The 57,671-nt window shown below is 40.0% G+C and carries 46 protein-coding genes and 1 tRNA gene (1 of these 47 running past the window's edge); 34 read left to right on the forward strand and 13 right to left on the reverse strand.

All coding sequences use genetic code 11. The features are described 5' to 3' along the window. Window positions 1-303: 303 nt before the first annotated feature. Entirely contained in the window at window positions 304-4,170 is a 3,867-nt protein-coding gene (locus B4A24_RS19525) for a TIM-barrel domain-containing protein (protein WP_293946656.1), read from the forward strand. Between the two features lie 173 nt (window positions 4,171-4,343). Here the strand turns inward: B4A24_RS19525 and B4A24_RS19530 are convergent, their stop codons facing one another. From B4A24_RS19530 to B4A24_RS19540, 3 genes are all read right to left on the reverse strand, one after another. Further along, window positions 4,344-5,222, reverse strand: a complete 879-nt coding sequence (locus B4A24_RS19530; RefSeq protein ID WP_312399315.1) for a pirin family protein — start codon at window positions 5,220-5,222, stop codon at window positions 4,344-4,346. A 172-nt stretch (window positions 5,223-5,394) separates the two neighbouring features. Further along, window positions 5,395-5,712: a hypothetical protein gene (locus B4A24_RS19535; RefSeq protein ID WP_293946657.1), complete on the reverse strand. Its 318-nt coding sequence runs from the start codon at window positions 5,710-5,712 to the stop codon at window positions 5,395-5,397. Between the two features lie 3 nt (window positions 5,713-5,715). Continuing rightward, window positions 5,716-6,135, reverse strand: a complete 420-nt coding sequence (locus B4A24_RS19540) for an OsmC family protein (RefSeq protein ID WP_293946658.1) — start codon at window positions 6,133-6,135, stop codon at window positions 5,716-5,718. A 222-nt stretch (window positions 6,136-6,357) separates the two neighbouring features. Here B4A24_RS19540 and B4A24_RS19545 point away from each other — a divergent pair, with 222 nt between their 5' ends. Next, window positions 6,358-7,077 (forward strand): outer membrane beta-barrel protein, encoded by a 720-nt coding sequence (locus B4A24_RS19545; RefSeq protein ID WP_293946659.1) that lies wholly within the window; start codon window positions 6,358-6,360, stop codon window positions 7,075-7,077. Further along, window positions 7,070-7,648 (forward strand): TMEM175 family protein, encoded by a 579-nt coding sequence (locus tag B4A24_RS19550; RefSeq protein ID WP_293946660.1) that lies wholly within the window; start codon window positions 7,070-7,072, stop codon window positions 7,646-7,648. The genes B4A24_RS19545 and B4A24_RS19550 overlap by 8 nt, the downstream gene beginning before the upstream one ends. On the opposite strand, the gene B4A24_RS19555 is transcribed toward B4A24_RS19550, so the two are convergent. The 4 genes from B4A24_RS19555 to B4A24_RS19570 all read right to left on the reverse strand — a co-directional run bounded on the left by B4A24_RS19555 (window position 7,642) and on the right by B4A24_RS19570 (window position 10,691). Beyond that, window positions 7,642-8,208, reverse strand: a complete 567-nt coding sequence (locus tag B4A24_RS19555; protein WP_293946661.1) for an AAA family ATPase — start codon at window positions 8,206-8,208, stop codon at window positions 7,642-7,644. The two genes, B4A24_RS19550 and B4A24_RS19555, sit on opposite strands and share 7 nt — an antisense overlap. A gap of 71 nt (window positions 8,209-8,279) precedes the next feature. Further along, entirely contained in the window at window positions 8,280-9,368 is a 1,089-nt protein-coding gene (locus tag B4A24_RS19560; RefSeq protein ID WP_293946662.1) for a DUF6688 domain-containing protein, read from the reverse strand. Between the two features lie 31 nt (window positions 9,369-9,399). Continuing rightward, window positions 9,400-9,858 (reverse strand): SRPBCC family protein, encoded by a 459-nt coding sequence (locus B4A24_RS19565; RefSeq protein WP_293946663.1) that lies wholly within the window; start codon window positions 9,856-9,858, stop codon window positions 9,400-9,402. 20 nt (window positions 9,859-9,878) lie between these two features. Next, window positions 9,879-10,691, reverse strand: a complete 813-nt coding sequence (locus tag B4A24_RS19570; protein ID WP_293946664.1) for a hypothetical protein — start codon at window positions 10,689-10,691, stop codon at window positions 9,879-9,881. Window positions 10,692-10,891: 200 nt separating this feature from the next. On the opposite strand from B4A24_RS19570, the gene B4A24_RS19575 reads away from it, so the two are divergent. Together B4A24_RS19575 and B4A24_RS19580 are read left to right on the forward strand one after the other, a co-directional pair. Further along, window positions 10,892-11,425 carry a hypothetical protein gene (locus B4A24_RS19575; RefSeq protein WP_293946665.1) on the forward strand — a complete coding sequence of 178 codons (534 nt, stop codon included), beginning with the start codon at window positions 10,892-10,894 and terminating at the stop codon, window positions 11,423-11,425. A 58-nt stretch (window positions 11,426-11,483) separates the two neighbouring features. Further along, the gene (locus B4A24_RS19580) at window positions 11,484-11,960 is read left to right on the forward strand and encodes a hypothetical protein (RefSeq protein WP_293946666.1); all 477 of its coding nucleotides are present in this window, start codon (window positions 11,484-11,486) and stop codon (window positions 11,958-11,960) included. Between the two features lie 51 nt (window positions 11,961-12,011). Here the strand turns inward: B4A24_RS19580 and B4A24_RS19585 are convergent, their stop codons facing one another. Genes B4A24_RS19585 through B4A24_RS19595 form a run of 3 tightly spaced genes read right to left on the reverse strand, consistent with a single transcriptional unit; the run spans window position 12,012 to window position 14,138 of the window. After that, window positions 12,012-13,238 carry an RNA polymerase sigma factor gene (locus tag B4A24_RS19585; protein ID WP_293946667.1) on the reverse strand — a complete coding sequence of 409 codons (1,227 nt, stop codon included), beginning with the start codon at window positions 13,236-13,238 and terminating at the stop codon, window positions 12,012-12,014. Window positions 13,239-13,284: 46 nt separating this feature from the next. Continuing rightward, window positions 13,285-13,623 (reverse strand): YciI family protein, encoded by a 339-nt coding sequence (locus tag B4A24_RS19590; RefSeq protein ID WP_293946668.1) that lies wholly within the window; start codon window positions 13,621-13,623, stop codon window positions 13,285-13,287. A gap of 41 nt (window positions 13,624-13,664) precedes the next feature. Continuing rightward, the gene (locus B4A24_RS19595) at window positions 13,665-14,138 is read right to left on the reverse strand and encodes a carboxymuconolactone decarboxylase family protein (RefSeq protein ID WP_293946669.1); all 474 of its coding nucleotides are present in this window, start codon (window positions 14,136-14,138) and stop codon (window positions 13,665-13,667) included. A 363-nt stretch (window positions 14,139-14,501) separates the two neighbouring features. Here B4A24_RS19595 and B4A24_RS19600 point away from each other — a divergent pair, with 363 nt between their 5' ends. Continuing rightward, window positions 14,502-16,259 carry a DUF885 domain-containing protein gene (locus B4A24_RS19600; protein ID WP_293946670.1) on the forward strand — a complete coding sequence of 586 codons (1,758 nt, stop codon included), beginning with the start codon at window positions 14,502-14,504 and terminating at the stop codon, window positions 16,257-16,259. A 105-nt stretch (window positions 16,260-16,364) separates the two neighbouring features. Here the strand turns inward: B4A24_RS19600 and B4A24_RS19605 are convergent, their stop codons facing one another. Then, window positions 16,365-17,333, reverse strand: coding sequence for a GlxA family transcriptional regulator (locus B4A24_RS19605; protein ID WP_293946671.1), 969 nt, complete (start codon window positions 17,331-17,333; stop codon window positions 16,365-16,367). Between the two features lie 194 nt (window positions 17,334-17,527). Between B4A24_RS19605 and B4A24_RS19610 the strand changes: the two genes are divergently transcribed. The 19 genes from B4A24_RS19610 (at window position 17,528) to B4A24_RS19700 (ending at window position 47,698) form a co-directional block, all read left to right on the forward strand. After that, on the forward strand, window positions 17,528-17,893 hold the full coding sequence (locus B4A24_RS19610; protein ID WP_293946672.1) for an SRPBCC domain-containing protein: 366 nt from the start codon (window positions 17,528-17,530) through the stop codon (window positions 17,891-17,893). A gap of 21 nt (window positions 17,894-17,914) precedes the next feature. Then, window positions 17,915-18,334: a DoxX family protein gene (locus B4A24_RS19615; RefSeq protein WP_293946673.1), complete on the forward strand. Its 420-nt coding sequence runs from the start codon at window positions 17,915-17,917 to the stop codon at window positions 18,332-18,334. Between the two features lie 85 nt (window positions 18,335-18,419). Continuing rightward, window positions 18,420-18,869, forward strand: coding sequence for an SRPBCC family protein (locus tag B4A24_RS19620; RefSeq protein ID WP_293946674.1), 450 nt, complete (start codon window positions 18,420-18,422; stop codon window positions 18,867-18,869). Window positions 18,870-18,990: 121 nt separating this feature from the next. Then, a complete protein-coding gene (locus B4A24_RS19625) occupies window positions 18,991-19,275 on the forward strand; it encodes a hypothetical protein (RefSeq protein ID WP_293946675.1) in 285 nt (94 codons plus the stop codon). Window positions 19,276-19,501: 226 nt separating this feature from the next. After that, complete coding sequence (locus B4A24_RS19630) at window positions 19,502-20,014, forward strand: GNAT family N-acetyltransferase (protein WP_293946676.1); 513 nt, start codon at window positions 19,502-19,504, stop codon at window positions 20,012-20,014. 186 nt (window positions 20,015-20,200) lie between these two features. Then, window positions 20,201-21,085, forward strand: coding sequence for an ABC transporter ATP-binding protein (locus B4A24_RS19635; RefSeq protein WP_288812772.1), 885 nt, complete (start codon window positions 20,201-20,203; stop codon window positions 21,083-21,085). Continuing rightward, the gene (locus B4A24_RS19640; protein ID WP_293946677.1) at window positions 21,078-24,722 is read left to right on the forward strand and encodes a M1 family aminopeptidase; all 3,645 of its coding nucleotides are present in this window, start codon (window positions 21,078-21,080) and stop codon (window positions 24,720-24,722) included. The genes B4A24_RS19635 and B4A24_RS19640 overlap by 8 nt, the downstream gene beginning before the upstream one ends. A gap of 389 nt (window positions 24,723-25,111) precedes the next feature. Then, on the forward strand, window positions 25,112-29,428 hold the full coding sequence (locus B4A24_RS19645) for a hybrid sensor histidine kinase/response regulator transcription factor (protein ID WP_293946678.1): 4,317 nt from the start codon (window positions 25,112-25,114) through the stop codon (window positions 29,426-29,428). Window positions 29,429-29,609: 181 nt separating this feature from the next. Beyond that, the gene (locus B4A24_RS19650) at window positions 29,610-30,011 is read left to right on the forward strand and encodes a pectinesterase family protein (RefSeq protein WP_293946679.1); all 402 of its coding nucleotides are present in this window, start codon (window positions 29,610-29,612) and stop codon (window positions 30,009-30,011) included. 48 nt (window positions 30,012-30,059) lie between these two features. Then, a complete protein-coding gene (locus B4A24_RS19655; protein ID WP_293946680.1) occupies window positions 30,060-33,473 on the forward strand; it encodes a SusC/RagA family TonB-linked outer membrane protein in 3,414 nt (1,137 codons plus the stop codon). A gap of 10 nt (window positions 33,474-33,483) precedes the next feature. Further along, window positions 33,484-35,508, forward strand: coding sequence for a RagB/SusD family nutrient uptake outer membrane protein (locus B4A24_RS19660; RefSeq protein ID WP_293946681.1), 2,025 nt, complete (start codon window positions 33,484-33,486; stop codon window positions 35,506-35,508). 18 nt (window positions 35,509-35,526) lie between these two features. Continuing rightward, window positions 35,527-37,146: a DUF5123 domain-containing protein gene (locus B4A24_RS19665; RefSeq protein WP_293946682.1), complete on the forward strand. Its 1,620-nt coding sequence runs from the start codon at window positions 35,527-35,529 to the stop codon at window positions 37,144-37,146. Window positions 37,147-37,184: 38 nt separating this feature from the next. Then, entirely contained in the window at window positions 37,185-38,663 is a 1,479-nt protein-coding gene (locus tag B4A24_RS19670; RefSeq protein WP_293946683.1) for a pectate lyase family protein, read from the forward strand. Between the two features lie 42 nt (window positions 38,664-38,705). After that, window positions 38,706-40,367, forward strand: coding sequence for a glycoside hydrolase family 28 protein (locus tag B4A24_RS19675; protein WP_293946684.1), 1,662 nt, complete (start codon window positions 38,706-38,708; stop codon window positions 40,365-40,367). Window positions 40,368-40,446: 79 nt separating this feature from the next. Beyond that, window positions 40,447-41,355, forward strand: coding sequence for an alpha/beta hydrolase (locus tag B4A24_RS19680; protein WP_293946685.1), 909 nt, complete (start codon window positions 40,447-40,449; stop codon window positions 41,353-41,355). A gap of 14 nt (window positions 41,356-41,369) precedes the next feature. Then, the gene (locus tag B4A24_RS19685; protein ID WP_293946686.1) at window positions 41,370-43,832 is read left to right on the forward strand and encodes a glycoside hydrolase family 95 protein; all 2,463 of its coding nucleotides are present in this window, start codon (window positions 41,370-41,372) and stop codon (window positions 43,830-43,832) included. Window positions 43,833-43,941: 109 nt separating this feature from the next. Beyond that, a complete protein-coding gene (locus B4A24_RS19690; protein ID WP_409456460.1) occupies window positions 43,942-45,588 on the forward strand; it encodes a glycoside hydrolase 43 family protein in 1,647 nt (548 codons plus the stop codon). 81 nt (window positions 45,589-45,669) lie between these two features. Further along, entirely contained in the window at window positions 45,670-46,707 is a 1,038-nt protein-coding gene (locus B4A24_RS19695; protein ID WP_293946687.1) for a pectinesterase family protein, read from the forward strand. Next, a complete protein-coding gene (locus B4A24_RS19700) occupies window positions 46,691-47,698 on the forward strand; it encodes an alpha/beta hydrolase (RefSeq protein WP_293946688.1) in 1,008 nt (335 codons plus the stop codon). Before B4A24_RS19695 ends, B4A24_RS19700 begins: the two co-directional genes overlap by 17 nt. A 351-nt stretch (window positions 47,699-48,049) precedes the next feature. On the opposite strand, the gene B4A24_RS19705 is transcribed toward B4A24_RS19700, so the two are convergent. Further along, window positions 48,050-48,123: transfer RNA gene (locus B4A24_RS19705), tRNA-Ile, on the reverse strand. An 89-nt stretch (window positions 48,124-48,212) separates the two neighbouring features. Here B4A24_RS19705 and B4A24_RS19710 point away from each other — a divergent pair. The 8 genes from B4A24_RS19710 to B4A24_RS19745 all read left to right on the forward strand — a co-directional run bounded on the left by B4A24_RS19710 (window position 48,213) and on the right by B4A24_RS19745 (window position 56,077). Next, entirely contained in the window at window positions 48,213-48,845 is a 633-nt protein-coding gene (locus B4A24_RS19710) for an HAD family hydrolase (protein WP_293946689.1), read from the forward strand. Window positions 48,846-48,935: 90 nt separating this feature from the next. After that, window positions 48,936-49,130: a 30S ribosomal protein S21 gene (gene rpsU / locus B4A24_RS19715; protein WP_046672133.1), complete on the forward strand. Its 195-nt coding sequence runs from the start codon at window positions 48,936-48,938 to the stop codon at window positions 49,128-49,130. Between the two features lie 103 nt (window positions 49,131-49,233). Continuing rightward, window positions 49,234-50,115, forward strand: coding sequence for a tyrosine-type recombinase/integrase (locus B4A24_RS19720; RefSeq protein WP_293946690.1), 882 nt, complete (start codon window positions 49,234-49,236; stop codon window positions 50,113-50,115). A 14-nt stretch (window positions 50,116-50,129) separates the two neighbouring features. Then, window positions 50,130-50,489, forward strand: a complete 360-nt coding sequence (gene hpf, locus B4A24_RS19725; RefSeq protein WP_172392666.1) for a ribosome hibernation-promoting factor, HPF/YfiA family — start codon at window positions 50,130-50,132, stop codon at window positions 50,487-50,489. Window positions 50,490-50,785: 296 nt separating this feature from the next. Further along, on the forward strand, window positions 50,786-51,160 hold the full coding sequence (locus B4A24_RS19730) for a DUF6686 family protein (RefSeq protein ID WP_293946691.1): 375 nt from the start codon (window positions 50,786-50,788) through the stop codon (window positions 51,158-51,160). Between the two features lie 383 nt (window positions 51,161-51,543). Next, entirely contained in the window at window positions 51,544-52,071 is a 528-nt protein-coding gene (locus B4A24_RS19735) for a ferritin (protein ID WP_172392668.1), read from the forward strand. Between the two features lie 134 nt (window positions 52,072-52,205). Beyond that, the gene (locus B4A24_RS19740; protein ID WP_293946692.1) at window positions 52,206-54,971 is read left to right on the forward strand and encodes a TonB-dependent receptor; all 2,766 of its coding nucleotides are present in this window, start codon (window positions 52,206-52,208) and stop codon (window positions 54,969-54,971) included. Window positions 54,972-55,108: 137 nt separating this feature from the next. Further along, window positions 55,109-56,077, forward strand: a complete 969-nt coding sequence (locus B4A24_RS19745; RefSeq protein WP_293946693.1) for an NAD(P)H-quinone oxidoreductase — start codon at window positions 55,109-55,111, stop codon at window positions 56,075-56,077. Here B4A24_RS19745 and B4A24_RS19750 read toward each other — a convergent pair. After that, window positions 56,066-56,929 (reverse strand): AraC family transcriptional regulator, encoded by an 864-nt coding sequence (locus tag B4A24_RS19750; protein ID WP_293946694.1) that lies wholly within the window; start codon window positions 56,927-56,929, stop codon window positions 56,066-56,068. The two genes, B4A24_RS19745 and B4A24_RS19750, sit on opposite strands and share 12 nt — an antisense overlap. 143 nt (window positions 56,930-57,072) lie before the next feature. Here B4A24_RS19750 and fucP point away from each other — a divergent pair, with 143 nt between their 5' ends. Next, window positions 57,073-57,671, forward strand: partial view of an L-fucose:H+ symporter permease gene (gene fucP / locus B4A24_RS19755; RefSeq protein ID WP_293946695.1) — the start only. Its footprint extends 667 nt past the window's final position; only the first 599 of its 1,266 coding nucleotides appear in the window; it begins with the start codon at window positions 57,073-57,075; its stop codon lies beyond the right edge, outside the window.

Here is a 57,671-nt window from a genome sequence, read left to right on the forward strand (position 1 = left end):
TGGGAGAGTAGGTCGGTGCCTTTTTTTACACGGAAGCCCTTGCTGGAAACAGTCAAGGGCTTCTTGCGTTTGGTTACTTTTTCAGATTCCTTTTCAAAACAGACACCGGGTCGCAACGATGGAAAAGATCTGCTCAGTTCACTTGACTCCTGCAACATTATTATTGGACAATCGTTTGCATTTCGCAATCCCTTTTTTACTTGGATTTACTATTGTATTATTGTTATGTTAATTTAACGGCATTTTGCAAGCGTCTTAAGGATGAAAATGCAGCAATGCTATTTAATATTATAAATCATACACATGAAGATATCTTTTTGGGGTACAAAGGCGCAGTTTAGTTTATTGGTGGGATTGGCTTCTCCGTTTATTTTTCAATCGAATAAGGTCAGTGCGACGACTCATCTGACTACTAATTATAAGATAGAACAAACCGCTACTGTTAGTAAAATTATTGCCGTACAGCAAATTAATCCAACAACAGTGGAGATTGTATATGAAAACAACCAAAGACTGATATTGGATTTCTATGGAGATCATATTTTCAGAATGTTTCAGGATATACACGGTGGTATTATCCGTGATCCGGAAGCAAAACCTGATGCGAAAATCCTTGTTGAACAACCACGCAAAGCAGTGAATGAGCTGAAGGTAAAAGACGAAGGAAATCGTGCTACAATCACAACCAAAGACATTGTATTCTCCATAGATAAACAGACCTCCCAGTTTAGCATCCTCAATCGTATCACGAATAAAGTTGTCGTCGAGAGCTTAAAGCCCATCGCTTTCGAATCTAAACAAGTAACTTTAGCGTTGAAAGAAAATAAGGATGAGTACTTTTTCGGCGGTGGTGTACAAAATGGACGGTTCTCCCATAAGGGTAAGATCATTGCAATAGAAAATCAAAATAGCTGGACCGACGGCGGAGTAGCATCGCCTACACCTTATTTTTGGTCAACGAATGGCTATGGCTTTATGTGGCATACATTCAAAAAAGGGAATTACGCATTTGGGGCAAAGACAAAAGGTACCGTAAAATTATCCCATGACACAGATTATCTGGATATTTTTTTTATGATTAATGATGGTACGGTACCCTTACTCAATGATTTTTACCAGTTAACCGGTAATCCTATACTTCTGCCAAAATTTGGCTTGTATGAAGGTCACCTCAATGCATATAATAGAGATTTTTGGAAGGAGGATGAAAAGGGAATTCTGTTTGAGGATGGAAAACGCTATAAAGAAAGTCAAAAAGAAAATGGCGGCATAAAAGAATCATTGAATGGCGAAAAGGGAAATTACCAATTTTCGGCCCGCGCTGTTATAGATCGCTATAAAGCGCATGATATGCCTTTGGGTTGGATTCTACCAAATGATGGCTATGGTGCTGGCTATGGTCAGACTGAAACATTGGATGGTAACATTAAGAACCTCAAAGAATTTGGCGATTACGCTCGTAAAAATGGCGTGGAAATTGGTTTATGGACGCAGTCTGACTTGCATCCTAAAGACAGTATTAGTGCATTACTGCAAAGAGATATTGTCAAGGAAGTACGTGATGCGGGTGTCCGGGTATTAAAGACAGACGTCGCCTGGGTGGGGCCTGGTTATTCCTTCGGCTTAAATGGTGTTGCTGATGTGGGCCATACAATGCCTTATTATGGTAACAATGCACGACCGTTTATTATTTCATTGGATGGTTGGGCAGGAACACAACGCTATGCCAGTATTTGGTCGGGCGATCAGACTGGTGGGGTTTGGGAATATATTCGATTCCATATTCCGACGTATATCGGTTCTGGTCTTTCTGGACAACCAAATATCACTTCGGACATGGATGGAATCTTTGGTGGAAAAAACTTTAAGGTGAACATTCGGGACTTTCAATGGAAAACCTGGACACCGATGGAATTGAATATGGATGGCTGGGGATCCAACGAAAAGTATCCACATGCTTTGGGAGAACCTGCGACTTCCATCAACCGTCTTTACCTGAAACTGAAATCTCAATTAGTTCCTTATAGCTATAGTATAGCTAAACAAGCTGTCGATGGCCTGCCGATAATTCGTGCGATGTTTTTGGAGCAGGCAAATCAGTACACACTTGGAAAGGCGACACAATATCAGTATTTGTATGGCCCGAACTTTTTGGTAGCACCGATCTATCAGGAGACTCGTGTAGATGAGAAGGGCAATGACATCCGAAACGGTATCTATTTACCTGATGGAGAATGGATAGATTACTTTACCGGTGAAAAATATAGCGGTGGACGTATCATCAATAATTTTGATGTACCAATTTGGAAACTACCGGTTTTTGTTAAAAATGGAGCCATTATTCCAGTTACGAATCCAAATAATAATGTAGAGGAGATCAAAAAGGATGAGCGTATTTATGAGGTATATCCGTTTGGAAATTCTGAATTCACGGAATATGATGACGATGGAAAAACAGAAGCTTATCGTTATGGAAAAGGCGTCAATACAAAGATTTCTTCCATACAGAAAGACAACAAAGTGCTGTTTACAATAGCGCCGTCAGAGGGGGAATTTGAGGGATTCGAAAAAGTGAAAGGGACCGAAGTCCGTTTTAATGTAACCGCTGCTCCGAAGAAAGTGACTGCTAAAGTCAATAAAAAAGGGATAAAACTTCAGGCGGCACATTCACTGGCTGAATTTAAGAACCTGGAAAATGCCTACTTCTACGATGCACGACCTGATCTGAATCAGTTTGCAACAAAGGGATCCGAATTTGAAAAGGTCAAGCTGATCAAAAATCCGATGGTATTAGTACGTATCGGTAAGCAGGATGTGTCATCAGCAGCGCTAGAAATACAAGTTGATGGGTTGAGATTCACACCTAATGACGCGCATTTGGCACAAACAGGAGCGCTTAGGCCTCCTACTGCCAATGTAACCGAGAGTAATACCCACGCCTACGCATTAACACCGACATGGGAGAAGGCCGCTAATGCAGACTATTATGAGATTGCGTTTAATGATCTGATGTATTCGACCATTAAAGATAATCAATTGTTGTTTGAAGGGCTGGATGCAGAGACTGAATATAGTTTTAAAATTAGATCCGTTAATAAAGATGGTGTTTCTGATTGGAGTACATTTAGTGCAAAAACAAAAGCTAATCCGTTGGAGTTTGCGATCGAAGGTATTAAAGCAGAGACCTCTGTAGACAATCAAGGGGGGAACGGTATCAATAAACTGTTCAACTATGACGAAGGTGATATGTGGCATACCAAATGGGGCCAAACTGCCGTTCCGTTTGATATTACGCTAGATCTGAAATCCGTCAATCAGCTGGATAAGTTCGAGTACCTTCCTCGGACAGATGGTGGCAACGGTATCATTTTAAAAGGTAAAGTATTCTATAGCAACGATAAAGATACCTGGTCTGAGGCTGGAAATTTTGAGTGGAAACGTGATGGTGAAATGAAAGGCTTTAGTTTTGGTCAGCATCCTGTTGCGCGCTTTATTAAGATTTCGGTTTCGGAGGCTGTCGGAGGTTTCGGTTCAGGCCGTGAGCTCTATGTCTTTAAGGTGCCTGGATCGACTAGCTATTTACCCGGCGATATCAACAACGATCGCCTGATCGACCATAATGATCTGACTTCTTATATTAATTATACCGGATTAAGAATGGGGGATGGTGATTTTGAAGGCTATGTGAGTAATGGTGATGTTAATAAAAATAATTTGATTGATGCCTATGATATCTCAAATGTTGCCGTGTCAATCGAAGGTGGGGCCAAATCAGGCAAAGAGGAGAAAGTTGGCGGTAAGCTGAAATTGACGGTATCCAAGACAGCTTTGAATTCTGGTGATATCGTTGAAATCGCAGTGAGCGGAGAAAACCTTAAAGCAGTGAATGCGCTTAGCTTCGCATTGCCTTATAATCAGGGTGATTTTGAGTTTATGGGAATAGATGCGCTACATTTGAAGAAAATGAACAACTATACCAATGACCGTCTTCATACAAACGGAAGTAAAGCGTTGTATCCTACTTTTGTGAATTTGGGCAATAAGGAAACACTGAATGGCTCGGAAGTGCTTTTTAAGATCAAATTGAAAGCCAAACGTAATGTTAACTTCAATTTAAAAGCGATAGATGGTATTCTAGTTGATAAAAAACTCAATTCGATTAGCTTTTAAAGTATATTTTTGCAATGTGAATAAAAAGAAAGGGGAATGTTAACTTTCCCCTTTCTTATGCAGTAGTAATCCGATCAACAGCATAGCTTTATTAGGGCTTACTTCTAACCTGACCGATAATAGCTATAAAACGATTCTATCAACGGATATTTTGTAGCTTCAAAACTATTTCATTAATTTAATATCATGTTGAGGTCCATCAGAAGAATTTCAGTATCGGCCGAAGTAGCTGTGAGTTTAATTTCCGAAACGTCCCAAATGCCAAAGCCATCTCTCGTCCCCAACTCTTGTCCCGCTACGTTGGCACTTCCGCTGATGACGAAAATATAAACACCATTTCCAGCTTGTTTAACTTTGTAATTTGTTTCGATACCTTTGTCGAAATTACCCATATGAAACCAGGCATCCTGATGTATCCACACTCCTTCATCTGCCGGATCCGGGGAAAGGATCTGTTGAAATTTATTGTGTCTTTGTGATCTATCCAATGTGATCTGATCGTATCGCGGTGCTACATTGCGTTGGTTTGGATATACCCAGATCTGTAGAAATTTAACAATTTGATCAGTGTTTTTATTGTATTCGCTATGCATGATGCCTGTTCCCGCGCTCATTACCTGGATATCACCTTTTCGGATGATCGCCTGATTGCCCATACTATCTTCATGTTCGAGATCACCTTCCAAAGGGATACTGATGATTTCCATATTGTCGTGCGGGTGTAATCCGAATCCGCGGCCTTCGGCAACAATATCATCATTAAGCACCCGGAGTACACCGAAATGCATACGTTCGGGATTATGGTAATTGGCAAAACTAAAGGTATGGTTACTCTGCAACCAGCCATGATCGGCATAACCTCGGCTCATTGCTTTATGGAATACACTATGGTTTTCCAATTGATCTGAATTGTAATGTACAGTGTCAGCATCCAGTGTTTCCAAAGGTTCTATTTCGTCGATTTCATTTCTTACAACACCTGCTGAAGCAGCGCTCGCTGCAAATATTCCGGAACCTAAAAGCCCTTTTTTTATAAAGTTTTGTCTATTCATGGTCTTACAATTTATGAGTTCAAAATTAGCCTGCTAAGGATTAATTTTCATTGAACTAGTTTAATAAATAAGATGTATTGAGAATTTAAAGCTTGCTGTGTGTTACAAAAAGAATGGAGGTAGCTAATAATAGCTTTTCTAAAAAAAATCGAGCTATTTTTCGCGAATTCAATTATTTGTCAAGAACCAAATCTGGGAATAAACTATAAATTTCGTTTTTTAAAAGCCCGCTTCCACCGCCATAATGTTTTATCAAGCCAATTGTATGGTCTAAATAAGCAAGATGATCTACGATTTCAGTTTCATCCTGATCCGATAAACCAGAACTCAACAACAGTATGTCGCTTGGGTAATTGGAGAGGTATTCTTTACAAGTGGCGAGATCCTGTTGAATGATGGCTTGCCAACCATTTGTACCCACTATGATACGCTCCAGCGTTTGGAGAATTTCTTCGTTTTTGCCAAACACAATAATGATTAAATTCTTCATCTGCTAGTTTGTTTTCATGATTGTATTCACAACGGCATTCCCCTTTAATATCTTAGAAATCGGACATTCATCAGCAATTTGTTGTAGTCGTAACACCGTGTTTTCTTCTACCGCCTGCCCGAACGAAATTTCTCGGTCAAAATAGGTTACCACTTGCTCCTTTTGAATTCGTAAGTACATATTGGCTGTGACCTGAATTTCATCAATAGGAAGTCCTTTTCTGTCAATATACATCCGTAAGGTTGCCAATGTACAGGAAACGAGGGAAGAGACCAGTAGGGTGTATGGGTCAGGACCGAGATCTTTTCCACCCAATTTTTCTGGTTCATCGGTAATAAATTCGCCGTTGCGCCACAGGATGGTCGTTTTATATTTTTGTTGGCCAATATGACCGCTGACAGGATTCTCTAAGATATATTTCATATGATGTATTCCTTTGATTTTAATACAACAAAATTAAGGTCCATTTGATTCAATTCCATTGATGTAGTTCAAGAAATATGGAAAAGAAGGACTTGTTTCACTACCTGAATTTGACAGAATATACTGCATGATGGAACAAAAAATAACAGTATAAAAAATAAAATGGCAATGTAACTTGAATCGCCTAAATTTTCTTAATTTTAGATTGTTTTTATATTTTTTATGATGAAGAGATTTTTACTTCTTGCATGTATAGCCTGTACTGTACCCTTTGCGGCTTTTTCACAATCCCATGAACTTCGTCTCGGTTTAACTTCTGGTGTCTCCAATTTTACGGGATCTGGAAGCATCGCTAAGAGCACTTTAAATGGTTCTGGTCAGCAGGATTATTACACCAATAATCCTTACGGTAAAAAATATGGAATCAATTTGGGTGGCGCAGTGAATTACCGTTATGTTTTTGCGAATAATTTTCTTTTAGGCGTGGAAGGAGCTTTTGAACGATTGCAAACAAAGGTTGACCTAGAAGGTAGCGAATTTGTAAATGGTAGCCGTGGGCTTACTAAACTCAATCAGCAATTTTTGAATTTTAATCCCTTCCTTGGCTATCGTGTAACATTTGAACCGATGACAATGGATATGCAATTCGGGGTTGATGTAGCGAAGACGTTGAGTATCAAAGAAGATGGAAGTATTGAGGACAAGAATGGCGATAAAACAAGTTTTACCCACGATCGAGGGAAGGTAATCGATGTGGATATCCGTCCGCGATTACAATTTAATGTTAATTATGAGCGCTATACAGTTTTTGCAGGCTATTCTTGGGGCTTGAAGGATTATCACGATGGGATACTTGGCGCCAATCTCGGACCGGTACGATTGAATGTATTTCGTCTAGGTTTGCAATATCAATTTTTAAGACCGATGTATAAAAATGACTAAAAGCCGGCTGGAGGCATTCAGTGATGGTGTACTGGCCATCATTATTACCATTATGGTACTTGAGCTAAAAGTACCAGAGGGGTACACTTTTGCGAGTTTAAAACCGCTGTTCCCAAAAATCATTTCCTATGTGGTCAGTTTTGTCTATGTTGGGTTGTATTGGAATAATCATCATCATTTGTTTCAGATTGTTCAGAAAGTCAATGGGAAAGTACTATGGGGGAATTTACACCTTTTATTTTGGCTCTCCTTGATGCCTGTGACCACCAACTGGATTGGTGAATCCCATTTTGAACGTGATCCTATTATTGCTTATGGAGTTGTATTGATCATGTGTTCCATAGCCTACAATATTGTTGAATATTTTGTGATCCAGACGGAAGGTGAAGAGTCCGCTTTAAAACGAGCCGTCAAATCAAAGACCAAAGAAAACATTTCTACAGCATTGTATTTTCTTGGAATCGGCATATCTTTTATAAATCCATACATTAGTCTGCTGATGTACGGTACGGTGGCCATTATGTGGCTAATTCCAGACCGTCGCATCGAAACGCTAATGAAAGATCAATGACCGGCTAACCCTAGCGATTTACATATAAATTGATAACGTTGTTCGACCGTTGTTTTCGGTACTTCTGTGACCTCATATCCAAGTCGCTCATATACACTTTTCATCTGTTTGAATGTCGCTTCAGCTTCTTCCCAGGTCTGTTTTCGCTCATGATCAGTTTCATAAATTTCTTGCCATGGCGGAAGGATAAAGATTTTTTTATGATAACGATATGTTTTAGCCTCTTCAAGTAGTGGTGCTGCAACAGTAAGGTTCTCCATTTCGATATAGGCCAGTGTATCAGGAATACCGCGGTCAAAAAAAACATACTGTTGCTGTTGGGCGTTTTCTGTTATTTCATTCAGAAAACTGGCATTGGATGCAATCAGCATTAGTGTAGCATAGTATTGCTTATTCTTCCAAGGTAAGCCATCGCTATTGCTCTTCGATTGTTCTCGAATGATTCTACGTGCTTCTTCGGGCACGATTCTATAGCCTTCTTTTTGTAGTTTGTTGAGTAAGGTGGTTTTGCCGACACCGGGTCCTCCGGTTAGGACAATAAAATAATTTGTCTGATCCATATAAAAAATGTCATGGTCCTGCAATGCTCCAATAAAGGTGCTTATTTGAAGGATGTAAAGATTGAAAATGATTATGTGTATTGCTTGGCGATTTTCTTCTCGGGTTCTACATATAGCATATAGAGAAAGAAGAGAAAAATGTATTCCAGTGGTTTCATTGCCCTATAAGTTAAGTTTGATGCCCAGGTAGAGTTGATTTTAATGGAGATGTTATATCCGTATCTGTCGTAAAAATAACGTATATAACGATGCAAGCTTGGGGATAGATCACTTAAAATCTCCTCAAAGGCGTTGGCTATCAATAGTTGACGGTTAACGATGATCGTATTCCCATGCCGCTTGCCCAAACGCAACGGTTTTACAATTGTTGGATTACCTTGTGCAGCCACGGTACAGAGGTAATGCCCACGGTGATCTAACACTGGTGGGTGCATTTTTTGAGAAAAAGCCCAGGTGGTGGTTTCTGTAAATACTTTGGCTATTGAGTCGCTGTCCTGACCAAATAGGATAAGAAGAGCGGTCATGATGACAAAGAAAGGAACGAGCAAGATCAGGGCCCATACCGGATAGTCTAGCTTGGATGCAAGCTGCTCATTGATCTTGTTTAGTATAGGATTTCGATAAGTTCTGTGGATCGCTGTTGCCTTCTCCTCCTGAATGATCTTCCAGATAAAACCTATACCAAAGCAGAAGCAGAAAAGTGGTGTGAAAATAAAATAGAATGTTCCTTCATTACCGACATAACTACTCAAGGTGGATGTATCGTGATAGCTCACCTGAGTCAGTACAAAGATACTGATTATAGATCCCAACATCAAAATAATAAGGGCTAGGACTAAAGGGATGGGAGGTATTTTTCGGCCTTTTATCCAAATAGCAAGTATAGCGACGTTGAAAGCAACAAAATAGATAAACAATGATAAGGCGTGTTTTCCACCGAAAGGTAAGTAACAGTCGCCATCAACGGGATCGACAGCCTCATGATATTGACTGGAATGTGTGAACAGACCAGTTCCAAAGAGCGCCATGGACAGGATGTAGCCAATGATAACAGTATATTCAACAGAAGATATCTTTTTATGTTGTTTTTTAATAGCGGAACGAAGTAGATAATTTAATCCGGCGAAAAAAGCAACGATTAGGACAAAGGCAATGTACATAGCAGTAAATAAAATTATTGGACGGAAATAATCAAATCATTGTTTTTAATTCACGTTCAAGGCGATCAAAGTTTTCTTCATTTTTATTGATAACAAAGCTTTTGATCTTGTTGCATTCTTCTGGGCTATCAAAGATCATTCGGAAGCCGAATTTCGTTTTACCCGGAGCAATATCAGATAGGGAGAGCTCCATTCGAAAAAGAGGTTTAGATAGCCGATCCCAGGTAATTAATTTGGGGTAAATGATTTCTGAAAAAATACATTCATTTTGATAGTTTCCTTTATCGGGGCCATGCATGATAAATTTCCACCGCCCACCGGGCCTAAAGTCAAATTCTTCAAACGTATTGGTAAATCCGTCCGGACCCCACCAATTTTCCAAATGAGCGGGATTGGCGCATGCCTCAAAGACTTGGTCTATCGCTGCATGTACGATTCTGGAGCTGACGATTTCATTGTCAGGTGAATGTGTGGAAGGAATTTGGCTCATTGTTTCTCTTTGTGCTAATATTAACCAAATAATCGTTTCCAAAAGCTTTTCTTTTTGGCGACTCTATTTGTCTTCTCTGTATCGGTTTCCGCTGGTTCGACATGTACCTTTTCGATTTTTACATTGTGTAGGACCTCGTTTTCGGGAAGACCATCACGCTGCTCGATGTCTTTGATCTGTTCGAACGCTGTTATTTGATAGAGCAGTGGGCCTTCTTTATCACAGTTAAAAAGGTTAGAATAACTTTTAGATTCATTTAGATCAAAAGGCTGAGGCTCCACAACTTCTGTAGCTTCCAAAAGGCCTAGACTACGTTCCTTGGCAAAATTTAATGCCTTTAAAAAAATGACAATGCGCCCCTCAGAAAATAATTGATCCAATTCCGATTTAATTTCTGGATTGTACTGATAGTCATTCAATAAGCGTACTACTTGATCGGCAGCAATATACACACCTGAACAATAATTTTCAACCAACCTATTTTGTATTTTTGTTGTGAGTGATTCTATTGGAATAAATTCTTCCCATCTTTTGTAATAGGAATCTAGCTGTTTATTCGCTGAGAAAGATAATGCGCTGCCACGGACATAAAAGTAAGTTTCGAAAAAACCTTGAACAATGGCGATAAAGAAACCGTGTGTCTTGTCGAAATAATCATTTTGATCCGTTTCCCGACCGGCATTTATCGTATCCTGATATTTTGTTTTATAGAAATCATCAATTTGATACTCGGATGCTAGCTTTTCTATTTTTTCTGGATTTGCAATCAATTCAAAGTACCAGGCGTTAATCTGTTCTTCAGAAATAGGATGGTAACTAATATCAAAGCCCATAATCAGCGGTTTTTAATCTGTTGTTCTGTCATTGCTAAATTATTAAAAATTAGCGTGTTGGTCAAGTGAAATGCAAAAGATAATATCGGGGTTAGCGCGACATATGGTCGTTTTAGCTTATTATCGAGGCAATAGTGAAGAATGAGGTGGTTTGCCGGTTTAAGTAATATTAGGTAATTTCGGACAAAATAAAAATTTATATGAAGCACTTACTATTTGTTATTTTCATGTCGGCGAGTCTATTTTTTACTGCTTGCCAGGCTCCAAGCCCAGAAAATTTTTTCGGAAAAGTTGTTCTAAATACCAATCTTGTAGCCGATTTTGCTCCTGACCGTTTTGGTAAACGCCTCGAACAGGAGACTGTTGAATTTGCTGATATCCCATCGAGTAAGAAAACGGGTGATGAGGCTCAAAAATCTGTGGACATAAAGATCCAAACCGTCGAAAAAGCATTAAAAGACATCAATGCATTCAATGTTTCGGATGATGATGCAAAAGCATTAAAAGAAAAATCTATTGCTTTATTTGAAAAGGTGCTGCCAGTCTATAAAAATGAGTACACTGCTTATGCTAAACTTTGTGATGCAAAAGGATCTGCCGAAGAAAAGCAGGCATTGCTTCAGAAAATACAACAAGATTACATGCCCGGGATTGATAAAACATTTGATGAAGTATATGTTTTAGGAAAAGCCTATGCTGAAAAACATAATCTCAATGTAAACTGGGGCAACTAAGATGGATCAGGAGACTAACTTATATAGAAATAGAAGCAAAACTGCTAAGCTTCTAAGTATGTCCGGTGTAATTTGTATTGTTCTTTTATTGATCTTGTTGTACTGTATTGGACTCTTTGACGGTGAATTAAAAGTTAAACCCGCTGTATTTTCGGGCGGAGCATTGCTTGTTATGCTAATCCTTTTGGTGAGCAGCTTATTAAACCTTCGGGACAAGTCCGCTCAGATTACATTAAATAAAAGTCATTTCTCAGGAAAAACAACCCCAATGGCAAAAGCATTCGGTATAGGAAATTGGCATGATGTCACAGGGATAAACTTACAGAAAGTGGGGGGAGATACCTTAGTGGTTGTCACATTAGATAATGCTTCCAATTATAAAGACCGGCTTCCATCCCTGTTATGGAAGATGGCTTATGATGCAGCATCACAACAGCTAAATATCATGTACTCAGCTTCTGTCATAGCGATCGAACCTAACGAACTTTATGATTTATTTATAACCTATTGGCAAAGCTCCAAAGAGAGCCGCTGATTGGCTGACAGTCGGCTTAGCCGAGTTGAAAGTGTATAGCAATCGCGAACTTCAAAGCATAGCGATCTTGCGTTGGATAGTTTCCTGTTCCAGGGAGTTTTTTGCCAATGCCTGTGCGCGCTGAAAGTTCGCGATTGCTTTTTGCCGATCTATACCTTTATAAAGTTCTCCCAAGAGTGCGAAATAAAAGTGGTTGTCTGCTAGATTTAACTTTTTGGCTTCGGCCAGGGCAGTTTTTGCACCTTTCGCTTTAAATAAGGCAAATAGTCTGTTGAGTGCGGCGCTAGGCGAGTAGTTGACCAATAGCAAACGATCATACAGTTGAAGGATTTGGCTCCATTTTTCCACCGTATCTGCTTTTGCACAATGCCATTGCGCAATTTTTGCTTCGATATGGTACGAGGTCAGCTGATCGCCAATGGCGGACTGATTCAAAAAATAAATTCCCTGATTGATTAACGCTTGATTCCAAAGCTTCTCATTTTGTTGTTCATACAGAATAAATTCACCGTCATTACTGTGTCGGGCATCGAAGCGTGAAGAGTGAAAACAGATTAAGGCGATGAGCGCGTTTGTCTTTGGGACATTTGTCTTTTCATATGCGGACAACATTAACGCCAGGCGCAATGCTTCTATACAAAGCTCTTTTCTTAGAATCTGATTCTGGGTCTTGGAGTAGTACCCTTCGTTAAACAGGAGGTATATAATATGCAATACGTTGTCCAGCCTTTGGATGATTTCCTGTTCTGATGGCAGTTCAAGCTGGATTTTTTCTGTGCGAAGTTTCTCCTTTGCCCTAAACAACCGCTTGTTGATGGTTTCTTTGTTTGAAAGAAAGGCTTCGGCAATTTCTTCAATACCAAAACCGCAAAGAATCCGCAGTGCCAGACCTATTTGGGCCTCACTTGCAATCGCAGGTGTACAGATAGCAAATAACATTTTTAATTGACTATCTTTGATGTTTTCCTGCGTGAAACTAAATTCATCGGTATAATCCACGGCAATCTGATTTTGATGTATTTCCGGAATTACCTTGTCATCGAAAATTTTATTCCGTCTAAAGTGACTTAAGGTTTTTTGTTTGGCTACTGCGTAAAGCCAAGCGGTTGGGTTTGCAGGCAAACCCTTTGCCTGCCATGATTCCGTAGCCAGCAAAAAAGTCTCACTGACAATATCTTCGGCAATTTCAATATGTTGTAGGCCAAAGCCTTTTGAAATCACAGCAACAATTTTGGTGAATTCTTGCTGAAAAAGCTGTTTTAAAAAGTTGGAGTCCATTATGCAAAATAGGGCAGTTGTATAAGATACAACTGCCTAGCTTTTTTTAAACCAAAAGTGCCCTGATTTCAACGCTGCCGCTAGATTCTAAAATGGGACAACCATGTGCCAACGTTGTCGCTTCTTCAAGATTTTCTGCGGATATAACAATAAATCCACCCAGGCTTTCTCTAATCTCTACAAAAGGACCATCTGTAATAACTCCACCCGGTTTTAATACCTTTCCAGTTTTTTCGAGCCTTGAACCATGGTCGGACAGTTTGCCCTGTGCTTCAATCTCACCGATCCAATCCTGCCATTTTTTGTTTATTTTGGCAATTTCTTCCTCGGTCAAAAGAGCTTGTTCATTGCCTGCCTGCCGAAATAATAAGATGAAATCTTTCATGCTTAACGTTTAATTTGTTAAATAAATTTATTTACCTCTTGTTATGTTGTCTGCACTTTATGTTGGCCGACTTTGTATCCACCGGCCTCTGTACGGAACGAAATATTAAAACGATTGTATGCATTGATTGTTGTTATGGCCAAAGTCAGGTCTATGAGTTCTTCTTCAGAAAATTCCTGGTTAGCAATAGCATAAACCTCGTCAGGTACATCGCCATTCGTTATTTTTGTTACTGCTTCGGCCCATTCCAAGGCAGCACATTCGCGAGCGCTGTAGAGTGGTGCTTCACGCCAAGCGTCTAATAAAAATAGACGTTGTGGATTTTCGCCAGTGGCAAGCAGATCTTTTGAATGCATATCCAGGCAGTAAGCACAACCATTAATCTGTGATACTCTAAAATAAATGAGGTGCAAAAGCTCTTGCTCGATTGCACATTTACCTAAATAAGTACCCAATCCAAACATAGCTTTCATAGCATTTTGGCCTTTCGCGAAAAAATTGATCCGTTGTTTCATTTTAATTATTGTTTTAAGTGTAACTGTTTTACACTACAATAATGATTGAAGTTAAAGAAATTGGACATAAGGCTTTAAATATTTTTTTATTTCTTTATAATGTGCTGTTTGTTAGGTGTTTGTGTTTTATTTTTTTCTTATAAAATTCTAATAATTTATGAGATCTTCAAAATCTATCCTGAAGGCGACTATAACCTTTGCAGCTTGAAAAAGGCGATGGTGCTGCTAGATACATCTCTTTGTTGGTGGGTAGTGGGATATCTTGTTATCAATCGAAACAATACTGTCATGTTTAATTGTAAAATCCTTGAGGTGATTGGTCAACAATCAACAACAATCGCTATTTTTAATCAAATTACTCCAATGAAACTGATAATATATACGTTCACTATCCTGAGTTTTGGAATACTGGTATCCTGTGGATCGGGGTCCAATACCAAAAAAAAACTTGCGGATACCAGCTCCAATGCGAATTTTAAAGCTTATGAAGATCGATTCATCGAGCAGCTCTGGAAAGAAAATCCAGAATGGGCTACACAGGTAGGTTTTCATCGATATGATTCGCTGTTAACGATACCCGATGCAAAAAGCAGAACACTACGTTTGGAATTTTCGAAACAACAGCTCGATCAGCTGAAAAGTTTTGACTTGAAGGATCTGAATCTCTCGCAACAGACAGATTATCATTTGATCCAGAATTATCTGGAATCCAATGTATGGTCAATCGAAAAGGAAAAGGCTTACGAATGGAACCCTTCTGCTTATAATGTAAGCGGAACCATCGCCTTTATGCTGGCAGAGAACTATGCTCCACTACACGACCGCCTTCATGCTATTGAACAGCGTATGGCGAAAATTCCGGCCTATTATGAAGCCGCGAAAGGACAGATCAAGAATCCAGCTTTAGTACTGACAGATCTAGCCATACAGCAAAATTTGGGCGGATTATCTGTATTTGAAACGGATCTGCGGGATTCTTTAAAAAAATCTAGTCTTCCAGCAGCTGAAAAAGCAGCTATTCAAGCGAAAGCCGATCAGGCTGTAAAGGCAATCAATGGATTTGTCACATTTTTAAAAACGAATCCGAATCCATCACCGCGAAGTTTTAGGTTGGGTCAGGAGTTATACGATCAAAAGTTTAAGTTTGACATCCAGTCGGGAGCTACCGCGGCAGAGATTTACGATGCGGCTGTGGCACGTAAGCATTATTTACATGCCGAAATGTATAAAATCAGTAAGGAACTATGGCCAACGTATTTTGGAAAAACGGTACAGCCCACAGATAGTTTGGTGCTGATCCGCAAGATGATCGATACCTTGTCAGTCAACCACGTCAAAGCAGAAGATTTTCAGTCTGCTATTGAAGCGCAGATACCAAAATTGGTGGAATTTGTGAAAAAGAAGGATCTCCTATACATAGACGATAGCAAACCTTTGGTTGTGCGGAAAGAACCTGCCTACATGGCTGGTGTGGCCGGAGCCTCTATTAGCGCTCCAGGTCCCTATGATAAAGGAGGGAACACATACTACAATGTTGGTAGTCTTGCTGGATGGACCAAAGAAGCTGCAGAAAGTTATTTGCGGGAATACAATCACTATATTTTGCAGATTTTGAATATTCACGAGGCGATTCCTGGGCATTATACGCAACTGGTGTATGCCAATCAATCGCCTAGCTTAATCAAGAGTGTTTTAGGCAACGGCGCGATGATCGAGGGCTGGGCGGTATATACCGAACAGATGATGTTGGAAAATGGTTATGGCGACAATGCGCCTGAAATGTGGCTAATGTGGTATAAATGGCATCTGCGTACTGTATGTAATGCGATATTGGATTATAGTGTACATGTGAAGAATATGAGTGAGCAGGATGCCATGCACCTGCTAGTCAACGAAGCGTTTCAACAACAGGCAGAAGCTGCTGGAAAGTGGAAAAGAGTATCGGTTAGCAGTGTGCAGCTCACATCCTATTTTACGGGATATAAAGAAATCTATGATTTAAGAGAAGCTGTTAAAAAGGAGGAGGGTGCTCAATTTAAACTGAAAGCCTTTAATGAGAAATTTTTAAGTTTTGGCAACTCCCCCGTAAAGTATATACGGGAAATGATGTTGAATAATTAAGTATAAAGCGCACTCAGCAGCAGCAAGCCACACGACAATTGTGTGGCTTGTTGTTTTTTGTTCCTATGTCATGGCGTTATTTTTTTGCTGTTAAATTTTCCTCTCCTAGGCGACTTTAGCAAATTTATTCCGATACTCTATGGGGGTAAGGCCTGTTATTTTTTTGAAGATATCCCGAAAGGCTTTGGTGTCTGTGTAGCCGACATCATACATCACCTGGGAGACGTTTTTCCTTGACGCCTCAAAGAATTTCTTGGCGGCCTCTATCCGCACACGCTGGATATATTCTACCGGTGTATTGTTTGTCGCTTCTTTAAACCTACGTTCGAAAGTTCTGCGGCCAATGTTTACAAAATTAGCAAGGTCCTCAACAGTAATTCTTTCCTCATATTTCAGTTCGATGTAATCCTGTGCTTTCTGGATATCCACATCATCGTGATTTCGCTGTCCGCGGAATATGGCAAATTGAGACTGACTGTCCCGACTGATATCCAGTGCAAAATATTTTGCGATCATAATAGCCGTTTCACGGTCAGAAAACTTCTCGACCAGATACAGAATCAGATTCCAAAGGCTGCTGGCACCACCACTGCTGTAAATATTATCGTTTTCGGTAATAACGGCGCCATCTTCGATTTCTATTTCGGGGTATTTTTCCTTGAATTCACTGATATAAGCCCAATGGGTCGAGCATTTTTTTCCATTTAACAGCCCTGTTTCTGCCAGAAGAAAAGCTCCTACGCATAAGCTGGCCAAACGGGTACCTTTTAAGTGAAGTTTTCTAAAATAGGGTATTGCTTCGGCATTGTCCCTTATACCAGCGTCTATATCACCAAAAGTAGGGGGTATGATCAGTAAATCGGTACGTTCAACATCTTGCAGCAAACGGTTCGTTTTTATGGTGTACTCGCCGTTATTGGCCGGTACATATTCACTAAGACCTACATACTCAACATTGAATATCGGTTTTTTTCCAAAAGCCGACAGAAATTCATTGGCCGTATGAAAGGTTCTAAATGCTGGCGTAATGCCTTCGATAGTACCGTATTGGGGAACAAAAACAGAGATTTGCATATCTTTTTGGTTTATGTGATAAAGGTACAAATTGTTTTTGTCGTAATCCACCCCTAAAGTTGTCGGTTTTACAATACGCCGGCCTTTAAAATCCTTTGCATCTTTGCTATATCATTATAGACAAAGAAAAAGAAATCATGGAAAGACAAACAAAAATCAAGGTGGAAGCCACAATCAATGCACCAGTATAGAAAGTGTGGCAGCAATGGAACGCACCTGCAGATATCATGCAATGGAATACTGCAGATCCAAGCTGGCATTGTCCGAGCAGTCAAAACGACTTGCGTGTGAATGGCACTTTTAAAAATCGCATGGAAGCGAAGGATGGTAGTTTTGGGTTTAATTTTGAAGGAACTTACGATAAGGTTGAGTTGCATCGGAAAATCGCTTATACCATGTCAGATGGTCGCACAGTAAGCACGCTTTTTTCTGAAGTAGATGGAAAGACAATCATGAGCACTACGTTCGACGCAGAACAAATGAATGATCCTGAATTACAGCAACAAGGCTGGCAGTCAATCCTTAATAATTTTGTAAAACATGTTGAATCAACGAATTAATCACCTTAAAATATCAACATCATGAAAAAGAAAAAAATTATCTTCTGGATAGCGACGATATTTATTGTTATCTGGGAAGGCGCTATGCCACTGGGCACATTACTATTTGCGCCGCAATACGTGAATGCAGGAACCAAACCTTTAGGTTACCCGGATTATTTTGCTTATACCCTTATTATCTGTAAAGTGCTCGGAGTCATTGCCATTGCCATTCCGCAGTTTCCGGCTAAATTAAAAGAATGGGCTTATGCAGGATTTACATTCAGTTTGCTGTTTGCCTTTATCAGTCATGCCTGCGTGGATAAAAATATAACCTATATGTTATTGCCTCTTATTGTACTGGGTATCCTGATGTTATCTTATGTTTATCGGTCAAAGATAGTTGGTACAAGTCGTGCCGCACAGCAGAATGCATATACAGGCGCATCTGCGGTATCCTAATCATCGGAAGGGATAGGTTATTGAAAATTATTAGAAAGAACAAAAAGGTCGTATTATCTATTTACATTATAAACAATCAAACGAGATGAAAACAAATCGTGTTTCTTTACATCGGGTTATTCAGGCAAGTTCTGAAAAAATCTTCCGTGCATTCGCGGATCCAGTAGCACATGCCACTTGGTTACCTCCTTATGGTTTTGTCTGTACTGTACAGCAAATGGATTTTAAAGTAGGCGGTCAATTCAAGATGACGTTTATTAATTTTGGTACGGGTAATGGTCATTCCTTTGGTGGTGAATATTTGGAAATTACACCCAATGAATTTATCAAGTATGTTGACCGTTTTGATGATCCCAACCTGCCAGGGGAAATGACGACAACAGTTTCACTGCGTGCAGTCAGCTGCGGTACTGAACTTAAGATAGAGCAAACAGGTATTCCTGAAATTATCCCCCCTGAAATGTGTTACCTGGGATGGCAGGAATCGTTAGAAAAAATGAAAAAGCTTGTAGAACCCGTAATACCAGACGCATAATTAATTTGTTTAGGATATGGAGCGGTTAAAAAGCGGGGTTTTTATCACTTTTTCAGGGAATTGTAGAGCGGCACTTACGTTTTATCAGTCGTGTTTTGGCGGGAGGTTACATTTTGACAAGATGGATAGAAAGATAGAAGGGTATTCAGAGTTACCTATTGTAAGTGCCGCTCTTACTTCTCCCAGTGTGGTCATCTATGGTTCGGACTTGGTGCATGATGATGGACGAAGAATCGGAAATTATCTTTCCGTATTTTTGTCATGTATGGATGTGATGGACCGTGGCAGGCTTGTGGCCAAGCTGGCAGCCAGTGATGGTCAATCTGTATTGGGTAATAATGAGACAGATCCATTGGTGGAAGTGGTTGATATTTTCGACGTCAGGTGGATATTGGGGATTCAATAAAGTATGTCTCGCTGTAGGGGATCTATGTCCAATACATCGATTTTCAGATCAGTAGAATTCTTGGTGGCTCCTTCAATTACAACAATGTGACCTCTATTGCGAGATGTTATGGTCTAGAAACTGGTACCATAGGATAAACTCGATCTGTACCCATTACAATTCGTATTCGACATCTAGCTTTGTGTGTACTTTAAACTCAGTTTATTGGCGATACTTTAGTAATACTATGGAACTACAAATAACAAATAGCACACTTAACGATATTGATTCGATTTTTACGTTTTATAGGATTGCGACTGAATTTCAAAAAGCAAAATCCATGGTGTATTGGCCTGAATTTGACCGCAAACTTATTGAGCAGGAACTGGAAGAGCGTAGGCAATGGAAAATGGTTGTGGATCAGTGTATTGGCTGCGTCTGGGCGACAACTTTCGACGATCCCGATATCTGGGAAGAGAGGAATGAAGACCCAGCAGTGTATATTCATCGCATTGCCACTAATCCCCATTTCAGAGGCAAGAATCTCGTTCAATATATTGTGAATTGGGCGATTGAATATGCTATTGCAAACAATAAGGATTTTGTCCGTTTGGATACAGTAGGGGAAAACAAAGGACTTATTGAACACTATACCAAATGCGGTTTTGATTTTTTGGGATTAAAGAAGCTCTGCAATACTGCCGATCTACCGGCACATTACCATAATGCTACAGTAAGTCTATTTGAGATAAGGGTTTGAAGGGTTAATAAGGAAATCTGATTAATTTTTTTTAGTTGTTGGCATTGCTCCACAATAACTGTTTTTATTTCGGGATTCATTGAAAAAATGGGTCACTCTACCTAATTTCTTACGAACTTTTGTTATATTGTTGTAACAAATTGTCGTTTCGTTATACTAACGAATTATTAACAGTTAAACTTATTTATGAATTTATCAATAGAAAGCCTCAGTAAAACCTATCCTAATGGTGTAAAAGCCCTAGACGAAGTAAATTTGGAAATAAAACCTGGTATGTTTGGTCTCCTCGGCCCAAATGGAGCTGGGAAATCCTCCCTGATGCGCACCATAGCAACCCTTCAGAAGCCTGATCATGGCCGTATTACCTTTGGCGACATTGATGTGCTCGGGAAGCAGATGGAGTTGCGAAAAGTTTTAGGTTACCTACCACAGGAATTTGGTGTTTATCCGAATCTTTCTGCGACGGATTTGTTGCAATATTTTGCAAAACTCAAAGGGATTAAAACCAGTGCTGACCGACAGGCTATCATCAAGCGCGTACTTGAGGTAACCAATCTTTGGGATGTACGTAATAAAAGTGTCAGCGGCTATTCGGGTGGGATGAAACAACGCTTTGGTATTGCGCAGTTATTATTGAATGACCCAAAATTGATTATTGTTGATGAGCCCACAGCTGGACTGGACCCGGCTGAAAGACATCGTTTCTTAAACGTATTGCGAGAGATCGGTACCAATCATACCGTTATTTTCTCCACACATATTGTGGATGATGTACGTGAGCTATGCCATGAACTGGCCATTCTCAATGGGGGTAAAATATTGTTGCGTGGCACCCCCAAGGAAACGATAGAACAATTGGAGGGCAAAATCTGGGTGCGTATTATTAGCCGGGATCAATTGGATGAATATACTCAGAAGTATAATGTCATTTCTACGAATTATAATCAAGACAATACGCTTAATATTCGAGTTTATAGTCATGAGCGGCCAGATGAGTCCTTTGTAAATGCGCAAGGCCAACTGGAAGATGTCTATTTTGTCGCATTAAAAAACGACCAGCGCCATGTTTAGTCCAATTTTTAATTTTGAGTTTACGCGTTGGTTTAAGAGCGCTGCCATTTATATCTACATGGCTTTATTCTTTGTGCTGGCTTTGTTCATCATGCTTTCGTCTTTGGGGATATTTGATGGTGTCACGGCGACCACTTCATCCAACACCATTAGAAATTCGCCTTGGGCTATTAACGAGATGATCAATGGGATGTCTTCCATTATTTATTTCTTAATACCCTCTATAGTGGGCGCCTGTGTTTATCGGGATTTTCAGTATAATGTACACACTATTCTTTTTAGTTATCCCTTTACCAAAACCGATTATCTATTGGGTAAGTTTTTTGGATCAATAGCTGTTGTACTCATCATCGTATTGTCCTCCACTTTAGGTATAGTTGTCGCGCAGTTTATCCCTGGGATCAACCCAGATTTATTGGGACCAGTACATGTTTCAGCCTACTTTCAGACCTATCTCATTCAGGTTATTCCCAACCTGGTTATTCTTAGCGCGATTATTTTCGTCTTAGTCACTTTTACGCGCAATGTCTATGTAGGTGTTGTTGCGGTGCTGGTACTAATTATATTACAGATACTTGTTCAAAACCTGACTACAGATGCCGATAACCGTTATCTAGGCGCACTGATAGATCCTTTTGGTGATAGTGCGATTTCGTACTATACGCAATATTGGTCTCCCGAAGAAAAGAACACAAACAATCTACCTTTTCTCGGAGCGATTATCTATAACCGACTGATATGGCTCGCTGTAGCGGCATTGTTTATTGGTGGGTTTTACATGCTATTTTCTTTCTCACAGGATTCCATTTCGGTAAAAACGGGTAAGAAAGGAAAACGATTGACAAAAAATAACTTTGATAGCGTTTTTCGCCTCAATCTACCAAAAGTAAGTTACGATTTTTCAATCAACCATTACTTAAAGACGACTTGGACACTGGCTCGCTATGACTATCGTTATATTGTTAAGAATCCAGTATTTTTGATTCTGACTTTGGTAGGTGTAATATTTATCCTCTTGATGGCGAGTACTATTGGTGCAATTTTCGGCACCTCGACTTATCCCGTTACCTGGAAAATGCTGATGATACCCGGGACAACCTTTAAATTCTTTTTGTTGATCTTAACCTTTCTCTTTACCGGTTTATTGGTTCACCGTGGTAGCATCACACGTATGGGAGGATTATTGGATGCAACACCAGTCCCGAATTGGACGCTCATGGGGTCCAAAATCATCGCGATCATTATGATGCAGCTTACCCTACTTGCTGTCGTCATGCTCACCTGTATGGCATTTCAGGTCTATCATCAGTATTATAATTTCGAAATAGGGCAGTACTTCATGCACTTAATGGTGTATGGTATGTTGGCCAATATAGTTTGGCTTTTTGTGGCCATGTTTGTGCATACACTCTTTAAGAATTATCTGGCTGGTTTTTTTATTCTATTAACTTTATTTATCGGATTGCCATTTTTGTCTTTGGTAGGTGTGGAGCAGGCCATTTATCAGTTTAACCAGGGGCCTGGTCTTGATTATTCCGACATGGATGGTTTTGGCTATATCTTACCTTTTTTGACCTATAGAACATATTGGTTACTGTTCGCGGTGTTCTTTCTTACGATAGCGCTTTTGTTATGGCGTAGAGGTGGATTCTCAGGAGCGAAGGAACGTTGGGCCATATTAAAAACAAACCTGAGCCCTAGCAGTATAACTGTACTTATCGTGAGTTTTATCGGTTTTGTGGGAATTGGGGCTGGTATATATTATGAGAACCACATCAAAAACCCATATTATACAAGCCTTGATCATGAAAAACAATCCGTGGAATGGGAAAAGAAATATAAAAAATATCAATTTCGGCCCCAACCCAGGGTTGTCGATATCAAGTTCAATATGGATATCTACCCCTCTGCACGCAGTTTTAAAGCACAGGCTTCTTATGTATTAAAGAATAAAACTGCAGTCGCAATAGATTCCATTTTTGTTAATTATAATGATTATGACTATACCTTTTCGTTCAATGTCCCTCATAAGCTGATTTCTGTCGATGATATTTACAATTTCAATATCTACAAACTTGACAAGCCAATGGCGCCGGGAGATTCCATCGTCTTAAATTTTAGTACAGTCAGTCCAGCCAACACTTGGGTGAATGAGAAATCTCCCGTGAAAGGCAATGGAACATTTATCAACAATATGCAGTTTCCAAATATTGGTTATATAGATCGGGGCGAACTGGTGGATAATGATATTCGCAAGAAATATGGATTGCCGTATCGAGACCGTATGGCCTCACCTACTGATTCCAATGCAAGGAAAAATAACTACATTTCAAATGATGCGGACTGGATTCGGTTTGCGGCAACTGTGAGTACAGATGGCGATCAGTTGGCCATCGCTCCGGGATATTTGACGAAGCAATGGGAGAAAGGTGGAAGGAAATATTACCAATATAAAATGGACTCGGCTATTCTGAATTTCTTTGCTTTTAATTCGGCTCGGTATGAAATAAAAAAAGATCGATGGAATGGTGTCAATTTGGAAATCTACTACCACAAAGGACATACCTACAATCTCGATCGGATGATGGCGTCAAGCAAGGCTTCTCTAGCCTATTATACCAAAGAATATAGTCCGTATCAGCACCGACAACTTCGTATTGTGGAATTTCCTCGAACAGCAGGAACTTTCGCACAGTCTTTTGCCAATACGATTCCTTTTTCCGAAGCCATAGGTTTTATAGCGGATGTGGATGAGAAAGAAGATGATGCGGTGGATTATCCATATGCTGTCACAGCACACGAAATAGCACACCAGTGGTGGGCACATCAAGTTGTGGGTGCCAATGCTCAAGGAGCCACATTGATGTCTGAAAGTATGTCTGAGTATTCCTCCTTAAAAGTACTGGAAAAAAGATATGGAAAAGGACAGATGCGTAAGTTTCTCAAAGAAGCACTGGATGGCTATCTGACAGGAAGAAGTGCAGAAAAATTAGGTGAGCGGCCATTGATGTACAACGAAAACCAAATGTATATCCATTATCAAAAGGGTTCGTTGGTGTTATATGCCCTGAGCGATTATCTGGGAGAGCAGGTTTTCAATCAAACAGCAAAAGCCTATCTGGAGAAGACAGCCTTCCAAAACCCACCTTATACAACATCCTTGGAATTTGTGGATTACATTCGAGCGGCCACACCCGATTCATTGCGCTATCTGATCAAAGACATGTTCGAAACAATCACCCTGTACAATAATAAAGTGGAGAAGGTGAGCACTAAAAAGTTAAAAAATGGAAAATATCAGGTCGATATTCAATTTGAAGTTGCCAAGTATCGCGTGGATGCCAATGGAAAAAAGAGTTATAATGATCAAGGGGATAAACCGCTATTATTTAAAAAATCGGATCAGGTGACATTGAAATCTTTGCCTCTGAAAGATTATATCGAGGTTGGGGTTTTTTCAAAATCCACAGATAAGAACAATGGCAAGCCCCATGAGCTTTATCTGAAAAAGCATCGCATTGATCAGATCAACAATAAACTCACGTTGGTTGTTGATCAAAAACCTATTCAGGTTGGCATAGACCCCTATAATAAACTGATTGATATCGATTCTGATGATAACCGAAAGGAAATATAAAGAAAGTCCATCACAAAAAAATCCTCATCATCCGACGAGGATTTTTTTGTGCTCCCACCAGGGATCAAAAGATTGTGAGTCTTTTCGTAGGTACCTCATTCCTGAAGCAAAAACGTTGTTTCTGGTTTGCTAAGGCAATTTATTGATTTTTTTACTTATCAAAATCTAGCTCCGTTATACTATCGTTACAAAATCTGCGGTAAAAACAATAAAATTCAATAGCTATTGATATCAAAACGCGATTGAAATTTGAAAAGAATGAGCAGTATATCCATATCGTATTTTTGAGATCGTTTGCGTAGAAAAAATAAAGTAATGTGTAAATAAAAAGCTAATTTTAGGTACTAACCAAATTTTCAAAACTGCGAGGGATAAACCTAATCTTCATTATGATAAAATTTAGTAGATCGTGGATATTTTTATTAGCGTTAGTTGTCGCTTATATGCCCACTGTTCTAGGTCAAGAAAACTTTAGGTTGGATCATTTCGGCGGAGAAAAAGGCCTCTCTCATGGTAATCTGACAGGCTTATTGAAGGATAAGGATGGTTTTCTTTGGATTGGGACATGGAACGGAATCAACCGTTACGATGGTCAGCATTTCAAAACCTTTAATTCCACAGAGCTCAAGAAGTATGATGTTGCAAGTCGTCGAATTATCCAGATGATTGACGGTATTAAAAACGATATTTGGTTTCTTACTTATGATATGAAACTTTATTGTTTTGACAAGGCTTCTGAAGAGTTTTTTTCGATATCGGAAAAGGTGGAAGCTACACAAAAGAAATCAATACAGTTCAACAAAATTTTAGCAATCGATAAACAATCGTTATGGGTCGGCAGCACAGATGATGGTTTATTTTGTATTGATGCGAAAAGTAAAAATTTTGACTATTCAATTTTTAGTTCAGACAATAAGGTTTTAGATAATCATTTATCATCAAATAAATTGAGTTTCTTTCATAGGAATGCTGAAGGACAAGTATGGATTGGTACAAAAGACGGTCTTCATTTGCTTCAATTAACCTCAAAAAACGGGAATAAGCCACATGTTATTCAATCTTTTGAATTGACGTCAAATGGAATCTTTAAGATTACTGAGTCTTCAGATTTCATGTACTTTTCTACCGTAAGAAATAACCTGTTGGTGTACAATAAACAAAAGAAAAAATTACAGGTGCTAACGGTAACAAAAGGACGAATCAATGAAATGCGTATGTCGCGCGATCAAAAGCAGCTTTTCCTGTCAACCTCTTTGGGGGAACTTATTGCATTTGATGTCGTGAGACATACAGTAAAGACAATATATCACTTTCGAACAAGCCTTACTGGGATTTATGAAGATAGTAAGCGACGTTTGTGGCTTGAACCAGAGGGGAACGGTGTGGTTCTGCTGAATTTGAACAATTTTAAAAGCAACTATTTTAGTTCTCCTTTCTTTAAAAAGAGTTCAACGGTGAGTTTTAATTGTTTTGAGGATGCATCGCAAAGAGTCTGGATCAGTATGCGTGGGGGCGGATTCGGCTTTTTTGATGAACAGAATGCCCAGATCAGCTATTCTTTTAAGTCAATCAATGGTCAACAGATCGACTTTCCTCGCTTTGTCCATGATATCCTATATGACCCTGCTGGCGTAATTTGGTTTGCCGTAGAGGGGGAAGGAATGGCACGGATAGTCTTTTACAACAAAGGGGTGTCATTCCAATCTTTTGGGAATGAACAAGGGGAAGCATCGGATACTGAAGTTCGTAGCCTATTATTTGATCAGTTGGGAAGACTTTGGGTTGGCAAAAAATTTGGACCCATATCAGTTTTTGATCAAGGAAAAATTTCGCCAGTTTCTTTTAGCGGCATGGATTCAGAGGCGCTTTCGTCCGTCTATAGCCTATTGGAAGACCGTAGGGGAACAATGTGGATTGGTACTAAGAAACATGGATTGTTAAAGGCTGTGCCGCAAAATAAGGCGCGAACTTCATATAGACTCGAACAATTTAGTACGACAAACAAAAAATTAAGTAGTAACCAAGTTTATTCTTTGTTGGAGGATAAACAGGGGGCTATCTGGATCGGAACTTATGGATCGGGTCTACTGCGTGCCACTGAAATCAATGGAAGAACGAAATTTGAACGGGTAGCATTGCAAAAGCCTGGATTGCGGAAGGATGCATTTAGCAGAATTCGGCAGTTAACCCTCGATGATAAGGGGATGGTTTGGGTAGCGACAACTTATGGTGTTCTGGTTGTCAATCCAATCAAAAAGAGGGATAATTTTTACTTTGTGTATTATAAGGGAGATCATATTGGAGATAATGATGTGCAATATCTATACAAAGATCATTATGGAACAATGTGGATATGTACCTCAGGAGGTGGATTAACAAAATGCAATGGTGACCCTTTTAGTACTCTTCAATTTGAACATTATACAGCCAAAGAAGGGCTTTTTAATGATTATGTTTTAAGCTGTATCTCAGATGAAGAACATAACCTTTGGTTAGCAACAGAAGGTGGATTGTCCAAGTTTGACTGCAAAAAAAAGAGATTCGTAAATTTTAATGCAAGCGACGGTTTTGGCAATATGCGATTTTCAGAAAAGACGGTGGTTCAGAACAAGCAAGGAATGATTTTTTGGGGTACAACGAAAGGTATGCTTTGTCTCGACACTAAATCCTTTCAACAGAAAAATAGCAAACCGCAGCTTCTGCTGACTGGGCTTTTGATTAATAATAAGGAATTTGTAATTAACACCCAAAAAAAAGGCCAACAAGTCGGTGTACAATATGCCGATCGTCTTATCTTAAATTATAATCAAAATAACCTATCTTTTGATGTAACAGTTTCGGATCCACGCTATATGCACCCTAATTTTCAATATCGTATAAGGGAGATTGATACCAGCTGGCATCTTAATAATCAGATTACACGTATTACCTATACCAATTTAAATCCAGGCGATTACACACTCGAGATAAAGGGGGAAGATGATCTTTATGAGGGAATGCCTTACAGAAAGATTGAATTTATGATTAATCCACCATGGTGGAAGACCGATTTGGCATATCTATTCTACAGCCTTTTGATTCTGGGGATTTCCTACGCTGTTTTTAAAATAAGTCTGCAAATGATTCATTTAAAACAGAAAGTACTCCTCGAACAGCATCTTGGAGCACTTAAAATGGAGTTTTTTACCAATATCTCCCATGAATTGCGAACACCATTGACACTTATCATAAGCCCGGTAAAGAAATTGATAGGTGAAGAAACGGATACAAAAAAGCAGGTTTATATGGATATTATTCATCGGAATGCTACCCGAATGGAACTTTTTGTTAATCAATTATTAGACTTGAGAAAGGTACAGGAAAGCAAGCATCAATTGCATCTTACACAATTCGATATAGTGGTATTGATATCTGATGTGTTGTTCGCCTTTATCGCATCTGCCGAGGCAAAACAGGTGAACCTTAAATTTGTTACAGTTTTTAAAGAACTGATTGTCCAGTTGGATCAGGGGAAAATTGAGATAATCCTTTTCAATTTGTTGTCAAATGCACTAGACTATACACCCGAGGGAAGTACAGTGGAAATCCAGTTAAACCTGCATCAAGATAAAATGTGTATCCATATCATTGACGAGGGCCCTGGGGTTCCAAATGTATCACTGCCTTATATTTTTGAATTATTTTATACCGAAAATAATACTAAAGCACATAAAAGAAAAAGTACAGGAGTAGGTTTAGCACTTTCAAAAGAATTTACGTTATTACACAATGGGGATATTTATGCAAAAAACAGGATAAGCCACGGACTTCATGTTAGCGTTGAAATTCCAATTTACAATAATTCAAATCCACAAAGTGTCGAAGAATTCCTTAGTTTTAATTCTTTTACTCTTCAGCGCTCCGATCCGGATAAGAATAGTCCGGTAACTTTTGATACAGACAAAAATGAAACTTTATTGTTAGTAGAAGACAATGCGGATTTACGTATATTTTTAAAGGGGCAATTGGATTCTCATTATCGCGTTGAAATAGCTACGAACGGTAAAGAAGGGTTGGAAAAGATTCGTTCCATTATGCCTGATTTTATATTAAGTGATCTGATGATGCCAGAATTGGACGGCATTGAAATGTTGAAAGAAGTTCGGCGGGATGCGCGTATTTGCCATATCCCTTTTGTGTTGTTGAGTGCTAAACACGCTGTTGAAACTCAAATTGAAGGATTGAGTTATGGTGCTGATTATTATATCACAAAGCCATTCGAACCAGCTTTTCTGTTAACTGCTATAAATAGTTTACTTCGGAAAAGAAGATCCTATTTTGAACAGGTTACTGAACGAAATGCTCCTGTAGTTCAAGTATCAGAAGTTCAAATTGACGACAAGGATAAGAAATTCTTGGAAACAGTAGTCGAAGTGGTGGAACGGCATATGAACCAATCTGACTTTAACATTGATTTGATTGCCGAACAGCTGAATTTGGCTCGTAATACCTTTTACAAAAAATTTAAGAGCCTGACAAATATGGCTCCAGTTGAATTCGTTCGCGAGTTGCGCCTGAAAAAGGCGAAGTTATATTTTGATGCCGGTTTGGAAAACGTATCCGATGTAGCTTATCGCGTAGGCTTTAATAACCCTAAATATTTCAGTACAAGTTTCAAGGATATGTTTGGGATCTCTCCAAAAGAGTATGCCATGCGAAAAAAATAGAATGTTTTTTAATAATAATCTTAATTTTTTTGAATATAAAATACTGATAATTAGTTTTATATAAAAATTGAACCTTTTTTGTCAATTATTGAACCTTTAATTTGTTGTGCTCCATTAGCTTTGATTATTGCTGGCCATAGGCTGCAAACTTAATGTTAAACGAACCAATTATAGACTTCTAATGATTAGACAAACTCTCGTATCTATCCTATTAACCTATGTTCAATTTTGCAGTCCTTTTTTTAGCCGTGCTAGTACATTTAATACTGTAGTGCTAGATGGTACTCATAGTGTCGTAGTATCTACCGATGGAAATGATGATTATAAGACTATACAAGAGGTAATTGACAGTCCACTAAAAGATTGCAGTGAACCTTACCGTATTTATGTGAAAAATGGAGACTACATCGACCACGAGAATCGTAAGACAAGATTTAAAAACAGTAATAACGAGTTGGGAGTGTCAAAAGTAGTACTAACCGATGCGGAAGCCTCTAGTTATACCTATGATAAGGTTATTCTGGGTGATGATAAGTGGGATCCTCGCAAATTTATCTCCATTAAGCCCGAAATATGGATGTGATTTCGCAGAAGTTGAACTAAATAGCCAAGAAATTATAAACAAAATCTTATGAGAAATAACAAATTGAAACCATTTGACGGAATAAAGTTTTCTTTGTTTCGTTCTACGCAGCAGCGTAAAAATTTGTTGCATTCAGATGGGGTCAGGGATGTGCCTTATTACAATTGGCGGAGCCGTACGAATATTGGTTTCTTACTGGTCTTTCTCTCAACTGCCTTTCAGGCAAGCGATGGTTATGCGACAACGGCAGTGCTCTTGGATAGTCCCGGTAAGCAGGTACAATGGATACCCCAAAGGTCTATTGCTGTCAAAGGTAAGGTGTTGGATGACCGCGGAGCTCCCATAACAGGGGTAACCGTGCGTATAAAATCAAGCAGTATGGTGACATCAACTGATCAGTTGGGAAGTTATGCTTTTAAAGATGTTCCCGAGGATGCTGTTCTTGTGTTTGCCTATGTTGGAAAAAAAAGCCAAGAAGTTCAGGTCAATGGACGTACGAAAATAGATGTAGTTCTCGCTGATAATACGCTAATGATGGATGAAGTTGTAGCCATCGGCTATGGAACGACAAAACGGAAAGATCTGACAGGATCGGTAGCATCTATCAATGCCGAACAATTGAAAGATCTCCCTACGGTATCTGTACTTCAAGCCATATCCGGCCGTTTACCAGGTGTGAATGTCACCATAACGGAAGGTTCGCCTGATGCACAGATAAAAGTCCGCGTGCGTGGAGGAAGTTCCATTACCCAGGACAATTCGCCTTTATATATTGTTGATGGATTTCGTGTAGCCAATATCAATGATATTCCGATGGCAGATATTGAAAATATTGATGTACTGAAAGATGCGGCCTCTACTGCAATATACGGCTCTGAAGGGGCCAATGGGGTGATCTTGATTACGACCAAGTCTGGGAAAGGAGGAAGTCCAAAAATTACATTCAACTCCTATTTGGCGGCAAGTAAAGTTTATAACCTTACTGAGGTACTGTCGCCTTATGAGTATGTATATTGGCAGCGTGAGCTCGATCCTTCTATGGCTGCGAATAACAGTTTTAATTCCATGTACGGACTCTGGGAAGATGTGGATATTTATAAATCCAAAGGTGGGCTTAATTGGCAGGATAAATTATATGGCAATACGGGGCTGCAACAAAACTATAGTTTGGGAATGACGGGAGGTGACAAGGACGGAAGCCTTACCTATAATTTAAACTATACACGCGATGATGAGGACTATATTATGCTAAACTCGGCTTATCAGCGGGATTATGTGAGTGCAAAGCTCAATAAAAAGATCAGTCCTAAGCTTTCCTTTGAATTTAACTCGCGGATGTCAAATACAAAAATCACTGGACCCAGTATCTCTGATGGACGCAAGCTGCGGGAAGCCGTAAAGTATGCGCCCGTTCGTAGTCTTGCATCTCTGACCGAAGGGGCCCTCGGCGGAGCGGAAGATATCACCTCAGCTGAAGCACTGAGCTCACTGAACGACCCCGTTGTGAACGTCGTTAATGAGTATAAAGATCAAAATCGCTTTAATTTAATATTTAACGCAGGGCTGAATTGGAAAATTACCAGAGGATTAAGTTTTAACGCCAAAGGTTCTTATGGTTTCAATAAAAATTTTACAGATAATATCTGGATAAAAGGTACCGGACAGTCCAGTGCCAACGGTGGTCAGCCCGTAGCGCGACGAGAAGATCAAAAAGGAGCGTTGTGGTCATTCCAAAATGTGCTGACCTACGATTTTAAATTGCAAGAAAATAAGCATCGGTTTACGATCGTTGGGGGACAGGAGATGACAAATAACGAGCAAAATGATATGCTGCTAGAGTCTAAATTTTATCCTAAAGATTTCTCAACCGATGATGTATTAGCGATGTGGAATTATGGTACTCCATCGCCTACCTACTCGACCATTCGTGAACCATCACGGACGACCTCCTTCTTCTCGAGGATTAACTATACTTTCAGCGATCGCTATATCCTGACCTTGACAGGTAGGGCTGATGGTAAAAATGTATTTGCTCCAGGCAACCAATGGGGATTTTTTCCAGGTGCGGCTTTCGCTTGGAGATTTTCGGATGAGTCGTTTATGGCAGATACTAAAGCTTGGCTTACTGATGCCAAATTGCGCCTGAGCCATGGTTCGGTGGGCAACGCGCGCGTCGGGTCTTACTGGCGGCAGGATTATGACTTTATCAATTCAGCAAATCAATTGTATTATATCGGCGAGACTCCGCAGAGCGCCCTGCGGACTAAAACCACATTGAAGAATGAAAACCTAACCTGGGAAAGCACGGTGTCTAGCAATATAGGTTTGGATCTTTCCCTGTTTAAAAGTCGCTTGAATCTTACTGTCGATGCATACAACAATATTACAAACGATTTAATACTTCAGGTTCCGTTGCCATCGAGCTCCGGCTATGCCAACCAGTATCAGAACGTAGGTAGTACTTCCAATAGGGGAATTGAGTTTTCGGCCTCTGCGGTATTGGTAGAAAAAAAAGATTTTCGTTTATCAGCAGATTTTAACATCGCCTTTAACCGTAATAAGATTCGTAAGCTGATTGACGGTCTGAATGAAATGACTACGCCAGCCTCTCCCTGGCTGGATTTTGGACGCGACGATTTTAGGGCCATTGTTGGACAGCCTCTAGGATTGATGTATGGCTTTAAACAAGATGGATTCTATTCTTTTGATGATTTTACTTTTGATAGTACACAAAATAGATGGCTATTGAATGAAGGAGTGGTGGATGCTTCGAAAGTGATGTCCAGGGGCGGTAATTATTTTGGCCCAGGTCATATTAAACTTGAGAAGTTGGGCGGAGAAGGTCAGGTAATTACATTGGAGGATGACAGAGCGGTGATTGGCCAAGCACAACCAAAACACACAGGTGGTTTGATGTTGAATGTGCAGTACAAAAGCTTTGACCTGGTGAGTATGTTTAACTGGTCTTACGGCAACGACATATATAATGCAGATAAAATAGATTTCATGGCTTATGAAGGTTCTAAACGGTATCAGAATATTAGTAATGACATGAGGCTTTCGCAACGTTTTACCACGATAAACCCTGTCACTGGTGCGAATATCATGTTTGGAAATGATGCGAACCCCGAGCTTTTCCGTGCGCTCAATGAAGAAAAGACGATGTGGAATCCTATGGCTGCAAATGGTCGTATTTTAACCGATTGGGCCATCGAAGATGGTTCATTTCTTCGCCTGAGCAATCTGACAATCGGCTATACCTTGCCTACACATATCGCCAAACGTCTACTAATGCAAAATCTACGTCTTTATGTCGCCGGCTATAACCTGCATGTATGGACAAAATATAGTGGGCAGGATCCAGAGGTCGACACACAACGTAATCCATTAACCCCCGGTGTGGGATACTCTGCCTATCCGAAAGCGAGAAAGGTGTTGTTTGGATTAAATGTTACATTTTAAACATAAGAAGATGAAAAATATAATCATCATTGCTGTTGTCATACTAGCTTGTATGAGTTCATGCAAAAAATATCTTGAAACCAGTTCTCCTTCTTCCTTAAGTGGAGAGACTGTATTTAAGACGAGTTCAATGACCAAGGCTGCGGTCATGGGATTATACGGCAAAATGACCGATACTTATATCTACGGACAAAAGCTTTCTGTCAATTGGCAAGGGGTGTCAGATATCGAATCTAATGGTCAATTCAGTGAAACCGGTTATATTTCACAGACGGATGATTTTGGTGCAGGAAATTATTTCGGACATGTCAACAATTCCACGACAAGGTGGCAACGTTTGTTTGAGTTTGCAGAAATGGCAACAGCAGTCGTCGACGGAATCCGCAATTCACCGATTCTAGCGAGTGAAGCAACCAGTATGAAACCACTTTTGGGAGAAGCTCTCACACTTAAATCTCTCGCATTTTTTGAACTTGCACGGTATTGGGGTGATATTCCTTATAAAAAAGAAGCTTCCAAGTCTGACTTATCTAATGTGTATTTGCCAAAATCCGATAAGGATACTGTATATCATTATTTGGTGAGGGACTTAGAAGAAGCACAGTCCTATCTTCCTTACAAAGGGGGAAGTAGTGAGTATGGTACAGTAGAACGCGTCACCAAAGGTTTCGCAAAAGGTTTGCTGGCACGTGTGGCATTATTTGCTGGAGGCTGGTCCCTCAGAGACAGTAAAGCATTTCCCAATTCAACCGCCGAGAAGCATTCTACAATACCATCCAACAATGGATATTATGTAGGTCGCCCCAAAAACTGGAAAGAATATTACCGTATCGCGGCACAACAGACCGCTGAATTGATCGGTTCAGCAGAAAATCCACATCGTTTAGATCCAGATTTTGAGAATGTATGGTCTTCCGTATGTGGTAATCGTCCAAATGCTTCAAATGAAAATTTGTTTGAGGTGGCATTTGGTATGGGAAACAATGGAGATATAGGCTCTTTGATGGGCTATGCAGTAGATGGAAATTCAAAGTATGGCTCCCGTGGATTTGGTGGTAGTTATGTAACCTCAACCGCTTATTATTTTTATTCCTTTGACAGGGAAGATAAAAGGCGTGACGTGACGCTTAGCTGGATTGGCTATGGAGCTGACAATAAAGAGAATGTCAGCAATAACCCAAATGATGTCAAATTCGGTAAATGGAGGATTTACTGGATGTCTAATTCATATCTCGCGATGCACAAGACCGCAACAGGCCGTATCGCTACTGGAGTCAATTGGATACTAATGCGATACTCCGATATTTATCTCATGTATGCCGAAGCTCAAAGTCAAATTGAAAACCCTGATGCAGTACATGAAACGGCTAAAATGTCACCAAGGCAGGCATTGGAAAAAGTTCGTGAAAGAGCATTTGGCGCCGGATCTTCCAAAATACAAGCGTATGATGCTAATTTTTTGGATGCAGTAATTAATGAACGCGCTTGGGAGTTTGGCGGTGAGTCTATCCGTAAACAAGATTTGATTCGTTGGGGACTGCTTTATAAAAAAATCGAGGATATGAAAATGGCGCTATGTCTTATGTACGATCATAGCAAACCAGTGAAAATATTTGATAAAACCTATCAGCCAGCACAATTTCCTTCGACAGTTTATTTCCGTTATAAAGACAACGAATATATTGATAAGGCTTCATTAAATTATTATGGTGATTTGCCAGCGGTTCCAGGTGGGGACTACATTTCTGTCAGATGGTTCCCTCAAGATGCTGCCAAGCCAGAAAAAGTAGAATCCGGAAAAGTATACAATTATACAATTTGGCCGATCAGAACATTATTGGCCGGAACAGGACTGATGGCTACATACAATTATTCGGAATTTCTATCCACCTTGACCTATGGCGCTGAAATTCAAGCGCAGCTTAACCAGTATAAAATGGGCAATGGCGTCTGTAATTATAGGTACGTTTATCCGATATATATCGACGATATTCGGGAAGCAAGGGGCTACCTGAGTAATGCCTACGGTTATTAACATCTAGCAAATAGTTTTATGAAAAAGATACTTTTAAATAGCATAATGTTGCTGGTCCTGGTTTTAAACCTTCTTAGTTGTAAGAAGGCTAACGATTGGGAAGTGGATGCTTCACATCAGCGGCTCTTTAAATCGCTAAAGTTTACTACTGGTGTAGTCGGTGCAACTTCAGTGGAAATTACCTATACAAAAACAGTAGCTGCGCAGAAATATATTTTTGAATTTAGTAAGGATAGTTTGCAGTTTGGCGAAATTGTTAAGACAGTGGAAATACTAGCTGATACGTTGACTCCGTTTGCACCATCCACCATTCCTGCAAGAGTTGAATATCGGACTTTATTTGATAATCTGGACGGCCTTACAGGGTATTCTGTCAGGATGAAAGGAGTAAATACAGAAACAGGTGAAGAATCGAATTATTCGCAATTATATTTTAAGACAGCTGCAGAACAGTTAATCAATAAACTGAATATTGGTGTGGATCAAATCGAGCTCTATTGGCCTGTAACAGATCGTGTAACTCATGTCAGTGTTTTTGAACCGGTGAAGAATACCGAATTGCAGAAGGTAGTCTTGTCCGCTGCTAATAAAGCCGATGGTCATGTCAAAATTGAAGGCTTACGATCTGGTACAAACTATCGTGTCGCAATTTTTAACGAGGAAAACGAGCGGGGGGCAAAGACAGTTAAAACCTTAGGTATAGCTGGAGGAGAGATGATAATAGTAAATCCTGGAGACGATATTCCTGCGCTGATAAGCTCAGCAGTTACCCAAGGAAAAACTAATATCGTATTGGTATTTACAGGCGGTAAAACTTACGATTTGGCTAATTTACTTATGCCTGCAGGAATCAGTAACCTAAACCTGACCGGCATCTCAGATGCTAGCGGTAACCATCCTAAGTTAAATCTTTCGGGTTTGCAGTTGACCGATCTTGTGATAGGTGAGGTCGTGTTTGAAAACCTCGAAATTCACGCCAACGGTAGCTCTTTTTTAATCTCTCAGGATAAGAATGGAGCGAGGGTAGCTGCCTACACTTTTAAAAATTGTTATATAGAAAGACTAGGTAGTGGGGTGGTGCGCCTTAACAATACGGTAACCGTAAAGGGAATAAACTTTGACAATTGTATAGTCGATAAAATTGGAGGATATGGTGTGATCAATATCGGAGGCAGTACCGCAAGTGTAGATTCGATCTCGATAACCAATAGTACCTTCACCGATCTGACAACGCAGTTGATGGACGTCCGCGTCGCTATCGGAAAAGTAGTGGTTGGCAACTGTACTTTTTACAATCAAAATGCAGCAATGGCTCAATTGCTCCGCTTTGATACGGCTCGATTGCCTTTAGCTTTTGTCGGAAGCAACAATATTATCGCTGGAACGAACAGTGGGGGGCGTATAAACGCAACGAGCTATGATCATGCTAGCTTTGCGCTTAACGTATCGTTTGCTGGGAGCTACCGGACAAATGAAGTGCAGATAGAGAGAACTTCCCGGGATTTTTCGGAGATCACCATTTTCAGCGGAACCGCGGAAGACTTATTTGTAAATCCGATGAATAAAGACTTCCGAATTAAAGCAGGCAACGGATTTGGGGGGCGTGGTACTGCCGGAGATCCGCGTTGGTTTGAATAGATTAAAATATGCTTAATGCTAAATCAAAAAAGGATAGTATGAAGAAATTGATATGGTGCGGAATGTTGTGTTTGATATTTAATCACACGCGTGTTTGTGCTCAGCATATTGCAGCTTTTCCGGGAGCTGAGGGCGGCGGAATGTTTACAAAAGGAGGCCGGGCTGGTGCAGTCTATTATGTGAATACATTGCGTGACGATGACAGAGGTGATGCGCAATTAAAAGAAGGCTCGCTACGCTGGTGCCTACGACAAGATGGGGCAAAAACAATTTTGTTTAAAGTAGGTGGAACAATATGGCTTCAGAAACGATTGTCAATAGACAAGGGAGATTTGACTATAGCCGGGCAATCTGCTCCCGGTGGGGGAATTACGTTAGCCGGAAATCCTGTTTCCGTAGATGCAGATAATATCGTTATGCGATTTCTGCGTTTCCGTATGGGGGATCTGCAGCTCGCTGGCCGCGATGCAGACGGAGCGGATGCTCTTGGAGGACGCCAAAGACAGCATATCATAATCGACCATTGCTCCATTAGCTGGAGTACAGATGAATGTGCTTCTTTCTATGACAATAAAAATTTTACCATGCAATGGTGCATTATTTCTGAGAGTCTGCGTCTCTCTGGACATTCCAAGGGGCCACACGGCTATGGTGCGATTTGGGGAGGAGTCCATGCAACCTTTCACCACAATCTCCTTGCCCATCACGATAGCAGAAGCCCCCGATTGGGACCCGGGGCGCTTTACGCAGGAAGGGATACGACCGATATCCGCAATAATGTAATTTACAATTGGAATGGCAACGGAGCATATGGCGGTGAAGCCATGCATGTTAACATCATTAATAACGTGTATAAACCTGGGCCCGCCACGAGCAGCAACATAAAGGATAGAATTATAGCCATTAATGCCAAAACAGAAGAGCACCCTTTCCCAAAAATCAAAGATGTGTGGGGCAAGTATTTTGTGAGCGGTAATCTACTGACCCACAATTCCAGCATCTCCGCAGATAATTGGCGGGGTGTACGGATCGTCGGCGAACAGACCCAATTGGGAATCAGATTAGATAAGGAGATACCCCTACAGGGAACTATCCATACACACGATGCACAAACAGCTTACGAAAAAGTATTGACCTATGCTGGTAACTCCTATGTACGTGATGCTGTAGATCAGCGCATCATTAGGGAAACACGTAGTGGTAGTGCTACTTTTCAAGGAAAGAGCCCTCATAATGGCGAAGGAGGAAAATGGAAAAGCCTAAAGTATCCTCGCAAAGGTTTGCTAGACTCGCAACAGGATATTAATCCAGATCCTGTGGACAATCGATTTGGGGCCTGGCCGTCTTTGGGGCCTGGCACAGCCATTCAAGATCATGACCAGGATGGAATACCAGATGGCTGGCTTGAAAAGAATTATCCGGGAAAACAGGCAAACGATCTGACCGAATCAGGGTATACTTACCTAGAGGTTTATCTCAATGAACTGGTGGCCTCCATTACATTTGGTCAGATCTAAGTGATTTATAGATAGGGGTATAATAGAATAATAAAACAAAAGATGTTTAAGAAAATCAAGAAAAAAGGACTGGCAATAGTTGGTATCTGTATGATGCCCGGGCTGTGGCAGCCGGTAGCTGCACAGTCGGTGGGAAGTCAATACCATTGGAATAACCTTCCCGAGGTGGTACTGCCTCAATTTCGAAAGGACACTGTTAATATCGAGCAGTTTGGTGCAAATGGAGATGGGTTTACGCTAAATACAAGCAGTATAAATGAAGCTATTCGCGCTTGCAATAAGCGTGGTGGCGGTGTAGTACTGGTGCCAGCAGGCTATTGGCTCTCTGGACCTATAACACTACAGAGCAATGTGAACCTTCATTTGGAAGAAAACGCATTTTTGCAGTTTACAGATGACTTTAACCAGTACCACATTGTAGCAGGAAATTATGAAGGAAAAGTTTCGGCACGAAACGAATCCCCGATCAGTGGTACAGAGCTTGAGAACATTGGCATAACAGGAAAAGGTGTTATCGATGGTAATGGAGATGCTTGGAGGATGGTTGGTAAAGGAGCATTGACAGAAAACGAATGGAAGACTAAACTTGCATCTGGTGGTTTAATCAGCGCGGATGGAAAAACATGGTACCCCAGTGCGAAATCTAAGCTTGCCCATGAAGAAAAACGTTCTTTCTTGTTGGCTGAGGGCAAAAGTTTGGCTGACTTTGAGGAGATTAAAGATTATTTAAGGCCTAACTTGTTAGTTTTGACCAAATGTAAGAGCGTATTACTTGAAGGTGTAACCTTCCAAAATTCACCCGCCTGGAATTTACATCCCCTTATGACGCAGCATCTGACCATAAGAGACGTGAAAATCAAAAACCCAGATTATGCCCAGAATGGAGATGGTATTGACATTGAATCTTGTTCCAATGTACTAATTGAGCATTGTATTCTGGATGTGGGTGACGATGCCATTTGTATTAAATCAGGTAAAGATGAAGAGGGACGCAAACGTGGAATTGCGACCGAACGCGTTATTATTCGCCATAACAAAGTCTATAAAGGGCACGGTGGTTTTGTGGTGGGGAGTGAAATGTCCGGTGGCGCCCGGGATATTTTTGTAGAGGACTGTACTTTTATGGGGACTGACAAAGGGTTGCGTTTTAAGACTACACGTGGCAGAGGGGGGGTAGTGGAGAATATCCATATCCGCAATATCAATATGAATAATATTGTACAGGAGGCTATATATTTTGATATGTACTATTGGACGAAACCTCCAAAGGCAAACGAAGTTCAGAAAGTTCCGTCTGTAGGTATTGAAACTCCGCAATTTCGTAATATATCAATTGATGCAGTTACATGTAGGGGAGCTAATGTTGGCATCTTTGTTCGTGGATTGCCAGAGATGCCCGTCCAGCAGGTCAGCATGACTAATCTTAATATTGTTGCCAACAAAGTGATTGAACTGAAAGATGCAACGGGTATTGTGGTGAAAAATGCATTCTTGCATTCGAAAGATGCTGAAACACCAACTATTTATATTGAAAATGCTTCTAACTTGCGGTTTGAAGGTTTGAGATTTGATAGGAACATATCTCCTGAATTAGAAGTGAATGGACTCAACGCAACAAATATTGTATTTAGTAATTCGAACATAGATAAAAGGAAATTAAGTTTTAAACACGGAGCCAAAACCAATGCTGTCAAGATTAATTAGTTCATACGAATGTTCAAAGATCTGGAGTACTGGATGTACAGGCTTAACTATAATTTTTTTTACTTAAATCTCAATGTAAATGAAAAAGTTATTGACGATTCTCTTCTCTTTTGCATATGTACTGACACACGGTCAAGAATCAATACTCTTATACGATACCACGAAGCCAAATAGTAAAGGGTTGAAGCTTTCGGATAGTATTGCTAACGAACGCGTGTATCAAGTTGGTGAGCCTCGGATTATTCCTTTTTTGGTCTCAAAAGAAGAAAATTCAGGAGCTGCAGTATTGATCATTCCTGGAGGAGGCTACGCCCGACTGGCTTATATCATCAGTGGAACACAGTTGGCCAAATGGTTCAATACCATTGGTATTAATGCCTTTGTACTGATCCATCGCTTGCCACACTCACCTGATTTGATCAATAGATCACTGGCACCCCTGCAGGATGCACAACGGGCCATCCGGTTAATCCGCGCTAAAGCCGCTGACTGGCATTTGGATCCCGATCGTGTTGGGGTAATGGGTAGTTCGGCAGGAGGACATCTTGCTGCCTCCTTAGCTAGCATAGATCGGCGTATCAAAGTCCTGGGTGATCCTATAGACCAGTTAAGCAGTAGCCCCAATTTCAGCATTTTGGTGTCTCCCGTAATTACGATGAAGGGTGATTATGCCCATCAAGGAAGCGTGGGTAACTTATTGGGTAAGGTTGTTGACGATTCTCAAAGAGAGCTGTTTAGCTTGCAGGCTCAGGTGACAGCGCATACTCCGCCCACATTTTTGGTGCATGCCCAAAATGATAGGACTGTCTCTGTACAAAATAGCCTTTTATATTATCAAGCTTTACTAGCACATAACATAGCAGCCTCTTTGCATATTTTTCCACAAGGAGGACATGCCATCGCAGTGGTCAACAATCCAGGGTCGACGGCAACTTGGCTAAGTATATTGACAGCTTGGCTTCATGAAATTAAAATGATTAAACCATAAATCTATATCTTGATATGAATATCAAACATCTTATATTTTCTAGTGTTCTATTGCTGCTTTGGAAGTTTAGTTCGTCGCAAGAATTGAAATTAAACTATGATAAAGAAGCGACGAATTGGAACGAAGCATTGCCTTTGGGGAATGGGCGTATCGGTGCCATGGTATACGGTGGAGTTTCCCAAGAAGAGATTCAACTGAATGAAGAAACGATTTGGGCGGGACGTCCTGGGAACAATGTACCCAAAGGAAAATATTCAGATCTTATAAAGATCCGTCAACTTCTCCTTGAAGGCAGGAACAGAGAAGCGCAAGAACTGTCGAATCTCGCATTTCCTAGAGCTGCACCAGCAGGATTGGATTATGGTATGCCTTACCAAACTTTCGGTAGTCTATTGCTTGGGTTTCCGACTCACCATAACCCTATTCAATATCAACGGGAGCTGGATTTAAATGAGGCGATAACTACTGTTTCTTATCAAGTTGATGGAGTCAATTATCGAAGGGAAATGTTCACGTCACTGGTCGACAGTTTGCTGTTGATCCGCATTACTGCTGATAGAGCGAAGAGTATTTCAATGGATCTAAACTGGAAAAGTCCACATCAAAATATTAGCCTGGGCATAAATAATGGTGCATTGTTTCTGCGGGGAAAAGGAGGTACAGTGGATTCCAAAGAAGGGCAGGTAGCGTTCTACGGATTTGTTTATCCGCGGGTTAAAGGTGGTCAAGTTAATCATCATGGCGAGCAGATTACAATCAAAGATGCAGACGAAGTAATCCTTTATGTATCAATTGGAACAAACTTCAAAAATTACAGGGATCTTTCCATCGATCCTGAACGAAAAGCCACACGAATTTTTGAAAGGGCAAAAGGAATTTCTTACGCAAAAGCACTGGAGCAGCATGTGAGAAAATACCAGAAGTTCTTCAATCGGGTGAAATTGGACCTTGGTAGCAATGCACAGGCAAAAAAAACGACGAATGTGCGTATTCGGGAGTTTGCAACAAACTTTGATCCACAATTAGTTGCACTTTATTTTCAATTTGGCCGCTATTTGCTGATTTCCTCTTCACAACCTGGAGGCCAACCTGCCAATTTGCAGGGGATTTGGAACGCTGAACTTTCTCCCCCTTGGGATAGTAAGTATACGATAAATATCAATACCGAGATGAATTATTGGCCCGCAGAGGTAGGGAATCTAAGTGAAATGCACGAACCATTGTTTAGCATGTTAAAGGACCTTGCTATTACAGGTCAGGAGAGTGCTCGGGAAATGTATCATGCCAGAGGGTGGAATGCTCATCATAACACTGACTTATGGCGCATCACGGGTGTCGTAGATGGAGGGTACTACGGTATGTGGCCTATGGGCGGAGCGTGGTTGAGCCAACATATCTGGCAACATTATCTATATAAAGGAAATAAGGAATTTTTGAAGGATTATTATCACGTGTTGAAAGGGGCGGCTTTATTTTATCTGGATGTTTTGACAGAGGATCCATCTGGAAAATGGCTGGTCGTAAGTCCTTCAATCAGTCCAGAAAATAGTTATGAAACAGGTAGCGTAGGGGTTTCAGCAGGCACGACAATGGATAATCAACTTGTGTTTGATGTCTTTAATAATTTTATCCGTGCATCCTACGTTGTGGATGCTGATGGCGCATTGCGGGATTCTGTCAAACGAAGTCTTGAACAGTTACCACCCATGCAAGTTGGGCAATATGGTCAGCTTCAGGAGTGGCTTAAAGATCTGGATAGAAAAAATGATCGTCACCGTCATATATCACATCTATACGGATTGTTTCCATCAGGTCAGATTTCACCTTTTCGCAACCCTGAACTTGCTCAGGCAGCAAAAAACTCATTGATCTACCGCGGAGACAAGTCGACAGGTTGGTCTATGGGCTGGAAAGTAAATTGGTGGGCTCGTTTGCTGGACGGAAATCAATCTTATAAATTGATCAAGGATCAATTGAGCCCAGCCCCAGAGGAACAGAAAGGACAAAATGGAGGTACCTATCCTAATTTACTGGACGCCCATCCGCCTTTTCAGATTGATGGTAATTTTGGCTGTACATCTGGGATCGCCGAGATGTTGGTGCAATCATATGACGGTAGCATATTTTTATTACCTGCTTGGCCTGATGAGTTGCCGAATGGCGAAGTGAAAGGTTTAGTCACTAGAGGGGGATTTATTATAGATATGAGCTGGAAAAATCGAGAGTTAACGGAATTAAAGGTCAGTTCTACCTTAGGTGGCAATTGCCGTATTCGTATCACCAATAGGAGTAAAATCTATTTAAAAGGGAAGCCGTTGAAAAAAGCGAAAGGCAGAAATTCCAACTCTTTTTTTGACGTTGATGAAATCAAAAAACCATTGATAAAAATACAAAATAATTCATTTGAAATTCCTGAAACAACGCTTTATGATATTTCGACAGTTAAAGATGGGGTTTATGAATTTGTTGTGAAATAAAATAGGGGATATGCTAACGCCATAGCCTTCGCATTAAAATCCCTTTGCAGGGAATGCTCTCCATAATTATGGACTTAAGAATTTAATAAAAACTTTATACTAGAATTTTATGCTAAATACCGATAAAAAAAAATGGAAATATATTTGCCTGATGGCTTATATGACCTTCAGTAGTTCTTCATTGACATTCGGACAAAATTATAATTCTCAGGTCTGGAGCCCGGATCTGGGAAATGGAGAGTTCAAAAACCCTATCATCAATGCGGATTATTCCGATCCAGATGCAATCCGTGTAGGTGAAGATTATTATATGATTGCCTCAAGCTTTAATCACAGTCCAGGTCTGCCCATTCTACATTCTAAAGATATGATCAACTGGACGATTATAGGACATGCTTTGCAACGGCAGTTGCCGGAAGAGGTGTTTAGTAAAGTGCAACACGGTGGTGGGGTATGGGCGCCTTCCATTCGGTATCACAATGGAGAGTTTTACATTTATTATCCCGACCCGGATTTTGGGATTTATCAAATAAAGACGAAGAATATTCGAGGGCCATGGTCTGCTCCTACGCTGGTTTTCCAAGGTAAAGGATTGATAGATCCCTGTCCTTTTTGGGATGAAGATGGTCGTGCTTATTTAGCTTATGCCTATGCAGGGAGCCGTGCAGGCTTGAAGAGCGTGCTCGCGATAGCCAAGATGGATACCGATGGGACTCGTGTATTGGATCGAGGTACGATTGTTTATGACGGACATGAATTGGATCCTACAATTGAAGGCCCCAAAGTATATAAGAGGAATGGATATTATTATTTGTTTGCGCCAGCAGGTGGCGTATCAACGGGCTGGCAACTGATTTTGCGTTCGAAAAGTATTTATGGACCATATGAGCGCAAGGTAGCTATGGCCCAGAATAAGTCTACCGTCAATGGACCCCATCAGGGAGCATGGGTAGACACACCTTCAGGAGAAGACTGGTTCTTCCATTTTCAGGATAAAGAAGCCATGGGACGGGTGGTCCATCTTCAGCCTATGGTTTGGAAAGCAGATTGGCCTATCATAGGCGAGGACATAGATGGAAATGGAGTAGGGACGCCCGTGATGACCTATAAAAAACCTAATGTAGGAAAACAGGTTATCGCTCAGGTGAATCCTCAAGAATCGGATGAGTTTGATTCTCCGCATTTAGGATTGCAGTGGCAATGGCAGGCAAATCCGGATGGTACCTGGCTTATGCCATCACACGAAGGTAAACTTCGGCTTTATAGCCAGCAGCTTCCTGAAGGAAGTAAAAATCTGATGGCGGTTCCCAATATATTGACACAAAAATTCCCTGCCGAAAATTTCAGCGCGACAGCAAAAATGCGATTACGCCCTAGCGAGAAGGAGCTTGGTGAAAAAGCAGGACTAGTGGTGGTAGGTGAAGATTATGCTCAGCTTTTTATACGTAAGGATAAAGGTAAATTTCACCTTTATTATGGTAGTTGTTCGCGGGCCTATACCGGCACTGAGGAAAGTGTACAGTTCGTTGCTCCTTTGTCTGAGGACTTTGTTTATATCCGTGTAGAGGTCAAAAATGGAAAATCTTGCCAATGGTCATATAGTTTGGATGGCAAAAGGTATATATCGGTGGAAAGTAAATTTCAGGCCAAACCCGGTAAATGGGTTGGTGCTACACTAGGTCTCTATGCTAGTCGAGAAAGACATAGCAATGATAGTGGCTATGCTGAAGTGGATTGGCTTCGAGTAGAAAAATAGTTATAATACTATTAAGCTTTAGCTAGGAACGAATAATGATATAATAATTTCTTTAACACAATTTATGTTATGAACATAAGAATGAAGAGACAAATAAATGTATTTAAAATTGTGTCTGTATGCTTACTTGTTAGTATACTGTTCACAGGGTTTGGCTTGCAGGCTGCCAATTCGGAATTGATTACGGTAGATAAAGAGGGAAAAGGTGATTTTACGAGTATACAAGCAGCCGTGAATTCAGTTCGCGCATTTCGTGCAGAACATGCTGTTCGGATTTGGATCAGGAAGGGAATTTACCATGAGAAAATAGTTATCCCAACTTATGTCGAAAATATTCAGCTTGTTGGTGAGGATGCTGCCAATACCAAGATCGTTTTTGATGATTATGCAGGTAAGTTGGTTGATTGTCCAGATGAGACAGGGCGGCCTAAGCTTGGGACTTTCAGTAGTTATACGCTATTGGTGCGCGCAAACAGGGTGCTCATAAAGGATATAACTATCGAAAATGCAGCCGGGCCAGTAGGGCAGGCTGTAGCACTTCATCTAGAGGGGGACCAGATTGCACTGGTCAACTGTCGTCTTTTGGGATTTCAGGATACCTTGTACTTGGGTAAAAACGGTGCAAGAAGCTATTTTTCTGATTGCAGTATCAGCGGAACGACGGATTTTATCTTCGGGCCAGGCACTGCATTCTTTAGGAGATGTAGATTGCTCTCATTGCGAAATTCGTATGTCACGGCAGCTGCCACACCACAGGGGCGACGGTATGGCTACGTTTTCGACCAATGTGATTTTGTAGCTGCGGATGAGTCTGTCGATAAAGTATTTCTTGGCAGGCCATGGCGTCCCTACGCAAATACGGTTCTGGTAGATTGTAACTTAGGAGTTCATATTATCCCTGAAGGCTGGAATGAATGGAAGGGTGATACGTTGTTCCCAGATAAGGATAAAACTGTGTTTTACGCCGAATTGGGATCGAAAGGCGCTGGGGCATCGGAACTTTCAAAGCGAGTGTCTTGGTCACATCAGTTGTCGGAAGACAAACGGGATTTTTATAAACTCGAAAAAGTAATGGATGATTGGAAAGTTAAAGAAATGCTCGATGAAATGGAAAAATAATTATCTCCCGCAGCCTCTTTTCTGGAGCACGCTATTATTGTTTATATATTGTAATTTGGGGCGTGCGCAGAATATTTACATTCCAAAAGATACGACCTATAACACGATGCATGTATGGCGGCAGATAAAGAAAAGCTATCCCTATGCACGACCAGCCATGGACAGCCTAGGAAGAGATCTAAAGGTGACACGTAATCTGGTATATACACATCTAACTCGAACAGATTTTGGCCCTCGAGACCTACATCTCGATGTTATCCGGCCTAATGACCGGCGAAAACGTGCGGCGGTGATATGGGTCCATGGTGGTGGATGGCGTTCGGGTCAAAAGGAAATGGATGTACCCATCGCACAGCTATTGGCGAGAAAAGGGTATGTATGCATTCCAGTGGAGTATCAGTTATCCTTGGAGGCAAAATATCCAAACGCCTTAATCAACATTAAGTCGGCAATTTTGTGGCTTAAAAATCATGCAGATCAGTACGATATAGACAGTAGCCGTATCGTGGTGGCAGGAAGTTCCGCAGGAGGTCACCTGGCAAGTTTGGTTGGATTGACAGGTAGTGCACCTAAATTTGAACCACTTCTTGAGTCCAAACACAGTACGCAGATTCAAGCTATTATTAATTTGGATGGAGTGGTGGATTTCATGGCTCCGCTTTCACTCAATTTAGAGCGAAAGCCCGATTCCCCAGATACTTTCTGGCTTGGAGGAACCTTTGCCGAAAAACCGTTAATATGGAAAGAGGCTTCACCCATATTTTGGGCCAGAGAAGAACAGAAAATTCCGATGTTATTTATAAATAGTGGTCTTCCTAGATTCCATGCTGGACAAGATGAATTGGTTGGTATGCTAAAGCGTTGGGGGACGGCACATCAAGTGTATACATTCGATGTACAGATACACCCTTTCTGGCTTTTCCATCCTTGGGTGGATAAGTGCGTCGATGTAATTGACGAATTTTTAAAACGTAATCTAATAAAAAAATAAAATCCAATTTTGGTGTAGGTAAAGGAAAATTAGGTTTTAATCCCTTCAGTTGGTGTCCAAAAACCTTCTTTCTCCTTTGTGATATGCACAAATATTCACCTTGTAGGTGACATCGAATTTTTGTGGTGTTCATAAATTTTTGCACTTACAGTTGTCATAATTTTTTTCTTTAGCACGTAAAAAGTACCGTTACATATTTATTGCATTTTTACCTAAAGTCCAACAAAAAACTATGCAAAACTGGGACCGAGTAGGGGGAGCTTATCTATGGCCATCTCATCAATGAAAAATTGATGTAAAAAAACAAAAAAAAGTCGCTTTCCTGTATAGAAAAGCGACTTTTTTGCTTTGTGCTCCCACCTGGGCTCGAACCAGGGACCAAAAGATTATGAGTCTTCTACTCTAACCGACTGAGCTATAGGAGCGGGTCATTTGTTTCGTCAATTTCGGCATTAGTTATGCCCTTTTGACGATGCAATTATCGATATTTGTATCGGTATTTCAAAATAATTCGATGGAAAAAATTAAAAATATTGTTCTTGATTATGGGAATGTAATCTTCATGATCGACTTTGTAAAGTTGAAAGTTGCTTTTACTCAGTTAGGTATAGGAAATGTAGACGAAGTTTTTGGGCACCATGGACAAAGTGCACTGTTTGACGATTTTGACAAGGGAAAAATTGATGCAGCACAATTTAGGGATGGGATTCGGGAAATTACCAAGAATCCAGGATTGACCGATACGCAAATTGATGCTGCCTGGAACAGTTTGTTGATTGGGGTCCCGGAAGGACATCATGAGATATTATTGCAATTGAAAGATAAGTACCGTACATTTTTGTTGAGCAATAACAATGCTATCCATTACGCTTATTGTATGAATGCTATTCATGAAAAATATGCTGTTGCTGATAATGAAGGATTTTTTGAAAAAACCTATTATTCGCATTTAGTTGGTATGCGCAAGCCGGACACCGAAATTTTCGAACTCGTTATGAACGAGCAGCGGTTGAATCCAGCAGAGACATTATTTATTGACGATAGCCCACAACATTTGGCTACGGCAAAACAATTGGGCTGGAATATTGCATTGTGTACCAAGGAGAAACCCCTGAAAGTCATATTGGAAGAATTTGGATTAGTATAAAATTTATTTTTCTTTTCTTATTCAATGGAATTATCGTACCTTTGTCCCACTTTAAATTTTAAAAGCGACGAAAGGAGGTATATACAACGCATGATTATCGTAAATGTAAAAGAAGGAGAATCTTTAGATAGAGCATTGAAACGTTTCAAGAAGAAATTCGAGAAAACTGGAGTTTTAAGAGAGTTGCGTTCACGTCAAGCTTATGAAAAGAGATCTGTAACTCGTCGCATTCAAGTGAAAAAAGCGATTTACAAACAATCTTTGAATCAAGATGTGGCTAACTAATTGATTCGCTGAGAATTTAAAAATATAAAGGGAAAAGCAATGCTTTTCCCTTTTTTTTGTGCTTTTAAGTTTGTAATTTAAGGATAGTATAGCGAGGGAAATTATGTTGGAAAAGGAGTTCATCAGGTATTTACAGATTGAAAAGAGGTATTCGGAACATACCGTGGTTGCCTACCGTCATGAATTGGAAATGTTTCAGTCATTTTTAAATGTAGAGGGACTTGTATTATCGGACATCGGCTATCGGGATTTACGTCATTACTTCGCTCAAATGATGGAAGCCGGTAAAAATGCCAGTTCTGTCAATCGGAGTATGTCATCTCTACGAACCTATTTTAAGTTTCTTCAACGTGAAGAACATTTGGATAAAAATCCAATGACCCTCATTAAGGCACTAAAAACAGCAAAGAAACTGCCCGTAGTTGTGGAGAAAGATAAATTGGTTCGTTTGTTGGATCACTTGGAGCAAGAGCATGATGATTTTGAGTCATGCCGGAATTATATCGTGATGGAATTACTTTTTGGAACAGGAATCCGTCTGGCTGAACTGTTGAAAATTAAAGAACAGGATATAGATTTTTTTAATAAAAATATTCTTATATTGGGTAAAAGGAGCAAAGAACGACTTGTTCCAATAAATAGTCTCTTAGTAAAAGAATTGAAAAACTATTTGCAACAAAAAGCATCGCAATTTGTTGATACTAATAACAGCTTACTGATCGTTACAAAAGAAGGAAAACCAGCGTATGCCAAGCTCATTTATGATGTTGTTCATCGGTATTTAACGCTGATTTCCACACAAGGTAAGCGAAGTCCTCATGTTTTGAGGCACACGTTCGCAACGTCCCTATTGGATAATGGGGCTGATTTAAATGCAATTAAAGAACTGTTGGGGCATGCAGGACTAGCGGCAACGCAAGTTTATACACATAACTCAGCAGAACGATTGAAGTCTATTTATAAACAAGCTCATCCAAAAGCTTAAAAAAAGGAGGAAAAATGAACATTACTGTGCAATCCATTCGATTTAATGCGGATCAAAAGTTAATCGAATTCATTAAAAAGAAAACAGGAAAATTAGAGCAGTTTTTGGATTCAATTATCGGTGGTGAATGCTACCTGCGATTGGAAAATGTCGATGACGAGGCAAATAAGATTTCAGAAATAAAACTGAATATTCCAGGTAGCCAACTTTTCGCAAAAGGGCAGGCGAAGAGTTTTGAAGAGGCGACGGATATTGCCGTAGAATCCTTACGTAGACAGATTAACAAACATAAAACAAAAACAAAGAATACAGTTATTAGTAATCGCAAAGAAGTACTTTCTGTAACGGAAGAAGAAGAGGAAGAATACGATTAAAATATTATACATTTTTATTTAGAAAAGGAGGTCGACATAAATTCGACCTCCTTTTTTTGAAACTGTCGTAGGACTTTGCTTATTCTTAAAACAGAGAGGCTAGGGCGACTGGGAGAACGATAGCAATACACCACGATCAGTCGCATTTTCTATGATGAGGTAGCGAGGGTGGCCGAAATAGTATATACATGATAAGATGGTTTATTTATATTAAATCAAAATAAACACCTATTTTACTTGGATTGATTATAAATAATATTTATTTTTGATCAGTTTAAAAGAGAAGGTAATAAAAAATGTCAAAATTGGTTTGTCCATTAGCGCACGTCGAAGAAGTGTTTTCAACTACAGCCGGTACGGTTTATCAGTGTAGCCGTAAAAATTGCTTTTGGTTGGAGTATAATAATGAAACAACATCATTTTCAGTCTCAGACTTTTTGAAATTCAAGAAGCGTATGGATGCCATTGATGTTGAACGCATGTTGAATGATACAACACGTGCATACGATTTTGAAATTATTATGCCTTTTCGTACGGAAAGATGTTTTATTCTTGCTGTAGAGGATGTACTTCAGCTTCGCGAACTGCTTGATGGAGCTAAATTTATGATGGAGTTGAATTCAGTCATCAGAACCTGTCTACGAGTATCTCCAATTGCTGTTTTGGCATAAAAGGAGTATATTATATACAATATAACAACAAAAGCGGTGTATCTAAAAACAAAGATACACCGCTTTTTTGTTATGCTTAACACTTATTTAAATTAAAATTAAATAAGTGTCTTTTTTATCGGTTTAATAGGTGTAGAAAATCGGTGGTTATCATGGATTATAGGATTCCATTATTTAAATTTATAGCTTATTGAAAGTATCAATGGATGGTATTTGTAATTGTATTGATTCTAAACAAGTTGTGTTTTATTTGTCTAATTTAGACTGAATTCGTATTGCATATTGTTTATACAGATTTTCCAAATCCGATGTATCTTTGTAATGTAATCGGGTGATGAGGTAAATCGCTTGACATTGTTTTAGAAATTAAACTTAAGGTAAATATGAAAGATTTATTGAAATTAAAATCTTCTTTGAAAGAAGAGATCGAAAATATACTGAATGCACAAATCAAAGTTGAAGCGCACTCTTCAGCATTATATCTGGCAATGTCTTCTTGGTGTGATGACCAAGGTCTGGAAAATGCTTCCGAGTTTTTTGCAAAACAATCTAATGAAGAACGCGAGCACATGTTGAAACTTTTCAACTACATTAACAACCGTGGTGGACGTGCTATTTCACCAGAAATCACTGGTATTCCACAAGATTTTGAATCATTCCGTGGTGTATTTGAGCAAACGTTGGAACAAGAAATGTTTGTAACAGAGCAATTTAACAATATTGCTGATAAATGTGCAAAAGCAAAGGATTATGTGACTTTCAACTTTGTACAATGGTTCTTGGAAGAGCAAGTAGAGGAGGAATTTGTTGCAAGACGTATACTAGAATTATTTGATGTCATTGGTGAAGATGGTACTGGCCGTTGGGAAATTGACAAACATCTTGTTAAAGTCAGCTTCGGTGGTGAGTAAAAGATTATAAAAAATTAGTTGAAAGAACGAGTTGTTTTCCTGACAACTCGTTTTTTTTTATACAAAATCACAACTTTTTACGTTAATAGCTTAAGAATTCTTATATTGAATTGTATTATTGCAAAGTCTGTTTGATGAAACTAAGGGGCGGGAATATAATCCGGTTTATACTTTTGTTATCCATTATAAGCTTGTTTTTTCTGCCTAAAAATACTTTTGGTCAGGCGACAAAAAAAGAGGTTTATGGAATTGTTGTAGATACTGCAGGCAATCCTCTGAAAGGCGTCAGTGTACATTTGACGAGCTCTAGGGATACACTGTTTTCATCAACGTCGGCCACAGGATATTTCCATTTTGTGCGCGTTTTGGGCAACGATATTCGAATAAGCTGTAGTCAACTAGGGTTGAGTATTCTCGAACGGAGTTATCCACTGTATAATAGCAGCACAGCTAAATTAGATGTGGGAAAATTGACCATGTTTCCACATGTTTCCTTATTAAAGGAAATTGTTATCCAAAAATATAAGCCCATCGTCTATAAGCAAGACACTGTTCAGTTTAATTTAGATGCCTTTCAATTCGATCGGCGGGCACTTTTGGAGGAGGCGCTCAAAGCCTTGCCAAACGTACAGGTGTCCAGAGACGGGTCAGTCTATGCTTTTGGGAAAGCAATATCTTCGGTAAAAGTTGATGGTAAAAAATTCTTTGGTGGCGATGTGCTTACGGCTACGCGAAACCTTCCTGCAGATTTCGTGAAGAGCGTGCAGGTCATTGATTTTTATGGCGATGAAGCCACGGCCAAAGGGATCAAAAGCACGGAGTCCGAGAAAGTACTTAATATTGTTCTTAAGGAAGATAAGAAAAAAATCACCTTTGGGCAGGCGACATTGGGGGGAGGTTCTGCCGAGCGTTACCTAGGTAGCGTGGGTGTAAATAGATTTGACAATGGAAAGGAATATTCTATCGTATCTTCCATGAATAATACAAACACCAATCTCTTTTCATTTGGTTCTCCAAATGGGGGTGAACGTGAGCGGGAAATGGGGGAGTTGGCGGATTTCGCTGATCCAACTGACGGTGTTAATAAGATAAGTTCTATTGGAGCCAGTTTTTCCAGCCCACTTTCCAAAACTGTGAATGCAAGTGGAAAATATTCCTTTACCCAACGAAACAACTATACTAAAGGAAACTCCTTTTTGCAATCCATCTATGGATCTGGAAAAGGGATTAATAATTCGATCAGTAATTACGAAGATTACAAAATAAAGTCAGTTGACCGGACACATAAAATGGATTGGGATTTTGATATGAAACTATCAAAAAGAGACCAATTGAAGATATCGCCCAAATTTTCTTGGAGCAATTCTTCGAGCCAAACCCTGAAAGATAGGCAGATCAGAAATAATAAACTGAGTAGCACGGGTAACTATGGTGCAGTTAACAACAGTGAGAGCCCGAGTGCAGCCCTCGATCTTTTCTATGTACGTAGTTTTGAAAAACCCGGTCGGAAAATATTGTATACTTTTCATGCTGACTTTAACGCATTGGATAAGGATGACGAGGTGAGGGATGCTAACATTGCCGTGGATAGTAGTGTCACCCCACCAGCTACAACGAAAACTTCCCTACATCAAAAGATTCAATCGGATAATGAGAATAAAAATATCCAAAGCCGTTTGTCTCTTGTGGAACCTGTGGATCTGGGTGGAGTATTGGAGATCAATTATGACTTCGATTATACAAAGATAGCAGCTAGTCGTACTACTTTCGATAATAGTAATTTGGATAAAGGGCCTATATTGGTGGATTCGCTTAGTCTTAAATATGATTATTCGTTTGCGAGCAATAAAATTGGTATGATCTACCGCCAGGATATAAGCAAAGATGTCAAAGTTAATTTTGGATTCGCTGTACAGCCTTCGGAATTAGCGGGAAGCTCTACTGACAAAGCGATCCGAACCTCCTATTCCAACGTAAATTTTGTTCCATCTGCCGGATTGAAATGGAAATTTACAAAAGAGGAGGATCTCTCCATTGACTATTATGGGCGTAACAATCAACCTAGCTTTTATCAGATACAACCCATCGTGGATAATACAAATACACAGAATATTATCATTGGAAACAAGGATTTAAAATCTGAATTTGCCCATAGTATCGTTTCAAAATATCGAAAATCAATGACCCGTAATGGACAGTATCTTGAGGCTAGTCTTGCATATAATTTGGTTAATGATAAAATTGTTGCAAACCGTACCATAGCGCCCAATTCGACAGTGCAGAAAACGAGCTATGTGAATACCGAGGGGTATTATGATATCAAAAGCTATTATCTCTTTACAGCGTCACTTTTTTCGGATAACTTACAGATGAGTTTAAATGGTAATGCTGATTACTACAACAATATCTCGTATGTCAATGATAAGAAAAGCTTTGGGGGCCATTTTTTATTCACACAGGCGATTCAATTTCGATATGCCTGGAATGATATCTTTGAAGCAGAATTAAATGGGAATTATTCGTTGAATAGAGCAACTTTTGACTGGCCGGTTCAGGATAATATTACCGCACATTCGGGGATTGTGGGCTTGGGTTCAAAGGCGTATATGGGTAAGCATTTTACCATAGGACTGGAGTTGTCCCAAAAGTTTAATTCAGGGTATTCAAGTTCATGGAGCAATATCAATCCAACGATCATTAATGCCTATCTGGAATATACTTTTGGACGTAATAATCTGGGTATGCTGCGGTTTCAGGGATTCGATTTGATGAATCAGAATACGGGAATCTCCCGTGCTGTTGTCGGTAACGATATATTGGATGTTCAAAATAATCGCCTAGCCCGTTATTTTATGCTCTCGCTCAATATCCGGTTACAAAAATATCCAAAGAAATCATGATGAGCTGTCCCTGTCGACATATCATCTGTACGAGCTGGGTGATAGAAATTAATAAATAGATCAGCTTCCATCGAAGGAGGAGAGGAAAAATAGGAATATCGCTATACACTTGTTAAAGCGAAAAAAAATATTTACAGATGAAAGCAGTTGTTATAACCGAGCCAGGAGCTCCAGAAGTATTGCAGGTTGAAGAGCTTGACCAGCCCCAGGTTGGGGATCTGGATGTGCTAATCGCGGTTAGGGCCGCAGGTGTGAATAGACCTGATGTCTTCCAGCGAAAAGGAAATTACCCAGCTCCCGCTGGTGTCGATCCGCGTATTCCGGGACTAGAAGTGGCGGGTGTCATCGTGGAAAAAGGACGTTTGGTCGATAATTGGAACATTGGTGATCCAGTATGCGCATTGGTTGCTGGAGGTGGATATGCTAGCTATGTTTCCGTCTATCAAGGCCATTGTCTTCCTATTCCGCCCAATTTAACTTTTGAAGAAGCTGCCGCACTCCCAGAAACGGTCTTCACGGTCTGGGACAATGTTTTTCGCCGGGGGAAACTGCGGGCCGGAGAGCATTTTCTGGTACATGGTGGAGCAGGCGGGATTGGTAGTACTGCTATTCAATTGGGGGTCTTGTTCGGAGCAGAGGTTTATACAACCATCAGTTCGACAGAAAAGGGGCTTTTTTGCCAGTCTTTGGGTGCTTCAAAAACTATAGACTATACAAAAGAGGACTTCCAACAAGTATTGGCTGACCTTGGAGTTGATGTGATTTTGGATAGTATAGGCGGTGATTATTTCGAAAAAAATATTAATCTGTTAAATCCAGACGGCCGGCTGGTTTACATCAATGCCATGCAAGGCGCTAAAGCAGAATTAAACTTGCTTAAATTGATGCAAAAACGGATTGTATTAACCGGAAGTACCCTAAGAGCGAGAGATCATCAATTTAAAGAAACGTTACGGAATGAGATTTGGACAGAAGTCTGGCCCAAAATCATTTCTGACGATTTTAAGCCAAGGTTATTCCAAGTGTTTCCTTTTTATGAAGCAGCAATAGCACATCAAACCATGGAAGATTCGGCTTTGTTGGGGAAAATTGTACTAACTTTTTGATTTTTGATAATTTAGAGGGGTAGTACCCGTAATATTCTTGAAATATTTATGAAAGCTCGAGAAATTTTGGAATCCAGATTCGAAGCAGATCTGTTTGATCGTTTGTTTATTTTCCAATAATAGATTACAAGCGGTTTTTACACGCATTTCGATAAGAAATTGAAAGAGCGTTTTTCCGATTTGTGATTTAAAATAACGGCAGAATGAATTAGGTGTCATTCCTGTCAATGAAGCGAGCTCCTGCAAACGGATTTGATCCCGATAATTTTCACCGATATAATGCATAGCAATGCGCATACGGTCAGCGTCCTGATCTTGTGACTGTATTGTAAAGCTTGCACTTGTTAAGAGGTCATGTCGATCATCAGCTGCAATGCACATCAGGATTTGCAAGAGATGAATAATTCGCGAAGTACCCGAACAATTGAGTACCGTATCGATATGTACTCTAGCCTTAGCTCTACATGATTGAGAAAGCGCAATTCCCCGTTTTGAAATCCGCATCAAATCTTTGATGTTTTTGTTTTCAGGAAGGTTGATAAATTCGTTGCCCCAAAAGTTTTCTTTAAAATGCAGCACCCGTATATCTGCGGCTTGTGGGTTATTTTTCCGCAGGTAGATTTCGTCAAACAACCAATAATGCGGCAGATTCGAGCCTACCAATGTAATATCTCCAGATTCAAAACGTCGTACACTATCGCCAATAAATTGTGTACCAGACCCTGCTGCAAAATAAATTAATTCAAGCTCTTCGTGATAATGCCAGATATTGTGGTATTGAGGGGTATTGTCCTTTCTTGCGTTAAATGAATGGGTAAGGTCGTTGTTTAAATGCAGTAATTGTGCTTTCATGACTATGAAATATATGCATTAAAGTTACATATTTTAGTTTATGTATGGTAATATAGCTTAATAAATTGATAATATACTTGAATATTGTCTAGCTTTTTTAGGCTTATTTTACATAAAATAACTACTTATAACCATTTGATTATATGACTAACAAAAAGAGTTACACATTTGCCTTGATTTTGGTGACCTCCTTGTTCTTCTTTTGGGGATTTATCCATAATCTTGATCCGATCTTGATTCCACATTTGAGGAATGCGTTCAGTTTATCGCATTTCCAGGCCTCTTTGGTTGATTCAGCGGTATTTATCGCTTATTTTGTGATGGCGATTCCGGCAGGAATTATTATGAAACGTTATGGTTATAAGGCCGGCATTCTGATCGGATTGCTATTTTTTGCTTTGGGCTGCTTTTTGTTTGTCCCCGCTGCGAATACGATCAGTTATGTTTTCTTTTTGGGGGCTTTGTTTGTTGTCGCCTGTGGTTTAACCATCTTAGAAACGGCAGCAAATCCCTATGTAGCGATATTGGGTGATCCATCCACATCTGCTCAACGGCTTAATTTTGCACAGTCATTCAATGGACTTGCAGCCTTTTTGGCACCTATATTCGGCGGGAAATTTATTTTGTCACACGAACCCAAATCGCAGGAAGAACTTGCGCAAATGGCGGAACAAGCAAAACTAGCCTACATTCAGTCCGAGACAGCATCTGTAAAATTGCCCTATCTCGTTTTGGGTATATT

It is taken from the genome of Sphingobacterium sp. UBA7249, assembly GCF_002472835.1.
In the GTDB taxonomy this organism is placed as follows: Bacteria; Bacteroidota; Bacteroidia; order Sphingobacteriales; family Sphingobacteriaceae; genus Sphingobacterium; species Sphingobacterium prati.

What these genes read in the sequence shown, in the direction of transcription:
- B4A24_RS19595 (WP_293946669.1), bottom strand. Translation starts at nt 14,138, where the DNA reads ATGAAACAACGGATCAATTTTTTCGCGAAAGGCCAAAATGCTATGAAA.
- B4A24_RS19620 (WP_293946674.1), top strand. Translation starts at nt 18,420, where the DNA reads ATGAAAACAAATCGTGTTTCTTTACATCGGGTTATTCAGGCAAGTTCT.
- B4A24_RS19550 (WP_293946660.1), top strand. Translation starts at nt 7,070, where the DNA reads ATGACTAAAAGCCGGCTGGAGGCATTCAGTGATGGTGTACTGGCCATC.
- B4A24_RS19615 (WP_293946673.1), top strand. Translation starts at nt 17,915, where the DNA reads ATGAAAAAGAAAAAAATTATCTTCTGGATAGCGACGATATTTATTGTT.
- B4A24_RS19730 (WP_293946691.1), top strand. Translation starts at nt 50,786, where the DNA reads ATGTCAAAATTGGTTTGTCCATTAGCGCACGTCGAAGAAGTGTTTTCA.
- B4A24_RS19590 (WP_293946668.1), bottom strand. Translation starts at nt 13,623, where the DNA reads ATGAAAGATTTCATCTTATTATTTCGGCAGGCAGGCAATGAACAAGCT.
- B4A24_RS19565 (WP_293946663.1), bottom strand. Translation starts at nt 9,858, where the DNA reads ATGAGCCAAATTCCTTCCACACATTCACCTGACAATGAAATCGTCAGC.
- B4A24_RS19635 (WP_288812772.1), top strand. Translation starts at nt 20,201, where the DNA reads ATGAATTTATCAATAGAAAGCCTCAGTAAAACCTATCCTAATGGTGTA.
- B4A24_RS19560 (WP_293946662.1), bottom strand. Translation starts at nt 9,368, where the DNA reads ATGTACATTGCCTTTGTCCTAATCGTTGCTTTTTTCGCCGGATTAAAT.
- B4A24_RS19700 (WP_293946688.1), top strand. Translation starts at nt 46,691, where the DNA reads ATGAAATGGAAAAATAATTATCTCCCGCAGCCTCTTTTCTGGAGCACG.
- B4A24_RS19735 (WP_172392668.1), top strand. Translation starts at nt 51,544, where the DNA reads ATGAAAGATTTATTGAAATTAAAATCTTCTTTGAAAGAAGAGATCGAA.
- B4A24_RS19640 (WP_293946677.1), top strand. Translation starts at nt 21,078, where the DNA reads ATGTTTAGTCCAATTTTTAATTTTGAGTTTACGCGTTGGTTTAAGAGC.
- B4A24_RS19625 (WP_293946675.1), top strand. Translation starts at nt 18,991, where the DNA reads ATGGATAGAAAGATAGAAGGGTATTCAGAGTTACCTATTGTAAGTGCC.
- B4A24_RS19740 (WP_293946692.1), top strand. Translation starts at nt 52,206, where the DNA reads ATGAAACTAAGGGGCGGGAATATAATCCGGTTTATACTTTTGTTATCC.
- B4A24_RS19690 (WP_409456460.1), top strand. Translation starts at nt 43,942, where the DNA reads ATGCTAAATACCGATAAAAAAAAATGGAAATATATTTGCCTGATGGCT.
- B4A24_RS19675 (WP_293946684.1), top strand. Translation starts at nt 38,706, where the DNA reads ATGTTTAAGAAAATCAAGAAAAAAGGACTGGCAATAGTTGGTATCTGT.
- B4A24_RS19585 (WP_293946667.1), bottom strand. Translation starts at nt 13,238, where the DNA reads ATGGACTCCAACTTTTTAAAACAGCTTTTTCAGCAAGAATTCACCAAA.
- hpf (WP_172392666.1), top strand. Translation starts at nt 50,130, where the DNA reads ATGAACATTACTGTGCAATCCATTCGATTTAATGCGGATCAAAAGTTA.
- B4A24_RS19695 (WP_293946687.1), top strand. Translation starts at nt 45,670, where the DNA reads ATGAAGAGACAAATAAATGTATTTAAAATTGTGTCTGTATGCTTACTT.
- B4A24_RS19745 (WP_293946693.1), top strand. Translation starts at nt 55,109, where the DNA reads ATGAAAGCAGTTGTTATAACCGAGCCAGGAGCTCCAGAAGTATTGCAG.
- B4A24_RS19685 (WP_293946686.1), top strand. Translation starts at nt 41,370, where the DNA reads ATGAATATCAAACATCTTATATTTTCTAGTGTTCTATTGCTGCTTTGG.
- B4A24_RS19645 (WP_293946678.1), top strand. Translation starts at nt 25,112, where the DNA reads ATGATAAAATTTAGTAGATCGTGGATATTTTTATTAGCGTTAGTTGTC.
- B4A24_RS19535 (WP_293946657.1), bottom strand. Translation starts at nt 5,712, where the DNA reads ATGAAGAATTTAATCATTATTGTGTTTGGCAAAAACGAAGAAATTCTC.
- B4A24_RS19710 (WP_293946689.1), top strand. Translation starts at nt 48,213, where the DNA reads ATGGAAAAAATTAAAAATATTGTTCTTGATTATGGGAATGTAATCTTC.
- B4A24_RS19650 (WP_293946679.1), top strand. Translation starts at nt 29,610, where the DNA reads ATGATTAGACAAACTCTCGTATCTATCCTATTAACCTATGTTCAATTT.
- B4A24_RS19555 (WP_293946661.1), bottom strand. Translation starts at nt 8,208, where the DNA reads ATGGATCAGACAAATTATTTTATTGTCCTAACCGGAGGACCCGGTGTC.
- B4A24_RS19600 (WP_293946670.1), top strand. Translation starts at nt 14,502, where the DNA reads ATGAAACTGATAATATATACGTTCACTATCCTGAGTTTTGGAATACTG.
- B4A24_RS19530 (WP_312399315.1), bottom strand. Translation starts at nt 5,222, where the DNA reads ATGAATAGACAAAACTTTATAAAAAAAGGGCTTTTAGGTTCCGGAATA.
- B4A24_RS19580 (WP_293946666.1), top strand. Translation starts at nt 11,484, where the DNA reads ATGTCCGGTGTAATTTGTATTGTTCTTTTATTGATCTTGTTGTACTGT.
- B4A24_RS19720 (WP_293946690.1), top strand. Translation starts at nt 49,234, where the DNA reads ATGTTGGAAAAGGAGTTCATCAGGTATTTACAGATTGAAAAGAGGTAT.
- B4A24_RS19680 (WP_293946685.1), top strand. Translation starts at nt 40,447, where the DNA reads ATGAAAAAGTTATTGACGATTCTCTTCTCTTTTGCATATGTACTGACA.
- B4A24_RS19665 (WP_293946682.1), top strand. Translation starts at nt 35,527, where the DNA reads ATGAAAAAGATACTTTTAAATAGCATAATGTTGCTGGTCCTGGTTTTA.
- B4A24_RS19575 (WP_293946665.1), top strand. Translation starts at nt 10,892, where the DNA reads ATGAAGCACTTACTATTTGTTATTTTCATGTCGGCGAGTCTATTTTTT.
- B4A24_RS19750 (WP_293946694.1), bottom strand. Translation starts at nt 56,929, where the DNA reads ATGAAAGCACAATTACTGCATTTAAACAACGACCTTACCCATTCATTT.
- B4A24_RS19655 (WP_293946680.1), top strand. Translation starts at nt 30,060, where the DNA reads ATGAGAAATAACAAATTGAAACCATTTGACGGAATAAAGTTTTCTTTG.
- B4A24_RS19525 (WP_293946656.1), top strand. Translation starts at nt 304, where the DNA reads ATGAAGATATCTTTTTGGGGTACAAAGGCGCAGTTTAGTTTATTGGTG.
- B4A24_RS19630 (WP_293946676.1), top strand. Translation starts at nt 19,502, where the DNA reads ATGGAACTACAAATAACAAATAGCACACTTAACGATATTGATTCGATT.
- B4A24_RS19540 (WP_293946658.1), bottom strand. Translation starts at nt 6,135, where the DNA reads ATGAAATATATCTTAGAGAATCCTGTCAGCGGTCATATTGGCCAACAA.
- B4A24_RS19570 (WP_293946664.1), bottom strand. Translation starts at nt 10,691, where the DNA reads ATGGGCTTTGATATTAGTTACCATCCTATTTCTGAAGAACAGATTAAC.
- B4A24_RS19660 (WP_293946681.1), top strand. Translation starts at nt 33,484, where the DNA reads ATGAAAAATATAATCATCATTGCTGTTGTCATACTAGCTTGTATGAGT.
- rpsU (WP_046672133.1), top strand. Translation starts at nt 48,936, where the DNA reads ATGATTATCGTAAATGTAAAAGAAGGAGAATCTTTAGATAGAGCATTG.
- B4A24_RS19670 (WP_293946683.1), top strand. Translation starts at nt 37,185, where the DNA reads ATGAAGAAATTGATATGGTGCGGAATGTTGTGTTTGATATTTAATCAC.
- B4A24_RS19545 (WP_293946659.1), top strand. Translation starts at nt 6,358, where the DNA reads ATGATGAAGAGATTTTTACTTCTTGCATGTATAGCCTGTACTGTACCC.
- B4A24_RS19605 (WP_293946671.1), bottom strand. Translation starts at nt 17,333, where the DNA reads ATGCAAATCTCTGTTTTTGTTCCCCAATACGGTACTATCGAAGGCATT.